This window comes from Haloarcula sp. CGMCC 1.2071 (assembly GCF_037078445.1).
Lineage (GTDB): Archaea > Halobacteriota > Halobacteria > Halobacteriales > Haloarculaceae > Haloarcula > Haloarcula amylolytica.
The window spans coordinates 1-55,708 of the sequence record NZ_JAYMGY010000007.1 but is presented as its reverse complement, the minus strand read 5'-3'; the positions used below and the strand labels follow the sequence as shown (position 1 = coordinate 55,708).

Below are 55,708 nucleotides of genomic sequence, written 5' to 3'. Positions count from 1 at the left end.
GACTTGCTCATCCCCCGCTGGACGACCTCGTGTGGGTCCATCCCGATGATGGAATCCCCTTGGAACGCGATCTCGCCGTAGCTCGGTTCGAGCCGTCTGGTGACGAGGTTGATGAACGTCGATTTCCCCGCGCCGTTGGGGCCGATGAGGCTCACGCCTTCGCCCTGTTCTATCTCCAGGTCCACCTCGTCGACGGCCGTGAGGCCGCCGAACTGCTTGGTGAGCCGCTCCGTCTTGAGGACCGTCATTCGTCCTCACCTCCGACGACCATGTCACGGACGTACTCGATACCGCCCCAGATTCCGTTCGGGAAGAGGACGACAGCGACGACGAACACGATGCCGAGAATGAGGTGCCAGAAGGGCCCCAGCGTCGGGAACCCGCTGACGATATTCTCGATGTACAGGTACAGGCCGGCACCGAACAGCGGGCCGAACAGCGAGCCGACGCCGCCGAGCACAGTCATGATGACGATGCGCCCGGACTCGGTCCAGTACAGCGACTGCAGGGGGACGTAGTTCCCCTCGATGGTGAACAGGCTCCCGGCGATGCCGGCGAAGGCTGCTGAGATGATGAACGCCATCAGCTTGTACCGCCAGACGTCCAGGCCGACGAACTCTGCCCGCCGCTCGTTCTCGCGAATCGCGCGGAACACGGTCCCGTACGGCGAGTGCAGGATGCGGTTCGCCATCGCGACCGACAGCACAGTCATGACGGCCACGAACACGTACAGCATGTTGTCGACCAGCATCGACAGCGGGAACGGCACCCCGCCGTGGATGTCGATGACGCCCAGCAAGTGACCGATATCCACGGAGGTGAACCCGTTCTCACCGTTCGTGAGGAACGCCAGCGGCGACGCCGCCAGATAGAACGACATCTGGCCGAACGTCAGCGTCAGGATGGCGAAGTAGATTCCGCCGCGGCGCAGCGACAGGAACCCGACAATCCACGCCATCAACACTGCAAACACCGTGCCGGCGAGCAGCACCAGCAGCGGCGAGCTGCTCACGCTCGCGCTGAAGATACCGGCGGCGTAGGCCGCGCCGCCGAAGAAGACGGCGTGGCCGAACGACAGCAGGCCGGTGTACCCGAGCAGGATGTCGAACCCGACGGCGAAGATGCCGTAGATGAGTACTAGCGTCGCCAGCTGCGTGTAGCCGTCGAGGAAGTTGTTGAAGAGGAACGGGAAGACGGCCACGCCCACGACCGTGAGCAGCACCGTCGATATCTCCCGGTCGCGGAAGCTGGCCCAGCGGTCGCCGAGACCGCCGGTGACCTCCGCGTCGGCGTCGGTCGCCGCCGTGGCAGTCGCGTCGCGCGGTTCGTCGCTCACGAGACATCAACCTCCGAGCCAAGCAGCCCCTGCGGACGCACAAGCAGGATTATCGCCGCGAGCGCGTAGATGCCGACCTGGCTCCAGGCTGCGTAGCCGGTCTGTATGAGCAGCACCTGTAGCGTCCCGAGCATCAGTCCGGCCACGACAGCCCCTTCTATCTTCCCGACGCCGCCGATGACGACGGTCAGGAACGCCGGTACCAACTGTTCAGTACCGATGTTGGGATTGACATTAGCGAGCGGGCCGCCGACGACGCCGGCCACGCCGGCGAGGGCGGCACCGATGCCGAAGACGACGAGGTACGGCCGGCTCAGCCTGATCCCCAGCAGGCGAACCATCTCGTCGTCGAGGGTACCGGCCTGAACGATGAGGCCGAAGTCAGTGTACTCGACGAGGGCGTACACGGCCAGGACGAGGACTGCCGTAATCACGATGACGCCGAGTCGCCAGCGCGGGAAGTTCCCGACCACAGGCAGCGCGATGGGGCCGGATGCCCACGAGGGCTGTGGGAACGGCTGGCTGTTCCCGCCGAGCATCGCTCTGAGCAGTTCCTGGACGATGATTGCGAGCCCGAAGGTCACGAGAATCTGGTCAGTGTCGGGGCGGTCGTAGAACGCCTGTGCGATGAATCGCTCCATCAGGAGGCCGATGACGAACACGACAATCGGCACGATGACCAGTGCGGCGATGAATCCCAGTCCGATGCCGTACGACTGGATGCCCCATTCTACCAGTTGGCCGTCATTCAACGGAACACTTCCAGTTATGAACAGCCCCAGATACGCACCGATGAGGTACAGCGCCCCGTGGGCGAAGTTGACGAACTTTAGCGTCCCGAGGATAATCGACAGTCCAACCGCGAGCAGGACGTAAATCGCGCCCTGTTGCAACCCATTCAATAAGATGGTGAGGATGTCCGCGAGTAGCGTCACGCCGGATCCCCCCCACCGCACTCTGCTCGTACTCTCTGCGTATTCCTAATCATGCTAGTTTTTGTGTATCAAGTAAGGCAACCTCATGAACTATAAATCATGAGGGACACGGTCCCCTGTCCGGATTCCGTCCTATTCGTCGCCGTATTCGCCGAGTTCGCACTCTGCGGCCGGTCCGGAATCGCACGCGTATCCGACGTCGTCCCGGGACGTGATCTCGACAATGTCGATGAAGTTCCCGTCTGACTGTTCGCTCTCTGGCAGCCCCTGAGCGACCGGAATGTCCCGCTGGGCCTGGTGGTCGCAGGCACGCATCGTCTCCTCGCCCATGCCGATGTTGCTGTACTCGTAGTCCTCCAGTTGGCGGATGACCTCCGGCGGGTAGAACGTGCCCGCACGTTCGGCGGCGGCCGCGTACTGGAGCGTCTGCGAATAAGCGAGCTGGGCCGGGCCGGACGGGACGCGGTCGTACTCGTCCTGGAACGCCTGGGTGAACGCGTTCGACGCCTCGTTGTCGATCTGGGAGTCCCAGGCGATCGTTCCGTAGATGCCTTCGATGGAACCACCGGCGGCCTGTGCCATCGGGCGGTTGTACAGCGGGACGACGAGTTCCATGTCCTCGTCGATACCGGCATCGACGGCCTGCGAGACGGAGTTCGCGCCGTCCAGCCCGTAGTGGTTCAGGACGAGCACGTCCGCGCCGCTGTTTGCGGCCTCCGAGAGATACGAGGAGAAGTCGCTGGTCCCGAGCGGCGTCGGCACGCTGTCGACCTCTTCCCAGCCGATCTCCGAGAGGAACTGGTTCATCGAGTCCTGTTGGGTCTGGCCCCAGGAGTAGTCGGCGTACAGCTGGTAGAACTCGTTGTCCGAGCCGTACTCGCTTTCAAGCACCGGCGCGAGTGCCTGCCCGGTCATGTACGCGTTGAACATCTCCCGGAACCCGTACCGGGCGCAGTCTTTGCCGGTCGTGTCGTTGGAGTGCGTCAGACAGGCCATGAACATGACGTTCTGCGACTGACAGAGGCCCTGTACGGCGATAGCCACTGCGCTGGAAGAGCCGCCCGAGATCATCACCACGTCGTCCCGGTTTATCATTCGCGAGGCGGCCTGTCGAGCGGTATCGGCGTCGGTCGCCGTGTCGCCGTTCACCGAATCGACCGTGTACCCGAGGACGCCGTCGCCGCTGAGGTCCTCGAAGGTGTCCACCCAGCCACCCCCGTTGTTGAGGTGCTTCTGGGCGAGTTCGTACGCCCGTAGTTCGTCCTGGCCCTCTGAGGAGTAGGGCCCGGACTGTGGAACGTTGAACCCGAACGTGACCGTGTCGCCCTCGACCGGGAAGTTCCCGAGCGACGGGTAGTCGTCGCCACCGTCGCCGCCACCGTCGCCACCATCGCCGCCATCGCCGCCACCATCGCCACCGTCGCCACCGGAACAACCGGCCAGTCCCGTCAGCCCTGCCACACTTGCAACGCCCGTACTCTTCAGCAACTGTCGTCGGTTGACCGTACTGCCATTAGTTGGCATGTTCCATACGGTGGTTCAATCTATCATAATAGTTTCGGTAGGTTAATCAACGGTTTCACATCTATGTACTGACAGATATCGGCTAAACGACGATCCGTAGACTTATTCCGATCTGATTGGTTTGCTAGAGCATGGCGAGGAATCTGCGTCGGCAGTTACTCGTCTTCATCGTCGTCGTTACCGCGGGCTGTGGGGGGTTCGGGTTCAGCGGCGGCGACGACTCGGCGACGCCGGTGACGCCCGCCCCGGTGCCGACCGACTCCGCGACCACGTATCCGGCCGGCGTCGGGGCGACAGGCGTCACCAGCCCATCTCTGCTCGGTTCCGCACACGGTGACCGTCTCAACGGAACCGGGTACACGCTGACGATGAACCGGACCGTCAGATATGCAAACGGGTCGTTGCGGTCCCACCTCCGAGTCCAGGTCGCGCTGGACGCGAACCGGACACATCTCGCCAACGTCTCTGTCCGCGGCCCTGCCGCCCCGGTGCTCCTCGGTCGGCCGCCGGCGACCGCGTCGTTCTGGTCCGACGGCGATACGTATCTCCGCCGACTCGTGCGCGACAACCAGACGATCTACAACGAGTACGACCCGCCGGACAGCTACGCCGGAACGTGGCGGTACTGGGTTCACGCCGCCGCGTTGAACGGCCGTCCGGCCGCCGACGTCACTCGGACCGTTGCCCCGTTCCACACCCGGACCTTGCGGCCCCAGCAGTCAGACGGGACCACCTACGTCATCAGGGGGGACCGGCTACGGGAGAACACCTCGTCGACAGCGTGGGCGTCCCGGGAGAACGCGACGCTCGTCGCCCACGTCACGCAGTCGGGCCTTGTCCGGCACTACCGGACCGAGTACACGACGCTCACGGACGGCGACGAACCGGTCACCGTCACCAGAACTGTCAGGTTTACCGCGGTCGGCAACACGACGGTCGGACCGCCGCCGTGGCGTGACAGGGCGCAGTCGACTCCCGGTTGAGGGCGCGCCAGCGCTATCAGGGGGCTTTTTTTCGCTCGCCGCCCTTCGCCCTGCAATGACTGTCCGCGAGGTGGCACTCGAAGCCTACCGGGAGTCGCTCCCGGTACTGGCGCTCAGTGCGGTCGGCGGCCTCTTCGCGGGCGTCGTCCTCGGCGGCATGGACGCGGAGTTACAGGACGTCGCCGGGCTACTCGTGCTCGTGCCGGCGCTGCTTGCCACTCGGGGGAACGTCTACGGCTCGCTCGGCGCACGCCTGGGGTCGGCGCTCCACCAGGGGCTTATCGACCCGACGTTTTCTTTCGACGACGACCGCATCAACGCCGCCGTCGCGGCGGCACTGGCAAACGGCGTGCTCATCAGCGGCGTCGCCGCGGTGATGGCCGTCGCCCTGCTCGCCCTGGTCGGGCGACCGTCGGCCCCGCTCACAACCCTCGTCGCCATCGCGCTCATCGCGGGCTTCATCTCCGGACTGCTGTTGACCATCGCCGTCGTCTCGGTCGTGTTCGTCGGCTACCGCCGCGGGCTCAATCCGGATACGCTGGCCGGCCCGGTCGTGACGACGACGGGCGACGTGGTGGGCATCGCGACGCTGCTGGGCGCGACCCGCCTCGTCCTCGCACTGGGGGGTGGCTGAGTGGCGGAGTTTGCCTCCCAGTGGTCGGTTTCGGGTATCGTCCGGACGATGTTCCCCATCCTGGTCGTGCTCACCGCTATCGAACTCGGGAGCGGCCTCGTACTCGATACCTTCGAGGGAACACTGCTGCAGTACCCGTCGCTGCTCGTACTCGTTCCGGTGACCATCGGGATGGCGGGCAACCTCGGCAGCATCCTCGCGGCGCGGTTCTCGACGGCGTTTCACCTCGGTCTTTTGTCATTCGCGGCGACCGATGACCGGCTTGCCGGCAACGCGATCGCCACCGTTGCCCTCGCGGTGACGCTGTTCCCGCTCGTCGGTGCCGGTGCGTGGCTCCTCCAGGCCGTCATCGGCGGCACTGCGCTCCCGCTCCGGACGGTCGTTCTGGTCGCGCTCGTCAGCGGGAGCCTGCTGGCGGTGCTGGCCATCGTCGTGACGACGGTGACGACCTACGCCGCCTACCGGTTCGAACTGGACCCCGACGACGTCGTCATCCCCGTCGTCACGAACGTCTGTGACGTGCTGGGCGTGGTGGTCCTGTTCGGCGCTATCCGCGTGTTCGTGTGATTGGGTGAAACGCAGCGTATCCTGCCGCTTGCTACCCCCGTTGCGGTTATCATGAACGGTCAACACAGGGCGTCTCTTCAGCACATTTCGATATTCAGTCAGCGGAGAGTATCAGGTGACCAGTACCGAGAACGGAGTCATTTGTCGGTCTCTTTCCACTCGTCCGGATCCCCTTCACGAAATTCGCCCTTCGCCTGGCGCTCTCGGGGCCAGAAAGCAACACTCAGCAGTGCAACGTAGAATACGCCGACAACTGCCACCACCGCAATGCCGGGAATCCGACCGATTGAAGCGGTGGTCAGCCAGTCCTGGCGCGGCGCGAACGCCGAAATCCTGAAGACCCACGCAACGAGTAATACGCCGAGCAAAGCGAGATACACGCGCTTGATCCGGTTTTCGAGGGCTTCGGCAAACGAGACCTTGAGCGTCGGTTTTCGATAGTCTCTGCTCAGTTCTACCCGCCAGTCGTGGCTTTCGACGCCCTCGGACGGATCGAGGGCGTTCGCAAACAGGTTCTCCTGGAGGAGCCGAACGCGCGAGCGAAAGAGGTCGTAATCTCGGTAGCGCCGCGCTTCTATACCCAGAAAGATGGTGACGACGACGATTCCGACAAGCAAGATGAAGTGCGGGTTGTCGCCACTCGAAAACGCCCACGTCAGGATCGCCGCCAGCACGGTGACTGCCCACGTCGTCGTCTGGTCGAGGCGCTGTCGCCACGTCCCCACTCTGTCTATCTCTCCGCGGTAGGCGTGAGCCATCACTGAACCGAGCCCCGTACTGTCGTCGACCATTTCACGACCTATCTCCCGCCGGTCTGGCGTGGTGGGGTCTAACTCGTCGCTCTCCGAATCGGTCATATCAGAGAGACACCGCCTCGTTCCATAAGCGGCGACGGTGACGGTACGAGAGCTGCAACTAATTCACACCTATCCAGTGTATAATGGTATTTATATCCAGTTTACCGAACTCCATCGGACGATTGCTCGTTCGACGCGATTCTGTCGCTACCGATGGGCCTTTGCCAGGCAGACCCCTACGCTAGGGCGTGCAGTCGCTCGTTGCCGCCGTGTTCGGGCACCCGGCCGTCTCGATTCTCGGAGAGGTCGCTGTCCGGGTCCTCCGCATCACGCTTTTCCTCTCCTTTGGCGTGTTCCTCGCGGAACTGGCGGTCGCGTTCGGACTGGTCGAGAAAATCGCCGTTGTCTCGCGCTATCTCACGTCGCCGGCGAACCTCCCGGACGAGGTTGGCACCGCTATCCTGACGACGACGGCGTCGACAACCGCCGGCTACGGGATGCTCGCCGACTTCCGCGAGTCCGGCGTGCTGTCCGACCGCGCGACGATAATTGCCGTCACCATCAACACGTTCTTCGGCTTCGCCCAGCACATCATCACGTTCTACGCCCCGATACTCATCCCGATCCTGGGCTTTCGGGTGGGGGTGCTGTACGTCGCCACGCGGGGGCTCATCGCGCTGGCGATTACGCTGACCGGCATCGCCGCCGGTGCGGTCCTGCTGGACACGTCCAACGTCGGTCGGTCGACCGCAAATACGGACCCGGCCCCTGACGGCGGGACGGCCGACGACGCGGGCGACGTGTTCGACGAGCGTCCGGAGAGCCGCCGGGCAGCGGTCAGGACGGCGTTCGACGCGACGGCCGAGAAGGTCCGGGACATCCTGCCCCGACTGGCGGCCATCTACGCCGTCGTCTCGCTGCTCGTCGCCTACGGTGACGAGATACTGGCGCTGGCCGGCAGCGACGGGGCCTCCGTCACCGCCGCTGCCGACGGGTTCGCGGGACTGCTGGGGCTGCCCGGCGCGGCCATCCCCGTCATCGCCGCCTACGCGCTCGACACGACCTCGGGGGCGACGGTCATCTCGCCGCTCATCAGAAACGGGACCTTCACCGCCCGGACCGCCGTGGCGACGATGCTCGTCGGCGGCATCATCTCCTTTGCCGTCTCGACGTTCAAGCGCTCGATTCCCTTCCAGTTCGGCATCTGGGGCCGGGAGTTCGGCACGAAGGTCATCGTCGTCAACACGGGGCTGAAAATCGTCTGGATCGCGCTGGCACTGGTCGTCCTGCTGTAGTGCGAAACCGGTGGTCCGCCGTCAGTCGAACGTGTAGGCCATCATCACCTCGTCGACCTGCTCGCCGTCGATGCTGTAGTGGTTCCGGCGGATACCCTCGGTGTTCCAGCCGTGGTCTTCGAGGAACACCATCGCGTTCTCCGTGATCGCCGGCACGCTGTTGTACAGCTTCCGGTAGCCGTTGGCCTTCGCCCAGTCCAGCCCGCGTTGCATGAGCTGGCTGCCGATGCCCTGGCCACGCTGCTCCTCCCTGACGCCGACGGTGAGCTGGGCCGTCTCGCGGAGCTTGTCCAGCTGTGGGAGGTCGAGGTGGCACCAGCCGATGACCTCCCCGTCGACCGTGGCGACGAAGAACACTCTCGACTCGACCGTGTTGTGTCGCGTGACGGCATCCTCGTACAGCAACTGCTCGGCGACGCTCTCGGCGACGACGTACGTGCCGTCGCTGGACACGTCCCGAATAGTTTGAACGAGCCCCTCGAAGTCGTCGTTGTGGGCCGGCCGAATCGTGTACGTCAGCCCGTCTGTGGTGTGTTGCTCGACTGAGCCGACATCGAGCGCCAGCGTCAGGGTCCCGCCGTCGTCCTCGATGTAGCCCTTCGACAGAAGATGTGTCAGCGCCTCTTCGAACGCCTCCGGCGAGAGGTCTACCATCTCACGGACTCTGTGCCGTGCCGCCGTCCCGTGTCGCTCGACGTGCTGATACACCTCCATCGCGGCGCTCGTCTCGAAAGTCGGCCGTTCGACAGCGTCCATATCGAGTACATCTACTAGCAGATTATTAACAATTGTTATTCGGTAACACGAAACATGAAACGTGGTGGGAGTTCTGTCCGAGCAGTCCCGGTCGACTGTGACGAGATGCGTCCGACTGTCGATTTAGACTGTGTCCGGAATCGGGTCGGAGATGACGACGGCGTCGCCTTCGATGACGCAGTTCCCCTCGGAATCGTCGACAGCCGTGGCCAGGCGGAACCGGTTGTCCTTGATGCGTTCGACGACCTCACAGCGGGCCGTGACCTCCTCGCCGATGTCGACGGGTCCCTGGTAGCTCAGCTCCTGGGAGAGGTATATCGTCAGCCCGGGGAGCCGGGCCAGGGCTGCGCTGATGATTCCCGAAACGAGCGTTCCGTGGGCGATCCGGCGACCGAACCGCGTCCCTTCGGCGAAGTCCGCGTCGAGGTGGAGTCTGTTCGTGTCGCCGCTCGCCTCGGCGAAGGCCTCCACATCGGCCTCGGATATCGTCTTGCTGAACCGGACGTGGTCACCGACGTCGATACCGTCGGCGGTCCCGTAGCTCTCGAACGTCCAGTCCTCGCTCTCGTACAGCGTGTCCGGTCGGGTGAACCGCTTTTGCTGTGGCGGCTCGCCGGTCGGTCCCTTCATGCGTGAGAGGTGCGGAATGTAGTCCGAGAGGTCGGTCGTCGTGACGATGCCGACGAGAGTCCCGTCCTCGACGACGGGCAGTTTCTTGATGTTGTTCGTCCGCAGCCGATCCACGGCCGTTTCGATGTCCGCGTCGGGCGTGATCGTCACCAGCGTCTCGGCCATTACGTCACCGACCGACAGCGCTCTGGTATCCCCCTCGGCTGCGGTGACGGCGACGATATCGCTCTCCGTGATGATGCCGACGCAGCCGCCGTCGTCCTCGACGACGAGCGAGCCGATATCCTCGTCGCGGAGGCGCTTCGCCGCCTCGATGACCGGCGCGTCGGGGCTGATGGTTTCGACCGGCGTCCGCATGATATCTCTAACTGGTAGCGGGACGAGCATCCTACCGGAACCCAGACATGGCAGACGTATAACAGTCCGCCCGACGACACCGGCACCCTTGTGTCGCCGGCCACCGATATCTCGACAATGCGTCGGCTCGCGTTCGGTCTCGTCGTCGTCCTCGTGGTCGCTGCCGGCTGCAGCGGCTTCACTACTTCTCCGTCTCAGCCCGCGGGGACCGCCGTTGACAGCCAGTCAGCAGTCGACGTTCCGGAGCCCGCTGTCACCGTGACCGTCACAGCTGTCGTCGACGGCGATACGATACAGGTCGCCTACGAGAACGGGACTGGTGACACGGTCCGACTGGTCGGTGTCGACACGCCCGAAGTCCACACCGAGAACGACCCCGCGGAGTTCGAGGGCGTCCCCGAGACCGACGCCGGTGCGTCCTGCCTCCGCAGGGCCGGCACGAACGCGTCGTCGCTCGCCAAGCAACAACTGCTGGGCGAGACAGTCGGGCTCGCGTTCGACCAGAATCTGGACCGCCGCGGCTACTACGACCGACTGCTGGCCTACGTCGTCCTCGACGGGACGCTGTTCAACTACCGACTCGTCGAGACTGGTCATGCGAGGGTATACGACAGTGAATTCTCCCGCACCGACCGATTCTACGCGGCCGAGGACGTTGCCCGCTCCGATCGGCGCGGGCTCTGGCGCTGTACGGACCCGGACGCAGTGACCCACACGGCTATCGCCGACGGCGGGACCGAGAGTGCCAGCGGCGTCGAGATCGCGGAAATCCACCCCGATGCGACGGGCAACGACAACGAGAACCTGAACGACGAGTACGTCACGCTCACGAACACCGGCGACGCGGCGCTCGACCTCTCAGGCTGGACAGTCAGCGACGAAGCCGGCCATCAGTACACGTTCGCGGACCTGACCCTCGACCCGAACGCATCGGTGACCCTGTACTCCGGTAGCGGAACCGACACCGACACGGAGCGGTACTGGGGCCGGAGCGGGGCGGTCTGGAACAACGACGGCGACACTGTCATCGTCCGGAACGCCAGCGGCGAGACGGTCCTGCGGCAGTCGTACTGACGCCGCTACGCAGGGATAGCAGTATAAACCGTTCCAGTACTAACCGCTGGCATGGCCATCCGGCGGCTGACGCCCACCCCACGGGCGGTCGACTGGGGGCTGTTCGCGGCGGTGGCGGCGCTGCTTGCCACCGGTGTCGCCACTATCTTCGCAGGCATCCCCAGCAGCGCGTGGATTATCGACCTCCACGCGCTCTCCGGCGTGGTTCTGACGCTCCTGTTGCCGGTGAAGCTCCGCCGTGTCGCCCATCGCGTCGCTCCGTCACGGCTGACCGGTGCCCGCGTCCTTTCGGTCGTTCTGGCCGCGGTCGCACTGGGCGCGCTCGGCACCGGTGTCTGGTGGATATTCGGCGGCACGCTCGACCTCGGGCCGTGGGGGCTGTTTCACCTGCACGTCGCGCTCGGCCTGCTGGTCCCGCCACTGCTACTGGTGCATCTCCGTGCTCGGTTCTACTCTCCAAGACAGGCCATCCGGGGCGGCCGCCGGGACGTCCTCCGGTACGCCGGGCTGGTGACTGCCGGCGCGCTCCTCTGGCGAGTTCAGGGGCCAGTCAACGACGCGCTCGACTCGGCCGGCGCGGACCGCCGGTACACCGGTTCGCGGGAGGAAGGGACCGACGATGGCAACCGGTTTCCCGTCACCAGTTGGGTCGCCGACGACCCGGACCCGGTCGACGCGGCCGACTGGTCGCTGTCGGTTGCCGGCCGAGTCGCTCAGGAGACCAGCTACGCTGCCGGCGAACTCTCGCCGGACGCGACCGAATCGGCGATACTTGACTGTACGAGCGGCTGGTACTCCGGCCACGAGTGGCAGGGCGTTCGGGTCGGTGACCTGCTCGACGCCGCCGACCCCGACGACGCGGCGGCGTGGGTCCAGTTCCGCTCGGTGACCGGCTACCGGTGGAGCCTCCCGCTGTCGGAGGCCCGCGATGCCGTGCTGGCTACCCACGTCGACGGCGAGCGCCTGGCCCACGGGCACGGCTACCCGCTCCGACTCGTCGCACCGGGCCGCCGTGGCTTCCAGTGGGTGAAGTGGGTCGAGTCGGTTCGGGTCAGCAAGCGCCGCGAACTCGGTGAGTGGCTCGCGATATTCGTGAGCGGGCTCTGAGTTTGCTCGTGTGCTCCAGCAACAGAGCAGTCGCCGTTCTCTCGGGGTAATCCCGCGTGGAAAGAGGGGATTACCCGCAGTATCTGCTCACTTCGGACGGGTACACCCCGACGCACTGTCTCTCTACGCTGACTCGGCGCTCAGCACAGTACGACAGGCCCAGCGGTCGAAAGAGCAGCTTACCACTGTAGTTGTCATTGAAGCTATCACTAACGAAGTGCTGTGGAGCAGTAGCGGGGGCTATGAACTGGCGGCAGCCCGCCCGACTCACCGGCCCGTCGAACACCGCCGTCGCCCTGTGGGCGGTTGCCGTCGCCTTCTTCGGCGTCGGTGACCTCGTCACGACGCTTGTCGGCTACAGCATCACCGGCGTGACGGAACTCAGCCCGGTCGTCAGGCTACTGCTGGAACGGCATGCACTGCTGGTGTTGACTGGCCTGAAAGCCTTCGTATTCGTTGGCTTTTTCGTCATCTGGAAGTACGTCTCCTGGCCGTACTCCATCGGTGTCCCGCTCGGACTGGCGCTGCTGGGCGTCGCGGTGACGGCGTGGAACACCGGCATCATCCTCACCGCCCTTCTGGCCTGAAACCGCCGGCTGACCGCCTCTGATACCCACGGCGTTCTGTGCCGGCAGTTGTATGTGCTACACCAGCGCGTCGATAGAATCCCAGAGGTCCGGCCCGCCGTCGTCGCCCGACTCGTAGTGAATCGGTACGAAACCGGCGTTGCGGGCGCCCTCAACGTCGGTTTCGTACTCGTTACCGACCATCACATACTCGTCGGCCGGTAGTTCCTCCCGGACCCGGTCGAACGGCGCGCTGTCCGGTTTGTGTGCGCCGACCTCGTAGGAGGCGACGAAGCGGTCGAACAGGTCGGTCAGCCCGTGGTGGTCGAGCTTGCCGACCTGCCGCTCCCGGACGCCGTTGGTGACGATCGCGAGTTGGTTGTCGGCAGCGAGTGCGGTCAGGCTATCCCGGGCCGCGTCGGGTACGGTCGTCGACGCGTACTCGGTCTCTCTGAGTGTCTCGACCACCGCATCGAGGTCGGCGTCCGCTCCGGCCGCCTCGACGACGGCGGCCATAGATTGACGGTACGGCTCCGGTTCCAGTGCCTCGAAGGCCGTATAAAACGCGTCTTTGCTAACCGCCCGGAGTTCGTCCGTGTACTCGATACCGTGGGCCTCGACCGTCCGGCGGATGATGTTCTTGTACGGCTCCGGGTAGTGGACGACCGTGTCGTCGAGGTCGAAACAGATGGTCGTCGTCATGTCTCCTCGTCGTAGACCGGCTGGCCGTCCTCGGTCGGCGGCGCGACGTAGTCGATGTACTCCTCGGCCGTCGGTTCGTGGACGGTCACGTTCACATGGATATCGCCCAGTTCCGAGGGGTCACCGACCGCGAAGTTGATACGCCCCTCGAACGCCGCTTGCTTCTTCACGTCGAACGCGAAGGTGTCCTCCTCCAGATTATCGAAGAAGACCGACCGGGCTGTATCCAGGATTTCCCGTCGGTGGAGCAGCTCGGAGAACCCGTCCATCGTGTGGACTTCGGCGACGAGTGTACCCTGCTGGTGAGTCGGGTCGGCCTCAGGGAAGAGGTTCCGGACCGCGTCAGCGACCCGGTCGGTCACTTCAGTGTCGTTGACGGGGGCCTCGATTCGGATGTCGACGGAGTAGACGGCGCTCATTGGTCGAGTGCCTCCGGTCCGTCCCGAATCAGTGTGCGGACGGTCCGCTGGAACGCGGCCAGCGTCTCCGTGTTCTCGATGGTCAGGTCGGCCATCTCCATGGCCTCGCCCATCCCGAAGCCGAGTTCGCGAGCGTCGCGGTCTTCAAGCGATTCGCCGCCGTCCTCCGCCGAGGTGTCCCGCCCACGGAGGTCGAGGCGGTCGGCCCGCAGTTCGAACGGGGCGTCTATCTCGACGAGCAGGAACCCGTCGCCGAACGCCGACTCGAACGCCTCGACTTCCACATCCGACCGGATACCGTCGACGAGAACGGTGTCGTTCGATTCGAGTTCCGCCTCGATCATCGGTAGCGAGCGCTCGGCGATGGCGGCGGGACCGTTCTCCGCCCGGAGCGCCTTTGCAACCGTCCCGTGGTCCGATGCGGGGTCGAGCCCGCGGTCACGGCACTCCTCGCGGATGACGTCGCCCATCGTCACGACCGGCACGCCCATCTCGGCGGCGACGTTCGCTGCCTCGCTTTTCCCGCTGCCCGGCAGCCCGACGATACCGATAACTGTCATTGCCGGGCGTAATCGAGCAGCGGGCAAAAGCCCTCTCGTTCGGATCGGTCCTCACCGCTCGCGGACGACGACGAACTCCGCGAGGTCCCGCAGGTACTCCATCGACTGGGATTCCGGGGCGTCGATAGTCGACAGCGACTCCAGCGCGGCGTCGGACTCGGCCCGCGCTCGTTCGTTTGCCTCCTCGGTCGTCAGTTCCGTCACTTCCACCAGCGACGGCCGCTCCATCTCCGCGTCGGTCCCGGCCGGCTTGCCCAGCGTTTCGGCGTCGGCCGTCGCATCGAGTACGTCGTCACGCATCTGGAAGGCGACGCCGACCCGTTCGGCGTACTGGCCGACCGCCTCGACCGTGTACGGGTCCGAGTCGGCGGCGATAGCGCCAAGTTCCGCCCCAGCGCGGAACAGCGCCCCGGTCTTTCGGCGGGCCAGTTCCATGTACTCCTTCTCGTTAGAGGGCTCCGCGACCAGTTCCATCGCCTCGCCTTCGCCCAGTTCGACCATCGACTCGGAGACGGTCTGCATGGCGCGCTCGTCCGTCGAGAAAAGATTGAATGCCTCACCGAGCAGGCCGTCGGAGGCGATGATGGCCGGGCCGTGGCCGAAGGCTTCCCAGGCAGCCGGGGACCCCCGCCGGAGTTCTGACTCGTCGATGATGTCGTCGATGACCAGTGAGGCGTTGTGGACGAGTTCGATGCCGACCGCGAAATCGACGGCATCGGCCGGCTCCCCACCCAGCGCCTCACACACCAGCACTGTCACCGTCGGCCGCACCCGCTTCCCCCCGGAAAGCGCCACATGACGCACTTCGTCTGCGAGTTCGTCCGGCTCCACGCTGTCGAGGACAGCCTCCAACCGCTCCTCGACCCGGTCCCGCCGGCGCTCGAGATACTCCATTACCGCTCCCTTAGGACTACCATAAAAAGTACCTTGTCACCCGCGATTCAGTGTGTGGTGGCTACTTGAACTGTTCGATGAGTGCCGGGACGACCTCGAACAGGTCATCCTGAATGCCGTAGTCGGCGATATCGAAGATCGGCGCGTTCGGGTCGGTGTTGATGGCGACAATCGTGTCCGAGCCCTTCATCCCGGCGACGTGCTGGACGGCCCCGGAGATGCCGATAGCGATGTACACGTCCGGGGTGACGACTTTCCCGCTCTGGCCGACCTGACGGTCCTTCGCCAGCCAGCCGTTGTCGATGAGCGGCCGCGAACCCGACACCGTCGCGTCCAGCGCCTCGGCGAGGTCGTGGATGATATCCAGGTTCTCCTCTTCTTCGATACCGCGGCCGACGGACACCAGCACGTCCGCGTCCGTGATGTCGATGTCACCACCGCCGACCTCCTCGAAGCCTTTCACGGTAGACCTGACGGCGCTCTCGTCGATGGTCGCGTCGAACGCTTCGATGGCAGCATCCCCGTCCGCTTCGATGGTCGGCCACTCGGCCGGACGGATGGTCACGGCCGCCTGGTCGGCGTGGACGTCGATTGTCGTTTCGGCTTTCGAGCCGTACAGTTCTCGGGTTGCAGTGAGGCCGTCCTCGGCGTCGATATCGACCACGTCGGTCACGAGCGGCCGGTCCAGCCGGTTAGCGACCGCTGGCGCGTAATCGAGGCCGTTGACGCTGTTTGGCATCAGGAGGACGGTCGGGTCCAGCTCCGTGGCCAGCTGGGTGACGACCTGCGTGTACACGTCGTGGTTGAACTCCTCGCCGATATCGACGGTGTGGACGGTGTCGACGCCCTCGCGGTTCAGCTCCGCCCCGAACGCCTCGACGTCACCGCCGATGACGGCGGTGTGTAGCTCGCCGCCGAGTTCGTCGGCGAGATCGCGACCGGCTGCTAACTGTTCCAGGCTCACTGGGCGGAGCTCCCCGCGCCGGTGTTCGGCGATAGCGAGAACTGACATTAGCTGGTCACCCCCTTCTCCGCGAGCAGTTCAGCCAACTCGGTCGCCGTTTCCTCGGGACTCCCCTCGAACACCGTCGCCTCGCCCTCGGTTTCAGGCTCGTACAGCGAAGTCTGTTCCAGCGGGCTCTCGATCCCGGCCGCGTCGAGGCCGATGTCCGCCAGGCTGTACTCCGCGAGCTCCTTGCTCTGGGCCTGCCGGATGCCCCGAAGGCTCGCGTAGCGTGGGTCGTTGATCCCGGTCTGTATCGTCAGGACGGCCGGAATCTCGATGTCGGTGAGTTCCTCGACGCCGCCTTCCAGTTCTCGGTGGACGCTGGCGACACCTGCCTCCAGATCGAGGTCGAGATCGTTGACGACAGCGCCCCACTCCATGTCGAGTTTGTCGGCCAGCGTGACGCCGGTCGCCCCGAACCCGTCGTCGGCGGACTGGACACCGGTCAGCACCAGATCGGGGTCTTCCTCGGCAGCGACGGCGGCCAGCACTTGGGCCTTCGTTTCGGGGTCCAGCAGGCCGGCGTCATCGAGTGCGTCGTCCCAGACACGGATCGCTCGGTCGGCCCCTTTCGCCAGCGCTTGCCGGATCGTTTCGTCCGTCTCGGACGGGCCGATAGTGGCGGTGACGACCTCGACGTCGTCGTGGGCCTCCTTTATCTGGACGGCCGCTTCGACAGCGTACTCGTCCCACTCGTTGAGGTCGGCTGTGACGTACCGGTCGTCGATAGCGAGTCCGTCGATCTCGAACTCGTCGTCGACGGCTGCCACCTCCTTCACCGTGACAAGGATTTTCATGCTGAGACGTCCGACCGGACAGCGAATAAACGTTTTCGAACCAGAAACCACGCCCGGCTCGTTTACAGTCAAATAGTCCGGACAGTTACTCGTCGAAGTCGGTGATCTCTTCGTCCGGGAACGAAATGAGGTTCTCCCGACCGATACGGAGTTTGTCGATGCGGCCCTCCTCGTCCATCGCTGAGAGCAACTGCGACACCTTCGCGTTCGACCACCCGGTCTCGGAGACGATGCGAGCCTGCTTCATCCGTCCGCCGTTTTCTTCCAGGAGCCGTTCGACGCGTTCCTCGTCGCTCAGCAGTTCGACGTCGACGTCGTCCGAGGCTGCGGTGTCGCTCACCGGGGCTGCCGTCCCGGCACTGTCGTCTCCGTCGTCGTCGGTCCCGGCAGCAACCGATGGCAGCGCGTCAGTGTATCCGGTCTTGAACATGTAACCGACGGCCCCGACGAGCAGCACCATCAGCACGACCCCGCCGATCCAGGTCGAGTCGACGCCGCCGAACATCGATCCAGGGGTTTCTGCCGGCGTCTGGGTAGTCGGTTGTTCGCCAGTGTAAACGACGGACAGGTACCCCGGCTCGAACGTCCGTCGCCCCTCGAAAATCAGCTTTCCGTCGTCGACGGCGCTCGGGGCGCTCTCCACCCCGTACTCAGGCGGTGGCGAGATAACGAGTCGCTGGTCCGCAGTTAGCGTCCCGAACCACGTACCGTCCGTTGAATTGAACGCGTCCCCGACGACGATGTTCTCGCCGGTGACGACTGCGAAGTTCGTCCACGTAAACTCGAGGATCAGTTGCCCCTTGCGGTCTGACACCTCGTACCGACGGTCGACGTCGGTAATCTCCATCTCGCGGCCGGTGACGGCACTGGCCTCGTCGCTCGCCTCCCGGAACGACGGCAGCCACACTGCCTCGGTGTCCTCGCTGGCGAACTGCTCACCGGTGTTTCTAAACGACTCAGTTTCGGATTCGTCGAGCGCGTAGGTGTCTGTTATCGTCCACTTGGCATCGCCGTTCGATTGGATCTGGAGAGCGAACGTCGTGTTCTCCGCGACCGGTGCCGGCGTCCCGGTCGTCTGCTGGGCGGGGACGGTATCTGTTGCCGCCGCTGTCGCAAGCGGCGGGGTCGCCAACAGGGCAAACAGGACAAGGAGGAGGAGGGCACCTGATACCCGCGGGGTCATTCTCGTTCACCGATGAACGTTCTGGGGGCAAAACCCTTTCCATCCGAGAATAAAACGTCAGCGGGCGCTTTGAAAGGTCTCGTGGCTTCTCAGGTCATTATTGATACATGGAGAATGGGGAGATTTTTGTACGGTGGGCGAGTATGCGATGCTGAATGCGTCCCCTCCCCGCAGTCGGTGTGATCCTCCTCATGGTCGTCTCCGTGGCTGCCCCAGTGACTGGGTTCGCCTCGCCGGCCCAGACCGCTGACGGCAGCGATCAGTTGCCACAGGTCACGGTTGTCGACAACACGACGAACCATCTCACTATCCCGGCCAGCGACGTCAGGTCGACGACGTACAACCAATCGTCGATCGATGTCGGCGTCGCGGTTGCAGCCGGATCCAGTGACCTGCGGAGCGACTACGCGACGACGACGTTCGAACGGAAGTTCTTCCAGCAGGACAGCGAGGCCGCCCGCGACCGCCTCGTCGACGAGACATTGACCAATATCGAAAGCAAGCGAACGAGTCTGGAACAACGGAATCAGATCGCAATCCAGCAGTACGCAAGCGGTGCGATAACCGCTAGGGAGTTCCTGCGACAGCGGGCGCTGCTCGACGCAGAGTCACGTCAACTGGCAACCCGACTCGACCGGATTCGGGCGACCGCTGGTACCGCACCGGACTACTCACTGTCACCGAACCAGCGCTTCCGGCTGGAAAACAACAGGGGCGTGCTCAAGACGTCCCGTGGCCCGATTAGTCAGCGTATCAGCGCTGAAACCGCCGGTAATACCGAGCCGAACACGGTATACGTCGAGGTTTCGTCCGAGGGGTACATGCTGTCGACGGTCGTAGACGGTCGGTACACGCGTGAGACGTATCTCGGACAGGACCGCGAACAGACGGCAATCGACCAGTTCGCCCGGACCAACGACTCCCTCCGTGCGGTCAACACGCGGGCGGAGACTCTCTACCCGTGGCTCTACAGCGAACAGTACCCGTCCGTCCAGACGTACGGCCGGAGTGCCATCTACCAGATTCAGGCCGATCACTCGAACGGACAGCTAACGGCCTATCTCGACGGCGGCACGACGAATGTCTTCTACGAAACCCAGCACCTCGAACTGACGACAGTCGACCGGTCGGAAGTAGCGACGAACGTGAACCAGTCAGTTCGCGTCCGAGTCGAGCAGTCCTTCGAGTCCGGACCGCTGCTCGTCACGGTCAGCGACAACAGTACGGGATCCACGGCGGATGCGACTGTCAGGATAAACGGTAAACGGATCGGGACGACCGGTACAGACGGCTCTCTCTGGACTGTCGAACCCCGCGGAGAGTACACGGTTACCGTCACCACACAGGACGGCGACCGTGTACAGGTTCCCGTCAGTGGATCGGCGTAGCACGGAAGAAAGCGGCTCTATGGTCGCTGTTACTCTGGTACTTCTGCAATCGTCGTAATCGCTCGGGGACTACCTGGTCGGGACTGCCGGACCACCTTTTTCGGGTTCGGGTGACCTTCGGTCACCGCTCACCGCAAAAACGTGGGCGAAAAAGCGGCCACTCGCTTCGCTCGTGGCCGAAGGGCTTACTCTGGTACTTCTGCAATCGTCGTAATCGCTCGGGGACTACCTGGTCGGGACTGCTGGATGTGGTGTTCGAACTCCTCGAACCCGGCCTCAGTGAACATCCGGTCGGCTTCCTCTTCGTCGTAAAACAGCATGATGGCGTCGGCCATCTTCTGGAAGACAGTCGAGTTCGGGTAGTCGGGGCCGACGATGAGGACCTTGCCACCGGGTTTGGTCAGTCGGCGACACTCCGCCAGCGCGTCGACGGGGTTGGGCCAGTACTCGATGGACCCCGAGGACCACACCGCGTCGAAACTGTCGTCCTTGAACGGGAGTCGCTCGGCGTCACCGAGATGGTAGCGTACGTCGCCGAACTTGCCGAACTTCTCGAAAGCTTTCGAGAGCTGGTGGGGGCTCTGGTCGAGCCCGTACACCGTATCGACGTGTTCGAGCAGCCCTTCGGTGGCGAAGCCGGTGCCACAGCCGACATCGAGGACCTTGTCGTCGGGCGAAAGATCGAGCATCGCGATCGCCTCGTCGCGCATCCGTTCGTCCCAGATGAAGGGGTTGATCTGGTCGTACACCTTCGAGAGATACTTGTAGAACGTCCGCGCGCGGGCCTTGTTCTCGAGGACTCCCATTACTGCCGGCTTAGGACTTGGCGGTCATAATTCCCCGGATTTTGGCCGCTCTATCACACGGGGAAACTTCGCAACTACCAAATAGCCGCTCTGGCAACGCTCACATGATTAGAGAATGCCACGGCCAGAAGTTCTTGACAGGATACAGGAGGCCGAGCAGGAGGCCGACGAGATCGTCGCAGAGGCCGAACAAGACCGCGAAGACCGCATCGCGGAGGCTCGCGAGGAGGCCGAGGAGATCCGCGAATCCGCGCGAGAAGAGGCCGAGACGGCCGCCGAGGACCGTCTCGAAGCGGCTCGCGAAGAGATCGAGGCCGAGCGCGAGCAGATCATCGAAGACGGCGAGAGCGCTCGCGACGACCTCGAACAGCAGGCCAGTGAACAGATCGACGAGGTAGTCGAATACGTCACAGACCTGTTCGAGGAGGCGGTGCATGCTCAGACCTGAGAAGATGTGCCGCGTCTCGGTGACGGGGTCGAAACGCGCGATGGAGCAAACTATCGAGGCCGTCCACGACCTCGATATGCTCCATGTCACCGAGTACGACGGCTCCTGGGACGGATTCGAACCCGGGAACTCGCTCGACGGAACCAACGAGGTCGCCGATAAACTCGTCACGGTCCGCTCGCTGCAGTCCATTCTCGGTGTCAGCGATGAGGACGCCGGTCCGACGCGGGTCGTCACAGACGACGCGATCGAGGACCAACTCGAAACAGTCCGAACCGAGGTCAACGAACTCGACGACCGGCGCGACGAGGTCCGTGACGAACTCCGGGCCGTCGAGGACCGTATCAACACGATGGCGCCGTTCGTCACGCTCGGCATCGACCTCGACCTGCTCCGTGGCTACGACTCGCTGTCCGTCGTCGTCGGCGAGGGCGACAGCGACGAGATCGAGGCTGTCCTCGCAGATAGCGACGTTGAGACGTTCGAGCTGTTCACCGAGGACGGCGTCGTCGCCGTGTTCGCACAGGCCGACGGAGACGCCCTGCAAGACGCGCTCGTCGGGGCGACGTTCTCCCGACTCGAAATCCCAGAGGGCGACGGCGACCCGACGGCGTATCTCGAAGAGCTGGAACACGAGAAACAACAGCTCGAATCGAAGCTCTCGACCGTCGAGGACGAACTCAACGAACTCCGTCTCGACCACGCCGGGTTCCTGCTCGCGGCCGAGGAGAAACTGGCTATCGAGGCCCAGAAGGGCGAAGCGCCGCTCACCTTCGCGACGACGGAAAACGCTTTCATCGCCGAGGGCTGGATTCCCAACGAGCGCTACGAGGAGTTCGAGCGCGCCCTTTCGAGTGTCGTCGGCGATGCCGTCGACATCGACAGGATCGAAATCGCCGAGTACGACAGTGAGGGGCACGCAGAGTCCCACGAAGAAGTCGAGCGGGAAGGCGGCAACAGCGGCGAACCCGTTGGAAGCTCCGTCGATGCTCCCGAACCGGAGAGCGAGCGCCAACCGCAGGAGACCGTCGCCGACGGCGGCGTCATCACGATGGGTGACGACGCGCCGCCAGTCATTCAGGACAACCCGAAAGGCGTCAAGCCGTTCGAGGACCTCGTCGAGGTCGTCAACCGGCCGAAGTACGGCGAGTTCGACCCGACGGTCGCCTTCTTCCTGACGTTCCCGGCCTTCTTCGGGTTCATGATCGGTGACCTCGGCTACGGGCTGCTGTATATGGCGCTGGGGTACGGGCTGTACTCGAAAGTCGACAGCGACGTGATCAAAAGCCTCGGCGGCGTTGCGATGTGGGCCGGTGGGTTCACGGCGCTGTTCGGCGTGCTGTACGGCGAAGTCTTCGGACTGCACCAACTCGGGGAAGTCGTCTGGGGCGGTCATCCGCCGATGCACAAGGGGCTCCAGCCGGCTTACTCCGACTACGCGCTGGCCTGGCTGACGATAAGCCTGCTCGCCGGAACGGCTCACCTCGCCGCGGGCTGGATATTCGACTTCGTCGAGAACCTGAGCCACAGCCTCTGGGACGCAATCACCGAGAGCGGGTCCTGGCTGCTGATGATGTTCGGTCTGTGGGCGTGGGTGTTCTCCGGTGCGAACGGCGCAGCGCCCGACTTCCTCTACACCGCTGAGGCGGGCGTCTTTGCCGGGAACCCGTACGCGTGGGGCTTCACGGGACTGCCGGCCATCAACCTCTTCACGATTCCGGGACTCGGTGCGCCGTTCTCGGCGTGGCTCGTCCTCTTCTTCGCCGGCCTCGTGTTGCTGGCACTCGCCGACCCCATTGAGGTCGTCGAGTTCCTCAACGTGATGGTGAACGTCCTGTCGTACACGCGACTGGCCGCCGTGCTGCTGGCCAAGGCCGGGATGGCCTTCGTGGTCAACCTGCTGTTCTTCGGGGCTTACGTCGACAGCGAGGGCGGTTGGCACTTCGGTATCGGTGGTATGCCGACGATACCCGAAGGCACGGAATCGGTGATGTACCACGGGTACGAGGTCACTAGCGTGACGTTCCCCGGCCTCATCCACTCCGGCATCGCCGCTGCGCTGGTCGGCGTCCTCATCCTGGTCATCGGCCATCTGCTCGTGCTGGTGCTGGGTATCACCAGTGCCGGCCTCCAGGCCGTTCGTCTCGAGTACGTGGAGTTCTTCGGGAAGTTCTTCGAGGGCGGTGGGAAGCGGTACAACCCGTTCGGCTACGAGCGCAACTACACGACTGAGGACTGAGCGCGCGCTTCCCTTCTCTACGGGCTAATGCTGGTTGTTTACTGCCGGTTCTCCCTACTCCACAGCGGATATCGACTGCTACACGCTCACAACCGGCTACAGCTGAGACGCTAAACCGCCCGAACAGCACGCTGACGAACCGTTTTGGGAAGCTTTATGAACTACGTGGATTCACATACGCCTGTTCGGACACGAGCAATTCCAGAGACTACACATCCATGATAGAAAATATCGCACTTCTCGTCAACGCTGTACTGCAAGAAGGTGGAACCGCTGCCCCAGCTATCCCGAACAAGGCCGCTGCAGCACTCGCAGTCGGACTTGCTGCACTCGGCTCAGGATACGCGGAACGCGGGATTGGAGCCGCCGCCGTCGGCGCAATCGCGGAAGACGAGAGCATGTTCGGTCGTGGACTCATTCTGACAGTCCTGCCGGAAACGCTCGTCATTCTCGCGCTGGTTGTCGTCTTCGTGGTCCCCAACTGACCCAGCCTCTTTTCCAATAATGAGCCTTCAAACAGTCGTAGAGGACATCCGCGACGAGGCCCGCGCGCGTGCTCAGGAGATTAGCGACGCGGCCGACGAACGTGCCGAGGAGATTATCGCCGACGCCGAGGCCGACGCCGAGCAGATCCACGAGGAACGCGAGGCCGAGGTCGAGCGGACCATCGAGCAGGAGCGAGAGCAGCGACTCTCCTCCGCGAAGCTCGAGGCCAAACAGGCTCGACTCAACGCCCGGCGTGACATCCTCGAAGACGTTCGCGGCGACGTCGAGGACGCGCTTGCGGCCCTCGAAGGGGACAGACGAGAGGAACTGACACGCGCACTGCTTGACGCCGCTGTCGATGAATTCGACGACAGCGACGAGCTGTCGGTGTACGGCCGTGCGTCGGACCAGTCGCTTCTCGAGGATGTACTCGATGACTACGACGGCGCGACGTACGCCGGCGAGCGGGACTGCCTCGGCGGCGTCGTCGTCGAGAGCGGTGAGTCACGAGTCCGTGTGAACAACACGTTCGATTCCATCCTGGAGGATGTCTGGGAGGACAACCTGAAAGCAATCAGCGACCGCCTGTTCGAAGACCAATGAGTTCGCGAACGGGAACGAGCGGCCAGGGAAGCAACTACGAGTACGTCATCGCACGGGTTCGTGCCCGCAGCGCGTCCCTGTTCGACGATGACGACTACCGGAAGCTGGTCCGCATGGGGACGGGCGAAATCGCCCGCTTCATGGAGGAAACGGAGTACGAGACCGAAATGAACGCGCTCGGCTCCCGGTACGACGGCGTCGACCTCGTCGAGTACGCGCTGAACCGCAACCTCGCGAAACACTTCGACGACCTGCTTCGCTGGTCCGAGGGGGCGCTGTACGACTACATCGCCCGCTACCTGCGGAAGTTCGACGTGTGGAACGTCAAGACCGTCATTCGCGGGCTCTACTCGGACGCGGAGCGGACCGAGGTCGAGGACGACCTCATCCGGGCCGGCGAGTTCACCGACCGACGTATCGAGGACCTGCTGAACGCCGGCTCTATCGAGGAGGTCGTCGAGCTGCTCGACGACACCATCTTCGGTGACACGCTGGCCGAAGCGTTCGACGTGTACGAGGAAAGCGGCGTTCTCGTGCCACTTGAGAACGCGCTGGACCGCGCCTTCTACGAAACACTGCTGTCCGGCTTACCGGACAATCCGGAGATCGACAGCCCGACCGGGCTGTACGTCGAGTTCCTGGAGACGGAAGTCGACTTCCGCAACCTCCGGAACGCGCTCCGGCTGGCCCGCAGCGGCGCGGATATCGACCCCTCGGAGTACTTCATCGAGGGCGGCCAGCTGTTCGACGCACAGGAGGTCGCACAGCTGTCGACGAACCTCGACCAGCTGGTCAGCGCCGTCCACGAGAGCAAGTACGGCGACGACCTCGATCAGGCGCTGTCGGCGCTTGAGGAGGCCGACAACCTCATCGACTTCGAGCGGGCGCTGGACGCGGCACTGCTCGAATACGCCGACCGGCTCTCGAACCGCTATCCGCTGTCGGTCTGTCCGGTGCTGTCCTACGTCCTCGCCAAGGAGCGCGAGGTCGACAACATCCGGGCGATCGCCCGCGGTCGCGAGGCCGGCCTCGGCCCCGACGAAATCGAACAGGAGCTGGTGATCCTATGAGCCAGGAGATCGCTGTCATCGGAAGTCCGGAGTTCACGACGGGCTTTCGGCTGGCGGGCGTCCGCAAGTTCGCGGACGTGCCTGCCGACGAGAAAGACGAGCAGCTCGACGACGCCGTCGAGGAGATGCTCACCGACGACGACGTCGGTATCGTCGTGATGCACGACGACGACCTGTCGCATCTCTCCCGTGGCGTCCGGCAGGATGCGGAGACGAGTGTCGAGCCGGTGATGGTCACGCTCGGCGGCGGCACCGGGAGCGGCGGACTGCGTGAACAGATCAAGCGAGCCATCGGTATCGACCTGATGGACGAGGACTAACCATGAGTCAAGCAACAGACACAGACGTCCGCGAGGACGGCATTATCGAAAGCGTCTCGGGACCGGTCGTAACGGCTCGGGACCTCGACGCCCGGATGAACGACGTCGTTTACGTCGGCTCGGAAGGGCTGATGGGCGAGGTCATCGAGATCGAAGGAAACATCACCACGATTCAGGTGTACGAGGAGACCTCCGGCGTCTCCCCCGGCGAACCCGTCGAAGGGACAGGTTCGCCCCTCTCCGTGGACCTCGGGCCGGGCATGCTCGACGCCATCTACGATGGTGTCCAGCGCCCGCTCGACGTGCTCGAAGAGAAGATGGGGTCGGCGTTCCTCGACCGCGGTGTCGACGCGCCGGGTATCGACCTGGAGAAGACCTGGGAGTTCACCCCTGAAGTCGAGGAAGGCGACGAGGTCGAGGCCGGCGACATCGTCGGCACCGTCCCCGAGACGCCGAGTATCGACCACAAGGTGATGGTTCCGCCCGACTCCGAGGGCGGCGAGGTCGTCGCCATCGAATCGGGCAACTTCAACGTCGAAGAGACGGTCGTCGAACTGGACAGCGGCGAGGAGATCCAGATGCACCAGGAGTGGCCGGTGCGCCAGCAGCGACCGACCGTCGAGAAGGAAACCCCGACGGAACCACTCATCTCGGGCCAGCGCGTGCTCGATGGCCTGTTCCCGATTGCGAAGGGCGGAACGGCCGCCATCCCCGGCCCGTTCGGCTCGGGGAAGACGGTCACCCAGCACCAGCTCGCCAAGTGGGCCGACGCGGACATCGTCGTCTACGTCGGCTGTGGTGAGCGTGGCAACGAGATGACGGAAGTGATTGAGGACTTCCCGGAGCTTGAGGACCCGACCACCGGCAACGCGCTGATGGACCGGACCTGCCTCATCGCCAACACGTCGAACATGCCCGTCGCGGCGCGCGAATCCTGCGTGTACACGGGGATCACCATCGCGGAGTACTTCCGCGACATGGGGTACGACGTGGCGCTGATGGCCGACTCCACCTCCCGGTGGGCCGAGGCCATGCGTGAAATCTCCTCGCGACTCGAGGAGATGCCGGGCGAGGAAGGGTACCCCGCGTACCTCTCCGCTCGACTGAGCGAGTTCTACGAGCGCGCCGGCTACTTCGAGAACATCAACGGCACCGAGGGGTCCGTCTCGGTCATCGGGGCCGTCTCGCCGCCTGGCGGGGACTTCTCCGAGCCGGTCACCCAGAACACGCTGCGTATCGTCAAGACGTTCTGGGCGCTCGACGCTGACCTGGCCGAACGCCGGCACTTCCCCTCTATCAACTGGAACGAGTCGTACTCGCTGTATCGCGACCAGCTCGACCCGTGGTTCGAGGACAACGTCCGGGCCGACTGGCCGGAGACGCGCCAGTGGGCCATCGACACGCTGGACGAGGAAGCGGAACTGCAGGAGATTGTCCAGCTCGTCGGGAAGGACGCGCTGCCCGAGGACCAGCAGCTGACGCTTGAGATCGCCCGCTACCTGCGCGAGGCGTGGCTCCAGCAGAACGCCTTCCACGACGTGGACACGTTCTGTGAGCCCGAGAAGACCTACCGCATCATGGACGCTGCCAAGACGTACAACGATGCGGCCTTCGAGGCGCTGGATGCTGGTGTCCCCGTCGAGGAGATTACCGACATCGACGCCGCGCCGCGGCTCAACCGTATCGGCGTCCAAGAGGACTGGAACGAGTACATCGACGACCTCGAAGACGACATCGAGTCTCAACTGCGGGAGCTGTACTAACAATGAAAGAGTATCAGACAATCACGGAGATCAGCGGACCGCTGGTGTTCGTCGAGACCGACGAACCGGTCGGCTACGACGACATCGTCGAAATCGAGCTCAGCGACGGCGAGACCCGCCGTGGCCAGGTGCTCGAATCCGCGAGCGACTACGTTGCCATCCAGGTGTTCGAGGGGACCGAGGGTATCGACCGCGATGCCTCGGTTCGCTTCCTCGGCGAGACGATGAAGATGCCCGTCACCGAGGACCTCCTCGGGCGGGTCATGGACGGGACCGGCCAGCCGATCGACGGCGGCCCGGAAATCGTGCCCGACGAGCGCCTCGATATCGTCGGCGAGGCGATCAACCCCTACTCCCGGGAGTACCCCGAGGAGTTCATCCAGACCGGTGTCTCGGCCATCGACGGCATGAACACGCTCGTCCGTGGCCAGAAACTGCCGATCTTCTCCGCCTCCGGCCTGCCACACAACGACCTGGCGCTGCAGATCGCGCGACAGGCCACAGTGCCGGAAGAGGAGGAAGGCGGCGATGACGAAGGCTCCGAGTTCGCTGTCATCTTCGGCGCGATGGGTATCACGGCCGAAGAGGCAAACGAGTTCATGGACGACTTCGAGCGCACCGGCGCGCTGGAACGCTCCGTCGTCTTCATGAACCTCGCGGACGACCCGGCCGTCGAGCGGACGATTACGCCGCGGCTGGCGCTGACCACCGCCGAGTACCTTGCCTTCGAGAAGGACTACCACGTCCTGGTCATCCTGACGGACATGACCAACTACTGCGAGGCACTGCGCGAGATCGGTGCCGCGCGTGAGGAGGTCCCGGGCCGGCGTGGCTACCCCGGATACATGTACACCGACCTGGCGCAACTGTACGAACGCGCCGGTCGGATTCAGGGCCGCGAAGGCTCCGTGACCCAGCTGCCGATCTTGACGATGCCGGGCGACGACGACACGCACCCGATTCCGGACCTTACCGGGTACATTACCGAAGGGCAGATCTACATCGACCGCGACCTCAACAGCCAGGGTATCTCGCCGCCAATCAACGTCCTGCCAAGCCTGTCGCGGCTGATGGACGACGGTATCGGCGAGGGGCTGACTCGCGCCGACCACGCCGACGTGAAAGACCAGATCTTCGCCGCATACGCGGAAGGTGAGGACCTGCGCGACCTCGTGAACATCGTCGGTCGCGAGGCGCTGTCGGAACTGGACAACAAGTACCTGGACTTCGCCGACCGCTTCGAGGAGGAGTTCGTCGACCAGGGGACCGACACGGCTCGCAGTATCGACGAGACGCTCGAACTCGGCTGGGACCTGCTCTCGATGCTCCCGAAGGATGCGCTGAACCGCATCGACGAGGACCTCATCGAGGAGCACTACCGCGAAGACGAGGCCGCCGAAACTGTCGAAGCCGAAGCCTGACAACGGCCCTATATCTCACGGCCGTTCGCAATTTTTACCACATATTTTGGGTACGCGACTGTTTAGCGTTGACCTCCTATACTAGCGTGCACTATGCCAGAACCAGGGAGTGAAGCGATATGGCTGTGGTTAGGTACAGCGGGCATGTTCCTCGGCATGCTATACTTCATCGCGCGTGGCTGGGGTGAAACCGACAGCCGACGCCAGAAGTTCTACATCGCGACAATACTGATCACGGCAATCGCGTTCGTGAATTACCTCGCGATGGCACTCGGGTTCGGCCTGACGTTCATCGAGTTCGGCGGGTCGGAACACCCCATCTACTGGGCGCGATACACCGACTGGCTGTTCACGACGCCGTTACTGCTGTATGACCTCGGACTGCTTGCAGGGGCAGACCGCAACACCATCGCCTCGCTCGTCAGCCTCGACGTGCTGATGATCGGTACCGGTGTGGTCGCGACGCTAAGCGCAGGGAGCGGCGTGCTGTCGGCCGGCGCGGAACGGCTGGTCTGGTGGGGTATCAGCACCGCCTTCCTGCTGGTCCTGCTGTACTTCCTGTTCGCCTCGCTGTCCGGCCGGGTCGCAGACCTGCCCAGCGACACGCGGAGCACGTTCAAGACGCTGCGAAACCTCGTGACGGTTGTGTGGCTGGTCTACCCGGTCTGGTGGCTCGTCGGCAGTGAAGGACTCGGCCTCGTCGGTATCGGGATCGAGACGGCCGGCTTCATGGTCATCGACCTCGTCGCGAAGGTCGGATTCGGTATCATCCTGCTCCGTAGCCACGGCGTGCTTGACGGCGCTGCGGAGTCGACCAGCACCGGCGCAACGCCTGCAGACGACTAACGACTGCCGTTCGCCGACTTCGTTTTTTGGGTGTCGATCCGGAAGCGGCGGCGCTCGAACCGAAATAACTGGAAACCGTTAACTGCCTACGTCGAAAAAAGACCCGTAATGGCTAAGGACGTCAAACCCACGCGCAAGAATCTGATGCAGATCGAGGACCGCATCGAGCTGTCCGAGCGTGGGCACGACACGCTGGAGAAGAAGCGTGACGGCCTCATCATGGAGTTCATGGACATTCTGGACCAGGCCCAGGACGTCCGTGAAGACCTCGACGGTTCCTACGAACGGGCCCAGCGCGCGATCAACATGGCCCGGGCGATGGAAGGCGACGTGGCCGTCCGCGGGGCCGCCGCAGCACTGAAAGAACACCCGGAACTGACGACCCAGTCGAAAAACATCATGGGCGTCGTCGTCCCGCAGATCGAGTCCAGCAAGGTCCGGAAGTCACTGGACGAACGCGGCTACGGCGTCATGGGGACCTCGGCCCGCATCGACGAGGCCGCCGAGGCCTACGAGGAACTGCTCGAGAACATCATCCTCGCCGCCGAAGTCGAGACGGCGATGAAGAAGATGCTCGAAGAGATCGAGACGACGAAACGGCGTGTCAACGCCCTCGAATTCAAGCTCCTGCCCGACCTCTACGACAATCAGGAGTACATCGAGCAGAAACTCGAAGAACAGGAGCGTGAGGAGATCTTCCGCATGAAGAAGATCAAAGCCAAGAAGGAAGAGGAAGAGGACGCGCTCGCGGCCGAAGAAGAATCGGAAGAAGAGCCCGAAGCGGTCACTGCTGACGACTGATCGGGGAGTCCGTCCTGACCGGTATCGTTTTTGCGCTTTCCCGTCCGTGCTTGAGTATGTCCTGTCCCGACTGCGGTGGCGACCTCGTTTCGTTCCCAGTCCCGGCCGATCTCCAGCAGTTTCTCCCCGGGAACGCACCGGGGGCCAGCGTCTGCCAGTCCTGTTTAACTCTCGAACCGGAGACGGAGCCACCCACTGCTGTCCCGGATTTTACTGGTCTCGACAGTTCGATTCCAGATGACGACGGCGCAGCGGTCCCGCTGGTGTTGCTCGTCGGGCTGCTCGATTCGCTGGCGATGCACCGGGAGGAGATCACTGCGTTGCTGGAACGAATCGAGCGCGAGGGCGTCGACCCGCTACTGGTACTGGACCGCCTCGACGCCAGCTACGGAGAGGCGGCCCATGTCGACCTCGGCCGTCGTCGTCGGCAACTGGAACAGTTGTTATAACAGAACTGAACGTGCGAACGACACGCGTTAGACGCCCGTCGAGTAGCGCAGCAGGCCGGCGACGCCGCCGAAAGCAGTCAGCAGCTGTTCGCCCTTCTCGAAGTCCGTCGAGATGAACACCGTCTCGGTGCCGCGCTGATCGGCCAGTTCCATCAGGTGGTCGATGGCGTCTTCGCGCTCGCCGTCCTCGGCGTCGACGGTGGCCCCACAGCGGGAGCACTCGTGGTCGTCAGTCCCGGCGCTGCTGTTGATGAGTTCGTACTCGTCGTGGCCGTTCTCGCAGGTGTAGGCGACCACGTCCTTCCGGAGGTCCTCGGAGATGAGCAGCTGTTCGACCGCGCCCATGTTGAGGTTCTGGCGGGTCTGGTCGAACCCGTAGGTGGCCTTGTCCCCGTTGTGGAGCTGCTTGAAGAAGTCCTCCATGAGCTCCTTGTCCCGGAGCATCTCGTGTTCGGCCAGCACGTCATCGGCCGCGTCAACGAGGTCGTACAGCCCTGACTCGTCCGTGTAGGCCACGTCGAACTTCCCCAGCACCATGTCCTGGAGTTCGTGGTGGAGGTAGTCACCGTCGAGGAACTCGTCTTTCGTCGGTGAGGGACCGCCGACGAGGATGCCGTCCAGTTCGTGGCGGTCGGCGACGAACAGGTCGTTCGCCATCCCCGCGACTTCCTGATAGAAGTTGTCGATGGCTTCCAGCCGGAGGCGGGCGAAACGCTGGGCTGACTGACCACCTTTTCGCTGTTTGCCCGGGACCAGTGAGGAGGCGGACTTGACGGGCTCGACCCGTTTGCCCTTCAGCCAGCCGACGTTTGCCTCGCGCCGGTCGAGCACGATGAGGCCGAACAGTCCTTTGTCGGCCAGCATGTGCTCCAGGGGCTCGGTGAGGAACTCCGAGTCACAGTGATAGCGGAACGATTCGATGGGGTCCGGCGGGGATTCGAGTACCTTCGTTACCATGTCGGTCCGACCGCCGCCGGTGTCGAATGCACCCGAGAACACGACCAGCCCGTTTTCGGGGGGTCGCACGTCGTAGTACCGGAGGCGGTCCTTGATTGAGGTGAGTGCGTCCTGCACCGCCGTCCGGGTGTCCTTCGATTTGATGTTCGAGGCTTCGGAGTGCTCCTGGGTGACGTGGGCGACGACGTCGCTGATCTGCTTGTCCTCGGGCACGTAGATAGAGACGAGTTGGGTTCCCGAGCCCTGGTACCCCTTGAGTTCCTCTATTACCTTCCGGAACTCGTATTTCTGCTTGTCAGATTGCTCCTGTTCCTGCTGCTCGCTCATTACTCTCTGTTGGCCGAGGTGGCGTAAGAACCTGTTGACAGGGAGCGAAGGGCGGCCTTCGGGTTAGCGAGCGGGGAGGTACGACCCGCGAGCAGCGAGGGGCGCGAACGAAGTGAGCGGCCCTCGTACCGGAGCGGCGACCGAAGAGAGCCGCGGAGGAAGCCAGTGCGATTCTCGCTTCGCTCGAATCGCAGGACGGGCGAGCGGGGAGGCGACCCGTGAGCAGCGAGGGGCGCGAACGGAGTGAGCGGCCCTCGTGCCCGAGCGGCAAAGCCGTGAGGCCGATACGACAGACGTGACAACCGAGCTATTTGACTAGCGGTGAAACCACCTACTCTGAACGTCGCCTGGCCCGTCCCGATCCAACAAATGACAGTCGCATTTATATGACTGCCTGCATTGTACCCAAGCAATCAGATTATGGCGGGGTACGTGTGTACGATTGCGGGCGGCAAGGGCGGCGTCGGAAAGACGACGACCGCGGTAAATCTCGGGGCTGTGCTTCAGGAGATGGGCTACGATGTCGCCGTCGTCGACGCGGATCTGGGGATGGCGAACCTCGGCTCGATGCTCTCTGTAGAGCCCGAAAAGAGCCTCCACGAGATTCTGGCCGGTGAGGCTGCCGTGAGTGAGGCTTTGACTGATGCGCCGGGCGGACTCACGGTGATTCCGGGTGAACAGTCGCTGGAGGCGTTTGCGGACGCTGATCCCGCAAAGCTCAGGAAAGTCATCAAGACGCTCCGAAATGCCTACGACGTGGTGTTGATCGATACCGGGGCTGGACTGAGCCACGAAGTCGCCGTGCCGCTTGGGCTGGCCGACGGAATCGTCCTCGTCACGACCCCCGACGACGTTGCGGTGGGCGATACGGTCAAAACGGCCCAGCTAGCGAACCGGATCGACGGGACCGTTCTCGGTTCGATCATCAACCGCGCGACCCGACACACTGACGTCGCGGCCATCGCCGAGCAGATGGAGTTCCCGCTGCTTGCGGTCATTCCGGACGACCCGCAGGCGACGACAGAGGAACCGCTCGTGCTCAACGCCCCCGAGAGCACGGCTGCCGACGCCTATCAGCGGCTGACCGAGGCGCTGGAGGGTGTGTTCTTCCGCGGCGAGAGCCCCGAAACGGATATCGAGACGATACTCGACGACGAGTGGTTCCTCGACGACACTGAGGATCACTCCGATGTCGACGACGACGAGGACTCCGGCGGTGTGTTCGGCCTCTTCAACTGACGGCTCTGTACCCGCCAGCCGGTCCGGTCTCAGCCCGCCGCTCCGACCGCATCTCGCTGTCTCTGACTCATTCCGGAAGCGGCGGCCACAGCGTCGCGACCGTTTCCTGAATGAGTTGAGTCTGTGCCCGGCGCAGTCGCTCCGAGAGCGACGATGCAGAGATGTCCAGTTCCTGGGCCACGGCGTCCAGCGACGTGCGCCGCGGAATCTCGAAATACCCCATCTCGTACGCCGTCCGTAGCGCTTCCAGTTGTCGGTCCGTGAGCCCGTTGCCGGGCGACTTCGGCTCCGCATCCCGGGTCAGCCGCTCCAGTCCGAAGTCCGCGTTCCGCTGCCAGAACGAGGCGAACTCGGTGAACGCCGCTCGGTCGGCGAACCATCCCAGTTGCTCCCACCCGTCTGCGGTCACGGTTATCCGTTCGATGATGGCGTCTGCCGTGGCGAGTGCTTCGAGTCCGTCCAAGTCATTGATTTGGCCACCGAGTTGTTCCTCGAAACTCAGCGCCGGCACTGCCTGATACCGACGGGTATCGCCGGCCGTCCCGATACGCGTCCACTCCTCGATATCGTGGGCATCAGTGAACGCCCGCTCGATGGCCTGCTCGGAACCACCCGTCACGGTCCCAATAAACAGCGGGCGGCGACCGTGATTGTACTGCAGCGAGAGGGTGATCGTCGCTTCGGGTACCGCAGCCGCGACCGACACGAGCGGCAACGCGTCGCAATCGATCTGAAATTCTGCGATAAGCCCCATACGGCATCGCTCGCTGCCAGTGCTGAAGCGCCTGTCGAAACAGAGCATCGGCGTGGCTGTCGGTCCTGCTCTTGACACCCCTACTTAAACGGCCCAATCACTGAGAGAACGGCTTAGCCCGACTGCGTTCGACCGTATGTTGTATGCAGCCGACACAGTCCGCAGACGAGACCGAAGTCGAGTTCGAGCGCTACGGCGATGGCCAGCCACTTCTCCTCCTGCACGGCGGGATGGCCCCCACTGAGTACTGGGGACCGGTTATCCCAGAGTTCGAGGGCTACGGTGCTGTCGTCCCCCAGCGTCCGGGGTTCGGGACCTGTCTCGACTCCCCCGCAGAAACGAGCGCAGACGAGGTGCTGGACCGCGAAGTCCAGTACGTCCAGACGCTTGCCGACGCTGTCGACGGCGAGCCGATCCTGTTCGGGCACTCCTACGGCGCGCTCACCGCTATCGAGGCCGCGACGGCTACAGAAGTCGAGGCTGTCATCGCGTACGAACCGGCGGTACTTCCCGCCGACTACCGGGCGGATGCTGACCTCGCGGACCGAATGGCCTCGCTCGTACAGAACGGGGAGCCAGAAGAAGCGGTGAAACGCTACATCGAACAGGTCCTCCACCCCGACGGCATCGAGGACCTCGACGCCTGGCTGGCGGAGTGGCCCGTCTGGCCCGACTGCGTGGCCCTCGCTGAGGAGGTCGTTCGGATGAACTGGTCCGTCGAGCAGTACCGGCTCCCCGACCGCCTCGATGTCGACGCCCCAACGCTCGTTCTGTCCGGCACCGACGGGCCGGATTTCCTCCGGCAGAGTGCCCGGGCCGTTCACGACGCACTCCCCCACAGCCGATTCGTCGAGTTCGACGGGGTCAGCCACAGCGGCCCCGCTGAGGCACCTGCACTAATCGCGGCGGAAGTCGACGCGTTCCTGCAGAATTAGGCCGGCTCGACGGACTTTTCGCGGCAATCGCGCCTGTCACATCGGATTCCCGACGCAGACCGCTCCTACATCGAGGTCGGCGCTTCGACGCCCAGCGCGTCGAGTGCGTTCGCAATCGTCGTCCGGGTCCCGTCGACGAGCGCCAGCCGCGCGGCGCGGGTCTCGGGGTCGGCATCGAGCACGGGACACTCTCGATAGAAGGCGTTGAACGTCTCGGCGAGGTCGCGGGTGTAGGTGGCGACTGTGTGGGGCGTCAGGTCGTCCGCGGCTGCTTCGATGACGGCGGGGAACCGGGCCAGTTCGCGAAGCAGATCGCGTTCTTCCGGTTCTGACAGCGGACCGAAGTCGGGCTCCTCGGGGATGTCGGCCTCCACGTCACCCAGGATACCACAGCAGCGCGCGTGGACGTACTGGACGTAGGGGGCGGACTGGGCTTCGAAGTCCAGCGCGCGGTCCCACTCGAAGGTGATGCCCTTGGTCGGCTGTTTCGAGACGATGTCGTAGCGCACCGCTCCGATACCGACCTGGCGAGCGATGCGGTCGATGTCGTCCTCGTCGAGGTCGCCGCGGGTCCGGTCGTCCAGCCGGGACTCGACCTCTTCGCGCGCGCGGTCGATAGCCTCATCGAGCAGGTCGTCGAGGTCGATACCGGTCCCCTCGCGCGTGCTCATCCCGCCTTCGGGGAGGTTCACCCAGGAGTAAAACACCTGCCGGAGCTGGTCGGTGTCGTTGTCGAGCAGTTCCAGGGCCGCCGAGAGCTGGTCGGCCTGGAGTTTGTGGTCCTCACCCAGCACCGTGACGGCGCGGTCGTAGGTATCGAACTTCCACTCGTGGTGGGCCAGGTCGCGGGTGGTGTACAACGATGTGCCGTCGGAACGCAGGAACACGAGGTTCTTCTCGAAGTCTGGTAGGTCCAACTGCCAGGCATCCTCCTCGTAGACGGCGCAGTCGAGTTCCTTCAGCCGGTCGACCAGGTCGTCCGTGTCGCCGTTGCGCATGAACCGCGTTTCCTTGACGAACTCGTCGAACTCCGCCGGGAGGCGGCCGAGCGTGGTCTGCATCCCGCCCAGCACGGTGTCGACGACCTCGGCGACGCGCTCGTAGGTCTCCTCGTCGCCGTTTTCGAGGCCCTGTAGAATGGACTGAATCTCTGCCTCTGCCTCCTCAACCTCGTCGGGGTCGCCCTCTTCGAGGACGGTGTTGCCCTTGCGGTAGTACCGGACCATCTCGTACTCCGGGGACTCCCGCTCGGGCTCGGGCAGGTCGGACTCGTCGAACGTCTCGTAGGCCCAGGTGAACACGGCGATCTGGCGGCCCGCGTCGTTGACGTAGTAGTGGCGGTCGACGTCGTAGCCGGCGTAATCGAGCACCCGAGCGACGGCGTCGCCGATGATAGGGTTGCGCGCTCGTCCGACGTGGACCGGGCCGGTCGGGTTCGCGGAGGTGTGCTCGACAACGACGCTGGTGTCGCGGTCGGGAAGCCGCCCGAACTCGCTCTCCGTGACTGACTGTAGGGTCTCGTCGAAGTACGCCTCGCTCGGGAGGAAATTGACGTACGGCCCTTGTGTCGTCACAGCACTGACGTAGGTGAGGTCGTCCGTGTCAATCGCCTCGGCGATGTCGCCGGCGACGTTCGGCGGCGCAGTACCGACCTCGCCGGCCAGCCGGAAGGCGACGCTCGACGCTAACACGGCGTCGACGTCCTCCGGTGGTTCCTCGATACCGAGGTCCTCGGCCGGCAGGTCGAGGGCTGTGAGTGCGTCGGCGAGGGCGTCCTCGACCTCCGCACGGAGCTGCAGGAACATACGCCGGGCTTTCGTGGCGGGGAGTAAATGGGTAACGAAACCCCGACCGTCTCAGACGGACTCCTGTCCGTCTCAGGTCAGGAGCCGCGGGCCGAACACCATCAACAGGAGGCCGCCGATCATCGACACCGTGATCGCGATGGAGACGGCCGTCGTCACCCGCCGCCCGTCAGAGACGGGCAGCCGCGAGACGAACGATTCGGTCGACGCCCGCAGGATGTGGCCACCGTCGAGCGGGAACGTCGGGATGAGGTTGAACTGGCCGATGACGAGATTGATCCAGCCGGTCCAGAACAGGACGTTCGCGAGCAGGAACACCGGCGTCGTTCCGAGCGCCCCGAGCGGTCCCTGGACGGTGTAGAAGTTCGTCGCGATGCCGGTGAAGCCGGCGAAGTTGTAGCCGAAGCCGCCGGCGACGCCGATAAAGGGGAGCAAGAGCGTGCTGAAAATCCGCTGGGCGAACGAGAACTCGGAGACTGACGTGGGGGTGTCAGGCGACCCGCCGAGGAATTCCAGGAACGCGGCGGCGGGATAGGCGTCGATGCCGAAGTCACTGACCTGAATGCCGCTGATACCCTGCTGGATGCTGACGCCGATGATACCGTTGTCGACCTGCTCGCTTTCGGCCATCGTCACCTCGTAGGTCTCGCGTTCACCGTCGACGTAGCCGGTGACCGACACCCGGTCACCGGGTTCGCCGCCCTCGAGGGCCTGCATTAGCGCTGCCCCGCTGTGTGTTCGTTCCCCGTTGACGTCGGTGATTATCATGCCCTCGCCGCTCGGTGCTCCTTCCCCGGCGAGCGGGCCGTCCTCGGCGACCAGCACGTATGCGCCGAGGGCAGTCGTGACCGTCTCCCCGGATTCGGTTTCGAGCGTCGCGACGGGATGCTCTCGGGCTGCCTGTTCGAACTCACTGCGAGTAGCCACCGCAGTCCCGTCGACAGAGACAATCGTCTCACCGGTTCCAAGTGGCGCACTCTCGAGGGCCGCCGAGACGACGACGGACCGCTCGACAGAGACGGTTTCGGCATCCTTCCGAGCCACTTCGACGGTCTGTGCGTCGCTCTCTGCGAGCACCGCTTCGAGTTCCTGCTGGTTCTCGACCGACTGGCCGTCGACGGCCGTGATGACGTCGCCCGACTCGATACCCGCATCGGCGGCGGGGGTTCCGCTGATCGGGCTCCCGACCGGCACGCCGTCGACGACAGCGACAGCGCCGGCGACTGGCCCGAACAGCAACAGGAGCGTGATGATCGCGAGCGCGAAGTTGTTCGTCACGCCGGCCGTGTACATCCGGGCCTGCGCGCCGCGGTCGGAGCGCAGGAGTTCGTCTTCGTCGGGTTCGACGAACGCGCCGATGGGGATGATCGCCAGCAAGGCCAGCCCCATCGACTCGATGTCGATGTCCTCGACGCGACAGAAGAGCCCGTGGCCGCCCTCGTGGACGACGAGGCCGAGCAACAACCCGAGCACGATTTCGGGTGCGACCGACAGCGGGAGGAAGTCGTTGACGCCGGGAATCGCCAGCGCGTTCCGCGGCTCGTTCAGTGCGGAGGGCTGTGGGTTGACGAGCGCCTGGTAGGCCCCGAGCGCAACGAGGAGGAAGGAGCCGACCATCACCACGAGTCCGAACCCGACGCCGAGGTTCCCCCAGGCCCGCCAGAACCGCTTTGGCCGTGCGAGCCAGTCGAGGACAGCTTTGCCCTTCTGCGTGTGAATCGTCGTAATCGGGCCGCTAAAACGAATATACTCGGGGACAACGCCGCGGGTCCGTAGCGCCATCGCGAGGAGGGTGTAAGCGACAAGGCCCGCGAGGACCCACGTCAGCGTACTCACCATTTACCCGAAACTAGGTTTAGCCAAGCAAGAGGGTTTGGTTTGGGACACACCGTCAGCAGCCAACGGTGAAGTGACCGCGCCGCAAACGACCACACAATGTACGACCACGTTCTCATTCCCGTCGACGGGAGCGACGAAGCCACGGCGGCCGCACGGCGCGGCCTCGCACTGGCTAAGGACTTCGACGCGACTGCCGAGGTGGTTCACGTCGTTGACCAGCGAGCGCGCAGGCTCACGCGAACGGACCGCGAGAGCGGACACCTCCGCGAACACGGCGAGTCCGTCCTCGCGGACATCGAGTCGCTCGCCGACGATATCGGCCAGCCCGTCACGACAAAATTGCTGGAGGGGAAACCGAGCGTGCAGATCGACAAGTACGCCCGCGAAACCGACGCAGGGCTCATCGTCCTCGGTCGACAGGGACTGACCGGTCTCGGGAAGCGACTCCTCGGTGGCGTCACCGAACAGCTCCTGCATCGAACTGCGGTGCCCGTGCTCGTCGTTTCGGACGGAACACAGGCGGAAGGGAACGAATTCGACTACTCACGAGTCCTCGTCACAACTGACGGGAGCGAGACCGCAAACACGGCGACGCGACACGTCGCGGCGGTTGCAGACCAGTACAACGCTCTGGTTCACGTTCTCAATGTCGTCGATATCCAGGCCGCCGGCGGAGCGTTCAACGCTGGCGGGCTGAACGAGGCGTTCATCGAACGACTGGAAGCGGACGGGCGTGATGCCGTCGCAGCAACCGCCGACGAACTCGAAACGGCGGCTTCGGACGTAGCGGTAGAAACCGCCGTGGAACGGACGGACTCGCTCGATGGCGTCGCCGCTGGCATCCGCAAGTACGTCTCCGATCGGGACATCGACCTCGTCGTGATGGCGTCACACGGCCGCTCGAACCTGAAACGCCAGTTGCTCGGCAGTGTTACGTCCCAACTGCTCCGAACTGTCGATGTCCCCGTGCTAGTGACGCCCCGTTCGACCTGAGCGGGTGGACGAACCACCCGTTCTATGTATCGTGGGAACGTATCGCAAGACGGTGCTGGACAATGCCAGAAACCTGCGGTATCTGTGGTGAAACCGTTCCGTTCGACGCCACGGTTCACGCGATGATTCACACTCACAGCGAGACGGGCGTCATCGACGCGTACGTCTGTCAGGACTGCTACGACGAGCGTCTCGGACCGATGTTCGAGCGGGTCGACACGCAGGAACAGTCGCCCTGAGAGAATCCCCTGAATAGGCTGCTACGGACAGGTAGGACCTTCCTACTCCGCCCTACTCGTTCCGACGGAAGCGATCCACGACGAACTCCTGATCCAGTTTCGCGATGAACGTTCCGAGCTGTGGGCCTTCGGTGTCGTCGAACAGCAGCCGGTAGCCGGCCGAGAAGAACTCGCCGATGTCGATGTCGTTTCGCTTCGCCGTTTCGTATATTTCGGCCTGAATCGCCTCGCCGTCGTGGCCTTCGGCGATGAAATCGGCCAGCTCGTCCAGCGCGGCCGCCGTCGCGTCGTCGAAGGACACGTCGGGAATCTCGGCGCGCTTGAGTTCGTAGTTGAACTCGTTGTTGGTCAGACTGGCCCACTCCTGGGCGCGCTCGACGCGGGCGAGCGCCTGCTCGACGGCCCACTCCGGCGCATCGTCGGGGATATGGCCTTCCTTCCGGGCGATCTGCTCCCGCTGTTCCGGGTCGTCGGTCATCCCGAGCACGGCTGCGAACGTGTAGGGGATCCGAACGCGCTGTTCACGCGGTTCGTCCACGACCATCGGGTAGGCCCGCTCGGCGAGTTCGGCGTCGTCCTCGCTGGCCTCGACTTCCCCGAAGTAGCGCCGCTCGAACCGGTCGAACTCGTCGACGAGCTGGTCGACGTTCTCGACGGAGAAGTCCCGCTGCTTCCGCGGATCCTTCACGAAGAAGTACTTGAACACCTCCGGTTCGAGAATGTCCAGCACCTCGTCGACGGTGATGACGTTGCCCGAGGAGGAGGAGAGCGGTTCGCCGTCGAGCGTGAACCATTCGTACACCATCGGGACCGGCGGCTGAATGTCCAGCACGTTCTCGGCGACGTCCTCGCCGGAGGGCCAGGAGCCCTCGGCGTGGTCCTTGCCGAACGGCTCGAAGTCGACGCCCAGAATTTCCCACTGGGCGGGCCACTCGAAGCGCCACGGGAGCTTTCCGTCCCGGAGCGTCGCTGTCCCCTCGTGGCCACAACCCTCGATGGTCTGGTCGCCGGCCTCGACGTCCTCACAGACGTATTCGACTTCGCCGGCGTCGAGGTCGACTTCGGTGACGCCCTCGGTGAGCTTGCCGCACTCCTCGCACTGGGGCAGGAACGGGACGTAGTCGTCCCCGACCTTGTTCTGGTACTCGGCGAGCACGTCGCGGGCCCGGTCGGCGCGTTCGAGCACGCGGCGGGTCACGGGTTCGAACTCGCCGTCGGCGTACAGCTCGGTGTTCGAGACGAACTCCACGTCAACACCGACCAGATCGGCGCTTTTCCGCAGGAGCGTCGTGAAGTGGGCACCGTAGGAGTCACAGCAGCCGAAGGGGTCCGGGATGTCGGTGTACGGCTTCCCGAGGTTCCGCCCGAGCGCGCCGGCGTCGACCTCGCCGAGGCCGACGACGTTCCAGTCGAGGTCGGCGAGCTGACGGGGAACCGCCCGAAGCCGGTCTTTGTCGTCGGCGGTGAACACCTGTCTGACTTCGTGGCCGCGGTCCCGCAGGGCCTCGGCGACGTAGTAGCCCCGCATTATCTCGTTGAAGTGACCGATGTGGGGGACGCCAGACGGGGAGACGCCGCCCTTGATGACGATTGGGTCGTCGGGGTCGCGCGCCTCGATAGCGTCGGCGACGGAGTCGGCCCAGAAGGCTCGGCCGCCGCCGCGGCCGACCTCGTAGGGGTCTTCCGCCATCTATGCCTCCGGAAGAATCTCGGACCCGTCGAACTCGCCGTCTTCGACCGCGCGCACGACGTGTTCGGGGTCGGTACCGTCGAGCACTATCGTCCGGATGCCGGACCGCTGGATGATTTTCGCGGCCAGCAGGTCGACGGGCGCGCTGCTGCCGGCGTCCATCTCGATGTCGGCGATCACGTCGACGAGTTCGCTCGCACCGAGTTCGTCGAACCGCGTCGCGTCGTCGTCTTCGTTCGGGTCGGCGTTGTAGACGCCCGGGACAGACGTGGCGTAGACGAGCAGGTCCGCGCCGACGTACTCCGCAAAGGCGGCCGCCACGGCGTCGGTGGTCTGTGCGGCGACGATGCCCCCGAGGACGGGGATGTCCCCGCGACGGATGGCTTCCCGGCCCTCGTCGTAGCTCTCGGCGGGTGTCGGCGCGGCGCGGTCGTCCAGGGCGGCGATCAGTAGCCGGCCGTTCAGCCGCGTGACGGCGATACCGAGCTGGTCGAGCTCGATTTCGTTTGCGCCGAGGTCGCGGGCGGTCCCGATGTAATCGCGTGCGGTCGGTCCGCCGCCGACGACGGTCCCGAGCGTGTGTCCCTGTGCATCGAGCGACTGGATGGCGTCGGCGTAGTCGGCGACCCGGTCCGCGTCGAGGTCCGGGGCCAGTACGCTTCCGCCAATGGAGACGACGACTTTCATTAGCCCGCCGTAACCGCGATGCACTCTTAAGGGTTGTCAAGGCCACTGACTGCTGTCTCTCTAGTCGGCCCTTTCTGGTTCCCACAGCGATTGCTGTCGGTCGCGTCCCCGCGAGAATGTCCGTCTGACGCGTGCCCGACGTGCTGACGCGTGTCTGACGCTTCTGGGAAACTAACGGTGAAATTCGCCGCATATTGGCGCTACAGATGGTGATATCTCTCTTTCACAGACCGCTCAAAACACCACGAAACTTGCGCCGATTTACGGTCTAAGAAGGCTTTGTGAAATGTCTAAAAGAATCTGAAACGGTCGTAAAAAATGCGTTTTAGCTCGATTTGTCCTGAAAGTGACCGAAGTGACCTGAAGGTTCCTTCCTTTATATACTCCCGGCGGGGTTACGAAGAAGTGAGGTGACAAAGATGAGCGCTACCGCAACGCCCTCCGGCGAGGAAGAGCCCTCCAAAGAAGAGCGACTGAAGTCGTTCCTCGCAGAGAAGGCAAGTGACGGCGAGATGTATTTCAAGAGCAAGTTCATCGCTGACGAAGTCGGTCTCTCCCCGAAGGAGATCGGTGCCCTGATGGTCAAGCTCAAGGACAGCGCGTCCGAGATCAATGTCGAGAAGTGGTCGTACACGAGCGCGACCACCTGGCGTATCGAGCCGGCGTAGACGACCGGTCCCCGCGTACAGTTCTCGGACGATAGTACCTGCTATAACAATTGAAACGATTTACACACTGATCTCACTGCCATCGTGCGATCAGGTGTGCATTGATTTTCAATGGCTACTATAGCTGTGTGATCGTTCGCGGAGTATTTGTGCCCGCATCGTTTACGAGTAGCTGATGAGTGGCTCCGCGGACCCGCCATCGCCTGATCGACTGGCCGGCGTGTTCTCCGTCTCGTCAGTGCGGCGGACGGATGGGACCGTCCAGTATATCGGCGACCCGCTAGTGCCACCAGCCGCCGCTGTCGAGCAACTTAGGCCGCTGTTTCGACAGCGGGGCTACGACGTTCGACTCGAAGAACTCGGCCCGGAATCCGGCGATGCAGCAGCCACTACGAGCAACGGCGGCACTACTGTCGTCGGCGGTCCGGGCGCCGGTGACTCGATGACCGCCACCGGTGGTGCGTTGAACCCGCGCCCGGACCAGTACGCACTGGTCGCGGAGCCTGCCGACACGGACACTGGCGGTATCCCGTGGCTCAACATCGGGCTCCTACTCGCGACTATCGCGTCGACCCTCTACGTCGGCGCGAGCGCCTGGTACTACATCCCGGTCGCTGAGGACCCGGTTCGCGTTTTCGAGGCCTGGCCGTTCGTGGTCGCGATGCTCGGCGTGCTCGGCATCCACGAACTGGGCCACTACGCCGCGGCCCGCTACCACGGCGTCGACGTGACGCTTCCGTATTTCATCCCGTTCCCCTCGTATCTGGGGACGATGGGGGCGGTCATCAACATCCGCGGACGCATCCCCGACCGGACGGCGCTGTTCGACATCGGCGTCGCCGGCCCGCTCGCCGGACTTGTCGCGACGACGGTCGTTACCGTTATCGGCCTCTCGATAGACCCGATTACGGTTCCGGAACGCGTGGCAAACAGCGACACCGGCGTCATCATCACGTTCAACTATCCGCTCCTGTTCCAGGCGCTGGAAGCGCTGGTGAACGCGCTGGGACTCGGGACCGAGATTGGGCCCGGCGAATCGGTCCACCCGATCGTGTTCGCCGGCTGGGCCGGGATGTTCTTCACGTTCCTGAACCTGCTCCCGGTCGGGCAACTCGACGGCGGTCACATCGTGCGGTCCATCGTCGGACAGCGGCAGGAGACCGTCGCCGCCGCTGTTCCCGGCGCGCTGTTTGCACTCGCCGGCTACCTGTATTTCACCCGCGACCCGCCGCCGGTCGGTTTCGGCGTCTGGGGCCTGTGGGTGTTCTGGGGCCTGTTCGCCACCGGACTCGCGTATGCTGGTCCGGCCAGACCGACAGTAGACACAGAACTCGACCGACGGCGGGCGCTGCTCGGCCTGTTTACGTTCCTACTGGGGCTGGCCTGTTTCACGCCGGTTCCGTTCGAGATCAGCGCGGTCTAACTGTCAGCCCGCGTCGCGGCCGGGACATTCTCAGTGTGAGTACCCGCGGTCCGGAAGCGTCTCGCCGTCGAGCGTGACCCCGCGCTCGGTGACCGTTCCGATCCGCTGTAGCGGGCACGGCACGGCGTCTCTGGCTTCGGGAACGTCCGATTCGGGCAGCGTACAGACCAGTTCGAAGTCCTCGCCGAAGAACACGCCCAGCTCTCTCCGCTCCTGCTCAGTCTCCGCGAGCGCGTCGACTTGCGCGTCTATCGGGAGCGGCTCTTCGACAGCGAAGCCACAGCCGCTGGCTTCGGCTAACTGGTGCAGCGAGCGGGCCAGCCCGTCGCTCGAATCCATCATCGCCGTCGCGTGCGGTCGGAGCGCGACGCCTGCACGTACGCGGGGATCGAACTGAAACAGCCCGTTCGCCCGGTCGGTGTCACCCCGGTCGAACAGTTCGAGCGCGGCGGCTGACCGGCCCAGCGTGCCGGTGACACAGACTGCGTCGCCGGGCGACGCGCCCGAGCGACGGATCGGGTCCGCGGCCGCCCCGATGGCCGTCGTCGCGACGGTGAACTCGTCGTGGTTGTCTAAATCCCCACCGACGTACTCTGCGCCGACCGCGTGACACACGTCCTGTGCGCCGTCGACGAACGCCGCGAGTTCGTCCGGTTCGAACGACGGTGCACCGTACGCGGCTACTGCGGCTGTTGCGTTAGCCCCCATCGCGGCCACGTCCGATAGCGAGGCGGCGACGGCCCGCCAGCCGGCCGTGTAGCGGGTCGTCCCCGCCGGGAAGTCCGTCCGTTCGTGGAGCATATCGGTCGTGATGACCTGGCCGTCCACGACGGCGCAGTCGTCGCCCGCGTCGGGAAGCCGGTCGGCGAGGTCGGCGAGTGCAGCCCGCTCGTCCATACTCGGTCGTCGGTGTCCCGGGGCAAAACCCTCGGGGGTATCGGTCGGCAGGACAGGGTCGGTGGGTTGAAACCGGAGACTGCCAATCCCATCCACATGGATGGGAACCGGATGGCGACGGTCGTCGGGTTCGCGGCAGCGCTCGCCGTCCTCGCGGGGCTGGTGTGGCTCGTCGGCATCGATGAGACGCTGGACGCGCTCACGACGGCGGACCCGGGGGCACTTCTCGCCGTCGCGGGCATCGCCATGCTCTGGCTCGTCTCGTGGGGGCTGGCGCTGTGGACGGTGCTGCAAGCGCTCGGTGCGCCGGTGGCGCCACACACTGCCGTTCTCGTGTTCGTCGCCGCCGTGTTCTCGAACAACGTCACGCCCTTCGGTCAGGCCGGCGGCGAGCCCGTGAGCGCGCTGTTGATATCGACGGCCGCCGACACCGAGTACGAGACCGGGCTGGCGGCTATCGCCACCGTCGACACGGTCCACTTTCTGCCGTCTGTCGGGTACGCCGTCGTCGGCTTCACGTTCGTCGCCGCCGGTGCGGTCCAGTTGACCCGGAACCTGGCGTTTGCCGCCGGTGCTGTCGCGGTGCTCGTGGTCGGTATCCCCACTGCTGCTGTCCTGGGCTGGCGACACCGGGACCGCGTTCAGGCGACGATCATTCGCGGTGTCGCACCAGCCCTCGCCGCGCTGTCGAACGTCGTACCCCGGTGGTCACCACCGTCCGCGGAAAACATCGAGGCGCGAATCGAGGGGTTCTTTTCGGCCATCGAACGCATCGCGACTGACCGGCGGACGGTCCTCCAGACCTTCGGGCTCTCGGCCTTTGGCTGGATTTGCCTGTCGGCGTCGCTGTGGACGTCGCTGTACGCCGTTGGGGCACCGGTACCGGTCGAAGTCGTCCTGCTTGTCGTTCCTGTCGGGAGCATCGCCAGCGTCGTCCCGCTTCCCGGCGGGTCGGGCGCTATCGAGACGGTACTCGTGACGCTGCTGGTCTCGACGGCCCCGGTTTCGGCGGCCCTCGCCACCTCTGCGGTGCTGATCCACCGCGTCGGGAGCTATCTCCTGCCGACGGTTATCGGCGGCGGCGTCGCCGCTGCGCTCAGTGTCGACCGGGCCGCATCGCTCGAGGAGTGACACTCGCGGTTCCCGACGGGAGAGAGAATCGCTGCCCTGTGGGCGAGTGAACGGTTCACGCCCGCCGACTGCGAACGACGCGTTTAAATGACGGCGACGGAAAGAAATCTGCAATGGCTACACTCTACGACGTTCCCCCCGAGGAACTCATCGAGGCACTCACGGAGACGCTCGCAGACGAAGACGATATCGAAGCCCCGGACTGGGCCGAGTACACCAAGACCGGCGTGGACCGTGAACTCCCACCCGAGCAGGAAGATTTCTGGGCGCGACGCGCGGCCAGCCTCCTCCGAAAGGTCGCCGTCGACGGTCCCGTCGGCGTCAACGCCCTCCGCTCCGAGTACGGCACCTCGAAGCAAGGGACGACCCGCTACCGCGTCCGTCCCCACCAGAAGACCAAGGGCTCGGGCAACATCATCCGGACGGCGCTCCAGCAGCTCGAAGACGCCGGCTACGTCGAGACCAGCGAGAACGACGGTCGCCGTGTCACCGGTGACGGCCGCAGCCTCCTCGACGACACCGCAGGCGACCTCCTGACGGAACTCGACCGTCCGGAACTCGAACGCTACGCGTAACTGACGCCTTTCTCGCTGTTTTTCAGCCGGCCCATAGCCCCTGCTCCGAAATCGTTTTCCGACCGACTCCAGTATTCTCATACAACTATGAGTGGCGACCCCAGCGAGGAGGAACTCGAAGAACTCCGGAAAAAGAAGATGGAGCAGCTCAAGGAACAGCAGGGCGGCGAGGGCGAGGGTCAGGAGGCCGCGCAACAACAGGCCGACGCCCAGAAGCAGGCAGTCCTCAAGCAGAACCTCACTGACGGCGCACGCAAGCGGCTCAACACGGTCAAGATGTCGAAACCGCAGGTCGGCGAGCAGATCGAACAGCAGGTCGTCGCGCTGGCCCAGAGCGGCCGCGTGCAGGGCCAGATCGACGAGGATCAGATGAAGGAGCTCCTCTCGGAGCTAACGCCCGACTCCAAGAGCTTCGACATCAAGCGCCGGTAGATGCGCTGTGGCCTGTTGTACAGTGGTGGAAAGGACTCGACGCTGGCGGCGCTCTTGCTCGACCCTTTCTACGACGTGACGCTCGTCAGCGGTTCTTTCGGCGTCTGTGACACTGACCCCGCTCGGGAGAGTGCGTCGGCCGTCGGCTTCGACCACGCGACAGTCGATCTGGACCCGGATGTGGCCCACGACGCCGTCGAGCAGATGCACGACGACGGCTACCCCCGTAACGGCATTCAGCGGGTCCACGAGCACGCCGTCGAAACCGTCGCCCGCGGTGACTGGATCGCTGACATCGACGGCATCGACACGTTTGACGCCGCGGCTGACGGCACCCGGCGCGACGACCGGGTCCCGACCATCGAGCGTCCGCTCGCACAGAGCGTCGAGGACCGCTTCGGCGTGGACTACCTCGCGCCGCTCGCAGGCATCGGCCGCGGCGCTATCGACGCGATGGCCGCCGACAAACTCGTCGTCGAGAGCGGCCCCAGCGCCGAGATTCAGAAGGCTGACTACGAAGTCGAACTCCGTGCGCTCCTGCGGGAGCGCTACGGCGAGGGTGCCGTGGCCGACGTGTTCCCCGAGCACACGCAATCTCGCGTGCGTGGACTTCGCTAACCACCGCTAGTGCGGGTCCCATGTGTCATCGCTGGTGCGGGTTCCCCGCGGGTCCCAGTCAGACTAAGCGATGTCCCGGCTGGTGTCCACGCTGATGCGGTCGGTGAGGTCGAGGCATATCGGCTCAGTGAGCGCCCGGCCTCCGCGGAACTTCGGGACGAAGAGCCTGTTTTCGATAGCGTCGTCGCTTCGCGTCGTTTCGAGGTCGAACACGATATCGCTCGTGTACTCCGTCCGGTGGCGCTGTGACGGTGTGGTGTCGTGTTTGAGCGCGTACAGGACCGCGACACTGTCGGTCTGTGCGAGTCTGGCCTGCAGCGTTTCGAAGAAGGCCCGAAACTCTCCTGTATCGGCGCGCTCAAGCGGCTCGACCGGGTCGACGACGAGGAGCGACCCTTCGGTGAGCCCTTCGACGTGGGCGAGCGCATCACTGACCGGGGCCTCCCGATCTAGCTGGCTGACAGCGAGGTCGTCGTAGGTCCCCCGCTGGGACCGCAGCGCCGACGTGACTGTGGTCGGGGCCTGTTCGCCGGAGAGATACACCGTTTCCTGGTGGGCGACGAACTCGGAGAGAAACAGCTCCGCCTGACTCGCCGGTTCGGCGAGCAGCGTGACGAGGCTTCCAGTCGGAATGCCGCCGTCGAGCTTCCGGTCGAGTGCTCGAACCCCCGTCTCGAATCGCTGTGTCACTGTCTCACCCCGTGAACTGTCCACCAGTCCAATGCCCGTCCCATACGGCCACCCTGGGTTGAGGGGCTCTTTGTTGTCGCCTCTCTAACACGGACCGCTCCCCATGTAGTCAGTCTCTAGCCCGCTTACCGCCAGCGGACGCTGGCCACGCCCGCCTTCATAGGTAGATCGCCAGCAAACACAGCAGTGGGCGCATTTTAGCGAGTCTCTACCGGTAGGTATCGGCCCGTAGTTCGTGGTTCCGGTCAGCGTGAACGAACAGGTTCAAGCGCGCCCTGGCTGTAGACGCGGATATGTACGACTCCGTCAAGGGCTTTCGCGATTTCTACCCCGAGGAGATGCAGGCTCGGCGGTGGGCCATGGACACGCTGGAAGACGTCGCACAGCGCTACGGCTTCCGGGAGATCGGCACGCCGGCGCTGGAACCGACCGAGATGTACGTCGACAAGAGCGGCGAGGAGATCGTCGAGGAGCTGTACAGCTTCGAGGACAAGGGCGGGCGCGAGGTCGCGCTCACGCCGGAGCTGACGCCGACCGTCGCGCGGATGTTCGTCGCCAAGCAACAGGAACTCTCGAAGCCGATCAAGTGGGTGTCGACGCGACCGTTCTGGCGCTACGAGGAGCCCCAGCAGGGCCGGTTCCGGGAGTTCTACCAGACCAACGTGGACATCTTCGGGTCGGCGGAGCCGACGGCCGACGCCGAGATTCTGGCCGTCGCCGTGGACATGCTCACCGATCTCGGGCTGACGGGCGAGGACTTCGAGATCCGTGTTTCCCACCGGGACATTCTCTCGGGCGTGCTGGAGTCGTTCGGGGCCGACGTGGACGTGCCCGAAGCGATTCGTGCGGTCGACAAGCGGGCCAAGGTCGACCACGACGACTACCTCGACGCGCTCGTCGAAGCGGGGCTCAACTACGGCCAGGCCGACAAGTTCGACGAGATGCTCCAGATTGACGCCGAGGAAATCGAAACGCTCGCGGACCTCACCGGCTCCGAGGATGTCCGCGCGGCGACCGACAATCTGCAGGCAGTGCTCGACGCGGCCGAGGACTTCGGCGTCCGCGACCACCTCACCGTCTCGCTGACGACCGCGCGCGGGCTGGACTACTACACCGGCGTCGTCTTCGAGTGCTTCGACTCGACGGGCGAGGTTTCCCGGTCGGTGTTCGGCGGCGGCCGCTACGACGACCTCATCGAGGGATTCGGCGGCCAGCCGACGCCGGCCGTCGGCTTCGCGCCCGGCCACGCCACGCTCCAACTCCTCTGTCAGCGCGCCGGCGTCTGGCCCGCCGAGGAGCTGTCGACGGATTACTACGTCCTGCAGGTCGGCGACACGCGCCCGACCGCGGCCCGAATCGCCCGTGACCTGCGCGAGCGCGGCCACGTCGTCGAGAGCGACGTCGCCGACCGGTCCTTTGGCGCGCAGATGGGCTACGCCGACGGCATCAACGCCGAGACGGTCGTCATCGTCGGCGAGCAGGACCTCGAAAACGACGAGGTGACGCTCAAGGAGATGGACGACGGCGAGCAGATCAGCGTCCCGCTCTCGGCGTTCCCCGGCGACTACGACCGGCCGACGTTCGAGGACTTCGCGGAGTAGCGCCACCTAACGGTCGGATTGTGACAGTAACTTTTTGCGACCGCCGTGTTGATTGTTCGACATGCAGCTCCCCTCCATCGCCCTCCCGAGGTGGAAGCTCGTCGCGACCATCGCGATACTGTCGACTGGCTTTGCCATGCTCGCAGGTGCGGCCGGCCTCGGAAACGTGCTTGCTCCGATATTTATCATCCTCGGCTGGTTCATTCTGGCTCCGCTTGTCGCCCTTCTGGGATCGAAACTACCGATAGTTGAATCGCCGGCGGCCGAGCCGGACTCGGATGAAACCGAGATGACCACGGCGTCGGAACCGACGGTAGATCCGGTCGACCACCTCCGGGAGCGGTACGCCCGCGGTGAACTGACAGACAGCGAGTTCGAGCGGCGGCTGGACCGCCTGCTGGAGACCGAATCGCTCTCGGCGAACAGCGAGGCAGAGAACACGGCCGGTGAGGTCGATAGGGAAGTCAGCCTCGAAACCGAGTGACGGAAGACACTACTGCCGCGTGGCCACTACCCCTGCGTGAAGCCGTTGTGAGGCAGGCCGGTCAGAGCGCCCGCTCCATTTCCATCTCCACGCGCTCCTTGGCGATCGTCTCGAAGCCGACCGACTCGTACAGCGCTCGGGCGACGTGGTTCGTGTTCGAGACGGAGAGCCAGACGCGGTCGAGCCCGTTCTCCTGCCCGTATCCGAGGAGTACGCGGATGAGCTGTGAGCCGATGCCGGCGTGCTGGTAGTCCGGATGGACGAAAATCGCCAGTTCCGAGGTGTCCTGATACGGGACGAGGACGGCGTGGCCGACGGCTTGCTCCTCGTGCCAGACAACGACGTTCAGGCCGTCTTCGACGAGATTCGGCAGCCAGTCGCGGATATCCGCCTCAGTCCGTGGTGGCACGCCCTGTGACCGGGAGTCGGGCCCGAAGTCAGCATACATCTCCACAAGTGGGTCGATGTCGCCGTCGTAGGCCTCGATTGTCACCGTCCGCCCGTCGTGGTCGGTGAACGTTTCGGGCGGGCGGGGGAAGTCGTGATCCGCCGCGGCGGCGTTGGACATACTCCTGTCTTTGTTCTCAGGACGCCTAAGTTCGTCTATCCTTCCCAGCGACTGAGATTCGGGCGAGACAAGTGGCTCGCAGTCGACAAATCGGTATGCGCGCCTATCGCGTGGCCTACGACGGCCGACCGTATCATGGGTTCCAGCGCCAGCCCGACGTCGACACCGTCGAGGGGCGACTGCGCTCGGCGCTCGTCCGCCTCGGCGTCTGCGAGCGCGGCGACGGCCTGCCCGAGCGCTACGCGGCTGCCGGTCGGACTGATGCTGGCGTCTCTGCGCGAGCACAGACTGTCGCCTTCGACGCGCCGGCGTGGCTCTCACCGGCGGCGTTCAACGGCGAACTCCCGGACGACATCCGTGTGTGGGCCAGCGCCGATGTCCCCGACGGCTTCCACGCGACCCACGACGCCGCCGAACGCACGTACACCTACTATCTGTACGCGCCGACGGACACGGACCGGCCCGGACATCGACCCGTCGACGACGAACGGTGGGCCGATGCCGTCGACGCGCTCGCTGGGACCCACGACTTCCACAATCTCACGTCCGACGACACCGGAACCGAGCGAACCGTCGACATCGACTGGACGCGGGACGGCCAGTTCCTCGTCGTTCGGCTCACGGCCGGCGGGTTCTGCCGCCAGCTGGTTCGTCGGCTCGTCTCTCTCGCGGCGACTGTCGCGGACGGCTCCGCCCAGCTGTCGAAGGTTGACCGTATCCTCTCGCCGGAGTCCGTCAGTGGCCCCGACGGCGTCCCGCCGGCCCCGCCCGAACCGCTGGTGCTGACCGACGTTCGTTACCCGGATGTTGCCTTCAGTCGGGACGAGGACGCCGCTGCGGACGCACGGACGGTCTTCGAGCACCGACGCGCGAACGCCCACACGACAGCGCGGGTTGCCGACCACATAACCGACGGGCTGTAGTTCCCCGTCGCTGAAACGAAGGCTTACTTCGGCCCCGTCCCAAGAGCGGGCTATGAGTTCGGTACCCGCACGGAGCGACATCGACGAGGCGTACAAGTGGGACCTCGATTCTCTCTACGCCAGCGACGAGGACTGGGAAGCCGCCTATGAGGAGGCGGAGGAACTGATCGAGGACCTGTCCGCCTACGAGGGGCGCGCCACCGAGGACGCTGCGACGCTGTTAGAAACTCTGGAGACCTACGAGGAACTGATGCGGACGGTGTCGAACGTCGCCGCCTACGCCCGGATGCGCCGGGACGAGGACACGACCGACGACACGTACCAGGCGCTGACAGCCCGCTCGCAGTCCCTCTCGTCGGAGGCCAGTTCGGCCGCCTCGTTCCTCGACCCGGAACTGCAGGATTTGGAATACGACGACATCGAGGCGATGATCGACGCGGAGCCGGGGCTGGAGCCCTACGAGCACTACTTCGACGACGTGCTCCGGATGAAAGACCACACCCGCTCGGCCGAGGTCGAGAATCTCCTTGCGGAACTCGGTGAGGTCACCGGTGCGCCCGGCGAGGTGTACAACATGCTGGCCAACGCCGACATGTCGTTCCCGACCGTCGAGGACCCCGACGGCGACCAGCAGCCCATCACGCTCAACAACTTCACGACGCTGCAGAAACACCCCGACCGAGAGTTCCGCCAGCGCGTCTACGAGGCGTTCTACGACGAGTGGGACACCGTCCGCAACGCCGTCGGCACGGCCTACAAGAACGCCGTCAAGACGGACGTGAAGATGGCGAACGCACGGGACTACGACACCGCCCGCGAGGCCGCGCTGGACGGTCCGAACGTCCCCGTCGAGGTGTACGACACGCTCGTCGACACCGTCCACGACAACCTCGACACGCTCCACCGCCACGCCGACCTCAAGCGCCAGTCAATCGGGGCCGACGAACTCCGGATGTGGGACCTCTACGTCCCGCTTGTGCAGGAGGAATCGCCCGAAATCGAGTACGAACAGGCCTGCGAATACGTCACCGAAGCCGTCGCACCGCTGGGCGATGATTACCAGTCCCGGCTCGCCGACGGGCTGGATTCGCGGTGGGTCGACGTGTACGAGACCGAGCACAAGCAGTCCGGCGCGTATTCGGGTGGCACCTACGACTCCCAGCCGTTCATCCTGATGAACTACCAGGACGACGTGGAGTCGATGTACACGCTGGCCCACGAACTCGGCCACTCGATGCACTCGGAGTACACCAGCGAGGAGCAGCCCTTCGTCTACTCCGGCTACGAGATATTCGTCGCCGAGGTCGCGAGCACCGTCAACGAGACGCTGCTGACCCACCACCTGCTGGACACCGTTGAGGACGAGCGCCTGCGCCGGCACATCCTCAACGAGTACCTCGAACGGTTCCGTTCGACGCTATACCGCCAGACCATGTTCGCCGAGTTCGAGCACCGCACCCACGAGATGTCCGAGGCCGGCGAGCCGCTGACCCCCGACCGGCTGGACGAGCTCTACCGGGACCTGAAAGGCGACTACTACGAGCCGGCGGTACTCGACGACCGCATCGCCCGCGAGTGGATGCGCATCCCGCACTTCTACCGGGCGTTCTACGTCTACCAGTACGCGACCGGCATCTCGGCGGCCGTCGCGCTCGTCGACGGCATCCTCGATGAGGGCGAGCCAGCCGCCCAGCGGTACATCGACTTCCTCCGGAGCGGGTCGCGGCAGTACCCGCTGGAACTGCTTCGCGATGCGGGCGTCGACATGGCCAGTCCGGACCCCGTCGAGTCCGCGCTCTCGACGTACGGTGAGTATCTCGACGAGTTCGCCGAGTTGCTGTAGGACGGCCAGTAGCTATCCGGTGCCTGTCTGGCTGTTCGAGCCACCGGTCTAACCGAACGCTACAGCCCCGTCCCGACACGGATAACCCTTTCACCCCCTGTGACCCGAAGGCACTTTGTGTCTCAACCGTATAGTACCGACCATCCAAATGTCGCGCAGTCCCTCGCTTCCGGAACGACCACGGTTGGAACTTGATCCCGATATGACGCCTGACGAGCGTCTGGAGGCACTCCGGGAACATTTCAAAGAGATAGTACAGGTCAACGAACAGCTGACCGAGCAGCTTGACGCCGCCCGTGACCGGCAACACGACCTCACGGACGAGGTCGACCAGCTTGAGCGGGAAAACGAGACGCTCAAGACGTCCTCGCTGTATATCGCGACAGCCGAGGAGCTGACCGACGACGGCGTCGTCGTCAAACAGCACGGCAACAATCAGGAAGTCCTGACCGAAGTCTCGCCGTCCATCCGCGACGGGCTGGAGGCCGGCGACCGCGTCGCCATCAACGACTCCTTCGGCGTCAAGCAGATTCTCGATCCCGAGACTGACGCCCGCGCACAGGCGATGCAGGTCGACGGCTCGCCGGACGTCTCCTACGACGATATCGGCGGCCTCGAAGAGCAGATCCGCGAGGTCCGGGAAGCCGTCGAGGAGCCGCTGGTCAACGCCGAACAGTTCCGCGAGGTCGGTATCGAACCGCCGAGCGGCGTCCTGCTGCACGGCCCGCCCGGCACCGGGAAGACGATGCTGGCGAAGGCCGTCGCCAACGAGACCGACGCGACCTTCATCAAGATGGCTGGCTCCGAACTGGTCCGGAAGTTCATCGGCGAGGGCGCGCGACTCGTCCGTGACCTGTTCGAACTCGCCGCCGAGCGCGAACCGGCTATCATCTTCATCGACGAGATCGACGCCATCGCGGCCAAGCGAACGGAGTCGAAGACCTCAGGCGACGCCGAGGTCCAGCGGACGATGATGCAACTGCTCTCCGAGATGGACGGCTTCGACGAGCGCGGTGAAATACGCATCATCGCGGCGACGAACCGCTTCGATATGCTCGACCGCGCCATCCTCCGACCCGGCCGCTTCGACCGCCTCATCGAAGTCCCGAACCCGGATGTCGAGGGCCGCGAGCGTATCCTCGAAATCCACACCGAGGAGATGAACCTCGACGACGACGTAGACCTAGGCGCGTTTGCCACCGAAACCGACGGCCTCTCCGGCGCGGAACTGGCCTCGCTGGCGACTGAAGCCGGGATGTTCGCCATCCGCGACGGCCGGACGACGGTCAAGCAGTCCGACCTCCACGACGCCTACGAGAAAATCGAAGCCGACGACGACGCCAGCAGCGTTCCGGTCGCGTTCGCCTAACCACCTTTTTACTGCGAGGGGTGTCCTCGGCCGCGGTGCGGCCTGCGGGCCCCCCTGCTTGCAAAAACGTGGGTGAAAAAAGCCGCGCTCTCACGGTGTTCGAGCGCGGTGAACCGCTCGCTACGCTCGCGGATGCTATCCTCAGTACCTCACAAAGCGTCACCCACTAATCCGATCTGAGTCACTTCTTCTGTCTCGATGAGCCGTCTGTAGCGGTCGATCTTCGCTGAGGGTGGATGGAGCTGTCGCTGTCGGCGGC

The 55,708-nt window shown here is 64.4% G+C and carries 58 protein-coding genes (1 of these 58 cut by a window edge); 34 read left to right on the top strand and 24 right to left on the bottom strand.

What is annotated here, in order from left to right; all coding sequences use genetic code 11:
• The 4 genes from VI234_RS13660 to VI234_RS13645 form a co-directional block, all read right to left on the bottom strand.
• Positions 1-248 carry the beginning of an ABC transporter ATP-binding protein gene (locus VI234_RS13660; protein ID WP_336330325.1) on the bottom strand. It extends 511 nt beyond the left edge of the window, so 248 of the gene's 759 nt are visible here — the first part of the coding sequence; its start codon is at positions 246-248; the stop codon falls past the left edge of the window.
• Positions 245-1,336, bottom strand: a complete 1,092-nt coding sequence (locus tag VI234_RS13655; RefSeq protein ID WP_336330324.1) for a branched-chain amino acid ABC transporter permease — start codon at positions 1,334-1,336, stop codon at positions 245-247. Before VI234_RS13655 ends, VI234_RS13660 begins: the two co-directional genes overlap by 4 nt.
• On the bottom strand, positions 1,333-2,271 hold the full coding sequence (locus VI234_RS13650) for a branched-chain amino acid ABC transporter permease (RefSeq protein ID WP_008311148.1): 939 nt from the start codon (positions 2,269-2,271) through the stop codon (positions 1,333-1,335). Before VI234_RS13650 ends, VI234_RS13655 begins: the two co-directional genes overlap by 4 nt.
• A 132-nt stretch (positions 2,272-2,403) precedes the next feature.
• Positions 2,404-3,795, bottom strand: coding sequence for a substrate-binding protein (locus tag VI234_RS13645; protein ID WP_336330323.1), 1,392 nt, complete (start codon positions 3,793-3,795; stop codon positions 2,404-2,406).
• Positions 3,796-3,926: 131 nt separating this feature from the next.
• Between VI234_RS13645 and VI234_RS13640 the strand changes: the two genes are divergently transcribed.
• The 3 genes from VI234_RS13640 to VI234_RS13630 are packed head-to-tail and all read left to right on the top strand — an operon-like array spanning position 3,927 to position 5,979.
• Positions 3,927-4,778, top strand: a complete 852-nt coding sequence (locus VI234_RS13640; protein ID WP_336330322.1) for a DUF7537 family lipoprotein — start codon at positions 3,927-3,929, stop codon at positions 4,776-4,778.
• A 55-nt stretch (positions 4,779-4,833) separates the two neighbouring features.
• A complete protein-coding gene (locus VI234_RS13635; protein WP_336330321.1) occupies positions 4,834-5,412 on the top strand; it encodes a magnesium transporter in 579 nt (192 codons plus the stop codon).
• A complete protein-coding gene (locus VI234_RS13630) occupies positions 5,413-5,979 on the top strand; it encodes a magnesium transporter (protein WP_336330320.1) in 567 nt (188 codons plus the stop codon).
• Positions 5,980-6,116: 137 nt separating this feature from the next.
• Here the strand turns inward: VI234_RS13630 and VI234_RS13625 are convergent, their stop codons facing one another.
• A complete protein-coding gene (locus tag VI234_RS13625; RefSeq protein ID WP_336330319.1) occupies positions 6,117-6,836 on the bottom strand; it encodes a DUF2270 domain-containing protein in 720 nt (239 codons plus the stop codon).
• Between the two features lie 188 nt (positions 6,837-7,024).
• On the opposite strand from VI234_RS13625, the gene VI234_RS13620 reads away from it, so the two are divergent.
• Positions 7,025-8,071, top strand: coding sequence for a nucleoside recognition protein (locus VI234_RS13620; RefSeq protein WP_336330318.1), 1,047 nt, complete (start codon positions 7,025-7,027; stop codon positions 8,069-8,071).
• A 21-nt stretch (positions 8,072-8,092) separates the two neighbouring features.
• Here the strand turns inward: VI234_RS13620 and VI234_RS13615 are convergent, their stop codons facing one another.
• Positions 8,093-8,827: a GNAT family N-acetyltransferase gene (locus tag VI234_RS13615; protein ID WP_336330317.1), complete on the bottom strand. Its 735-nt coding sequence runs from the start codon at positions 8,825-8,827 to the stop codon at positions 8,093-8,095.
• A 123-nt stretch (positions 8,828-8,950) separates the two neighbouring features.
• Positions 8,951-9,844 (bottom strand): CBS domain-containing protein, encoded by an 894-nt coding sequence (locus VI234_RS13610; RefSeq protein ID WP_336330316.1) that lies wholly within the window; start codon positions 9,842-9,844, stop codon positions 8,951-8,953.
• An 87-nt stretch (positions 9,845-9,931) separates the two neighbouring features.
• Between VI234_RS13610 and VI234_RS13605 the strand changes: the two genes are divergently transcribed.
• The 3 genes from VI234_RS13605 (at position 9,932) to VI234_RS13595 (ending at position 12,582) form a co-directional block, all read left to right on the top strand.
• Positions 9,932-10,888, top strand: coding sequence for a lamin tail domain-containing protein (locus tag VI234_RS13605; RefSeq protein WP_049942987.1), 957 nt, complete (start codon positions 9,932-9,934; stop codon positions 10,886-10,888).
• Positions 10,889-10,939: 51 nt separating this feature from the next.
• Complete coding sequence (locus tag VI234_RS13600) at positions 10,940-11,995, top strand: molybdopterin-dependent oxidoreductase (protein ID WP_336330315.1); 1,056 nt, start codon at positions 10,940-10,942, stop codon at positions 11,993-11,995.
• A gap of 242 nt (positions 11,996-12,237) precedes the next feature.
• The gene (locus VI234_RS13595; protein ID WP_336330314.1) at positions 12,238-12,582 is read left to right on the top strand and encodes a hypothetical protein; all 345 of its coding nucleotides are present in this window, start codon (positions 12,238-12,240) and stop codon (positions 12,580-12,582) included.
• 57 nt (positions 12,583-12,639) lie between these two features.
• Here VI234_RS13595 and VI234_RS13590 read toward each other — a convergent pair whose 3' ends face one another.
• The 7 genes from VI234_RS13590 to VI234_RS13560 form a co-directional block, all read right to left on the bottom strand.
• Positions 12,640-13,263 (bottom strand): HAD family hydrolase, encoded by a 624-nt coding sequence (locus tag VI234_RS13590; protein ID WP_336330313.1) that lies wholly within the window; start codon positions 13,261-13,263, stop codon positions 12,640-12,642.
• Positions 13,260-13,682: an RNA-binding domain-containing protein gene (locus tag VI234_RS13585; protein WP_008311126.1), complete on the bottom strand. Its 423-nt coding sequence runs from the start codon at positions 13,680-13,682 to the stop codon at positions 13,260-13,262. Before VI234_RS13585 ends, VI234_RS13590 begins: the two co-directional genes overlap by 4 nt.
• Entirely contained in the window at positions 13,679-14,242 is a 564-nt protein-coding gene (locus VI234_RS13580) for an AAA family ATPase (protein ID WP_008311125.1), read from the bottom strand. The genes VI234_RS13585 and VI234_RS13580 overlap by 4 nt, the downstream gene beginning before the upstream one ends.
• A gap of 51 nt (positions 14,243-14,293) precedes the next feature.
• Complete coding sequence (locus VI234_RS13575) at positions 14,294-15,136, bottom strand: polyprenyl synthetase family protein (RefSeq protein WP_336330312.1); 843 nt, start codon at positions 15,134-15,136, stop codon at positions 14,294-14,296.
• Positions 15,137-15,197: 61 nt separating this feature from the next.
• Positions 15,198-16,148 carry an electron transfer flavoprotein subunit alpha/FixB family protein gene (locus tag VI234_RS13570; protein ID WP_008311122.1) on the bottom strand — a complete coding sequence of 317 codons (951 nt, stop codon included), beginning with the start codon at positions 16,146-16,148 and terminating at the stop codon, positions 15,198-15,200.
• Positions 16,148-16,939, bottom strand: coding sequence for an electron transfer flavoprotein subunit beta/FixA family protein (locus VI234_RS13565; RefSeq protein ID WP_008311121.1), 792 nt, complete (start codon positions 16,937-16,939; stop codon positions 16,148-16,150). The genes VI234_RS13570 and VI234_RS13565 overlap by 1 nt, the downstream gene beginning before the upstream one ends.
• 85 nt (positions 16,940-17,024) lie before the next feature.
• Entirely contained in the window at positions 17,025-18,122 is a 1,098-nt protein-coding gene (locus VI234_RS13560; RefSeq protein ID WP_336330311.1) for a helix-turn-helix transcriptional regulator, read from the bottom strand.
• A 155-nt stretch (positions 18,123-18,277) separates the two neighbouring features.
• On the opposite strand from VI234_RS13560, the gene VI234_RS13555 reads away from it, so the two are divergent.
• On the top strand, positions 18,278-19,510 hold the full coding sequence (locus VI234_RS13555) for a DUF7096 domain-containing protein (protein ID WP_336330310.1): 1,233 nt from the start codon (positions 18,278-18,280) through the stop codon (positions 19,508-19,510).
• A gap of 185 nt (positions 19,511-19,695) precedes the next feature.
• Here VI234_RS13555 and VI234_RS13550 read toward each other — a convergent pair whose 3' ends face one another.
• Positions 19,696-20,316 (bottom strand): methyltransferase domain-containing protein, encoded by a 621-nt coding sequence (locus tag VI234_RS13550; RefSeq protein ID WP_008311118.1) that lies wholly within the window; start codon positions 20,314-20,316, stop codon positions 19,696-19,698.
• 115 nt (positions 20,317-20,431) lie between these two features.
• Here VI234_RS13550 and ahaH point away from each other — a divergent pair, with 115 nt between their 5' ends.
• From ahaH to VI234_RS13495, 11 genes are all read left to right on the top strand, one after another.
• The gene (gene ahaH, locus VI234_RS13545; protein WP_008311117.1) at positions 20,432-20,764 is read left to right on the top strand and encodes an ATP synthase archaeal subunit H; all 333 of its coding nucleotides are present in this window, start codon (positions 20,432-20,434) and stop codon (positions 20,762-20,764) included.
• Positions 20,751-23,003 carry a V-type ATP synthase subunit I gene (locus VI234_RS13540; RefSeq protein ID WP_336330309.1) on the top strand — a complete coding sequence of 751 codons (2,253 nt, stop codon included), beginning with the start codon at positions 20,751-20,753 and terminating at the stop codon, positions 23,001-23,003. The genes ahaH and VI234_RS13540 overlap by 14 nt, the downstream gene beginning before the upstream one ends.
• 218 nt (positions 23,004-23,221) lie before the next feature.
• A complete protein-coding gene (locus VI234_RS13535) occupies positions 23,222-23,488 on the top strand; it encodes a F0F1 ATP synthase subunit C (protein ID WP_336330308.1) in 267 nt (88 codons plus the stop codon).
• 19 nt (positions 23,489-23,507) lie between these two features.
• Positions 23,508-24,092, top strand: a complete 585-nt coding sequence (locus VI234_RS13530) for a V-type ATP synthase subunit E (protein ID WP_004593994.1) — start codon at positions 23,508-23,510, stop codon at positions 24,090-24,092.
• Complete coding sequence (locus tag VI234_RS13525) at positions 24,089-25,162, top strand: V-type ATP synthase subunit C (RefSeq protein WP_336330307.1); 1,074 nt, start codon at positions 24,089-24,091, stop codon at positions 25,160-25,162. The genes VI234_RS13530 and VI234_RS13525 overlap by 4 nt, the downstream gene beginning before the upstream one ends.
• Positions 25,159-25,482, top strand: a complete 324-nt coding sequence (locus tag VI234_RS13520; RefSeq protein WP_336330306.1) for a V-type ATP synthase subunit F — start codon at positions 25,159-25,161, stop codon at positions 25,480-25,482. The genes VI234_RS13525 and VI234_RS13520 overlap by 4 nt, the downstream gene beginning before the upstream one ends.
• A gap of 2 nt (positions 25,483-25,484) precedes the next feature.
• On the top strand, positions 25,485-27,245 hold the full coding sequence (locus VI234_RS13515) for an ATP synthase subunit A (protein WP_151101014.1): 1,761 nt from the start codon (positions 25,485-25,487) through the stop codon (positions 27,243-27,245).
• Between the two features lie 2 nt (positions 27,246-27,247).
• Positions 27,248-28,666, top strand: a complete 1,419-nt coding sequence (locus tag VI234_RS13510) for an ATP synthase subunit B (protein ID WP_008311102.1) — start codon at positions 27,248-27,250, stop codon at positions 28,664-28,666.
• A gap of 93 nt (positions 28,667-28,759) precedes the next feature.
• Entirely contained in the window at positions 28,760-29,512 is a 753-nt protein-coding gene (locus VI234_RS13505; RefSeq protein ID WP_023843114.1) for a bacteriorhodopsin, read from the top strand.
• Between the two features lie 108 nt (positions 29,513-29,620).
• Positions 29,621-30,313, top strand: coding sequence for a V-type ATP synthase subunit D (locus VI234_RS13500; RefSeq protein ID WP_008311098.1), 693 nt, complete (start codon positions 29,621-29,623; stop codon positions 30,311-30,313).
• A gap of 56 nt (positions 30,314-30,369) precedes the next feature.
• Positions 30,370-30,762 carry a DUF6276 family protein gene (locus tag VI234_RS13495; protein ID WP_336330305.1) on the top strand — a complete coding sequence of 131 codons (393 nt, stop codon included), beginning with the start codon at positions 30,370-30,372 and terminating at the stop codon, positions 30,760-30,762.
• A gap of 27 nt (positions 30,763-30,789) precedes the next feature.
• Here the strand turns inward: VI234_RS13495 and prf1 are convergent, their stop codons facing one another.
• A complete protein-coding gene (gene prf1 / locus VI234_RS13490) occupies positions 30,790-32,046 on the bottom strand; it encodes a peptide chain release factor aRF-1 (RefSeq protein WP_336330304.1) in 1,257 nt (418 codons plus the stop codon).
• 420 nt (positions 32,047-32,466) lie between these two features.
• On the opposite strand from prf1, the gene VI234_RS13485 reads away from it, so the two are divergent.
• The gene (locus VI234_RS13485) at positions 32,467-33,285 is read left to right on the top strand and encodes a MinD/ParA family ATP-binding protein (protein ID WP_008311088.1); all 819 of its coding nucleotides are present in this window, start codon (positions 32,467-32,469) and stop codon (positions 33,283-33,285) included.
• Positions 33,286-33,352: 67 nt separating this feature from the next.
• Here VI234_RS13485 and VI234_RS13480 read toward each other — a convergent pair whose 3' ends face one another.
• On the bottom strand, positions 33,353-34,039 hold the full coding sequence (locus VI234_RS13480; protein ID WP_008311086.1) for a helix-turn-helix domain-containing protein: 687 nt from the start codon (positions 34,037-34,039) through the stop codon (positions 33,353-33,355).
• A gap of 143 nt (positions 34,040-34,182) precedes the next feature.
• Between VI234_RS13480 and VI234_RS13475 the strand changes: the two genes are divergently transcribed.
• Positions 34,183-34,974: an alpha/beta fold hydrolase gene (locus tag VI234_RS13475; RefSeq protein ID WP_336330303.1), complete on the top strand. Its 792-nt coding sequence runs from the start codon at positions 34,183-34,185 to the stop codon at positions 34,972-34,974.
• A gap of 65 nt (positions 34,975-35,039) precedes the next feature.
• On the opposite strand, the gene argS is transcribed toward VI234_RS13475, so the two are convergent.
• Both argS and VI234_RS13465 read right to left on the bottom strand, forming a co-directional pair.
• Positions 35,040-36,779, bottom strand: a complete 1,740-nt coding sequence (gene argS / locus VI234_RS13470; protein WP_008311083.1) for an arginine--tRNA ligase — start codon at positions 36,777-36,779, stop codon at positions 35,040-35,042.
• 72 nt (positions 36,780-36,851) lie between these two features.
• Positions 36,852-38,618 (bottom strand): site-2 protease family protein, encoded by a 1,767-nt coding sequence (locus VI234_RS13465; RefSeq protein ID WP_008311081.1) that lies wholly within the window; start codon positions 38,616-38,618, stop codon positions 36,852-36,854.
• Positions 38,619-38,714: 96 nt separating this feature from the next.
• On the opposite strand from VI234_RS13465, the gene VI234_RS13460 reads away from it, so the two are divergent.
• Both VI234_RS13460 and VI234_RS13455 read left to right on the top strand, forming a co-directional pair.
• The gene (locus VI234_RS13460) at positions 38,715-39,611 is read left to right on the top strand and encodes a universal stress protein (RefSeq protein ID WP_336330302.1); all 897 of its coding nucleotides are present in this window, start codon (positions 38,715-38,717) and stop codon (positions 39,609-39,611) included.
• Positions 39,612-39,673: 62 nt separating this feature from the next.
• Positions 39,674-39,850, top strand: coding sequence for a hypothetical protein (locus tag VI234_RS13455; protein ID WP_008311078.1), 177 nt, complete (start codon positions 39,674-39,676; stop codon positions 39,848-39,850).
• Positions 39,851-39,902: 52 nt separating this feature from the next.
• Here the strand turns inward: VI234_RS13455 and lysS are convergent, their stop codons facing one another.
• Complete coding sequence (lysS, locus tag VI234_RS13450; protein WP_008311077.1) at positions 39,903-41,540, bottom strand: lysine--tRNA ligase; 1,638 nt, start codon at positions 41,538-41,540, stop codon at positions 39,903-39,905.
• Positions 41,541-42,227, bottom strand: a complete 687-nt coding sequence (gene pyrH, locus VI234_RS13445; protein ID WP_008311076.1) for a UMP kinase — start codon at positions 42,225-42,227, stop codon at positions 41,541-41,543.
• Between the two features lie 419 nt (positions 42,228-42,646).
• Here pyrH and VI234_RS13440 point away from each other — a divergent pair, with 419 nt between their 5' ends.
• Together VI234_RS13440 and VI234_RS13435 are read left to right on the top strand one after the other, a co-directional pair.
• Positions 42,647-42,895: a DUF7123 family protein gene (locus VI234_RS13440; protein ID WP_004518404.1), complete on the top strand. Its 249-nt coding sequence runs from the start codon at positions 42,647-42,649 to the stop codon at positions 42,893-42,895.
• 175 nt (positions 42,896-43,070) lie between these two features.
• Positions 43,071-44,318 (top strand): site-2 protease family protein, encoded by a 1,248-nt coding sequence (locus tag VI234_RS13435; RefSeq protein WP_336330301.1) that lies wholly within the window; start codon positions 43,071-43,073, stop codon positions 44,316-44,318.
• A gap of 30 nt (positions 44,319-44,348) precedes the next feature.
• Here VI234_RS13435 and thiL read toward each other — a convergent pair whose 3' ends face one another.
• Positions 44,349-45,215: a thiamine-phosphate kinase gene (thiL, locus tag VI234_RS13430; RefSeq protein ID WP_336330300.1), complete on the bottom strand. Its 867-nt coding sequence runs from the start codon at positions 45,213-45,215 to the stop codon at positions 44,349-44,351.
• 96 nt (positions 45,216-45,311) lie between these two features.
• Between thiL and VI234_RS13425 the strand changes: the two genes are divergently transcribed.
• From VI234_RS13425 to VI234_RS13410, 4 genes are all read left to right on the top strand, one after another.
• Positions 45,312-46,346, top strand: coding sequence for a lysylphosphatidylglycerol synthase transmembrane domain-containing protein (locus tag VI234_RS13425; RefSeq protein WP_336330299.1), 1,035 nt, complete (start codon positions 45,312-45,314; stop codon positions 46,344-46,346).
• Positions 46,347-46,459: 113 nt separating this feature from the next.
• Positions 46,460-46,921: a 30S ribosomal protein S19e gene (locus VI234_RS13420; protein ID WP_336330298.1), complete on the top strand. Its 462-nt coding sequence runs from the start codon at positions 46,460-46,462 to the stop codon at positions 46,919-46,921.
• An 87-nt stretch (positions 46,922-47,008) separates the two neighbouring features.
• A complete protein-coding gene (locus VI234_RS13415; RefSeq protein ID WP_336330297.1) occupies positions 47,009-47,353 on the top strand; it encodes a DNA-binding protein in 345 nt (114 codons plus the stop codon).
• On the top strand, positions 47,354-47,971 hold the full coding sequence (locus VI234_RS13410; RefSeq protein WP_336330296.1) for a DUF7411 family protein: 618 nt from the start codon (positions 47,354-47,356) through the stop codon (positions 47,969-47,971).
• Positions 47,972-48,034: 63 nt separating this feature from the next.
• On the opposite strand, the gene VI234_RS13405 is transcribed toward VI234_RS13410, so the two are convergent.
• Positions 48,035-48,685 (bottom strand): RAD55 family ATPase, encoded by a 651-nt coding sequence (locus VI234_RS13405; protein WP_336330295.1) that lies wholly within the window; start codon positions 48,683-48,685, stop codon positions 48,035-48,037.
• 269 nt (positions 48,686-48,954) lie between these two features.
• Between VI234_RS13405 and hisS the strand changes: the two genes are divergently transcribed.
• Positions 48,955-50,262 carry a histidine--tRNA ligase gene (gene hisS / locus VI234_RS13400; RefSeq protein ID WP_336330294.1) on the top strand — a complete coding sequence of 436 codons (1,308 nt, stop codon included), beginning with the start codon at positions 48,955-48,957 and terminating at the stop codon, positions 50,260-50,262.
• 61 nt (positions 50,263-50,323) lie between these two features.
• A complete protein-coding gene (locus tag VI234_RS13395; protein ID WP_336330293.1) occupies positions 50,324-50,746 on the top strand; it encodes an SHOCT domain-containing protein in 423 nt (140 codons plus the stop codon).
• A gap of 61 nt (positions 50,747-50,807) precedes the next feature.
• Here VI234_RS13395 and VI234_RS13390 read toward each other — a convergent pair whose 3' ends face one another.
• Complete coding sequence (locus VI234_RS13390; protein WP_336330292.1) at positions 50,808-51,314, bottom strand: GNAT family N-acetyltransferase; 507 nt, start codon at positions 51,312-51,314, stop codon at positions 50,808-50,810.
• A 95-nt stretch (positions 51,315-51,409) separates the two neighbouring features.
• Here VI234_RS13390 and truA point away from each other — a divergent pair, with 95 nt between their 5' ends.
• The 3 genes from truA (at position 51,410) to pan2 (ending at position 55,449) form a co-directional block, all read left to right on the top strand.
• On the top strand, positions 51,410-52,237 hold the full coding sequence (gene truA / locus VI234_RS13385; RefSeq protein WP_336330291.1) for a tRNA pseudouridine(38-40) synthase TruA: 828 nt from the start codon (positions 51,410-51,412) through the stop codon (positions 52,235-52,237).
• 52 nt (positions 52,238-52,289) lie between these two features.
• Complete coding sequence (pepF, locus tag VI234_RS13380; RefSeq protein ID WP_336330290.1) at positions 52,290-54,080, top strand: oligoendopeptidase F; 1,791 nt, start codon at positions 52,290-52,292, stop codon at positions 54,078-54,080.
• A gap of 148 nt (positions 54,081-54,228) precedes the next feature.
• The gene (gene pan2, locus VI234_RS13375; RefSeq protein ID WP_336330289.1) at positions 54,229-55,449 is read left to right on the top strand and encodes a proteasome-activating nucleotidase Pan2; all 1,221 of its coding nucleotides are present in this window, start codon (positions 54,229-54,231) and stop codon (positions 55,447-55,449) included.
• The last annotated feature ends 259 nt before the right edge of the window (positions 55,450-55,708 follow it).

Coding starts and splice junctions, on each gene's coding strand:
- VI234_RS13480 (WP_008311086.1), bottom strand. CDS start 34,039: ATGGGGCTTATCGCAGAATTTCAGATCGATTGCGACGCGTTGCCGCTC.
- VI234_RS13410 (WP_336330296.1), top strand. CDS start 47,354: ATGCGCTGTGGCCTGTTGTACAGTGGTGGAAAGGACTCGACGCTGGCG.
- VI234_RS13440 (WP_004518404.1), top strand. CDS start 42,647: ATGAGCGCTACCGCAACGCCCTCCGGCGAGGAAGAGCCCTCCAAAGAA.
- VI234_RS13455 (WP_008311078.1), top strand. CDS start 39,674: ATGCCAGAAACCTGCGGTATCTGTGGTGAAACCGTTCCGTTCGACGCC.
- VI234_RS13495 (WP_336330305.1), top strand. CDS start 30,370: ATGTCCTGTCCCGACTGCGGTGGCGACCTCGTTTCGTTCCCAGTCCCG.
- VI234_RS13560 (WP_336330311.1), bottom strand. CDS start 18,122: ATGACCCCGCGGGTATCAGGTGCCCTCCTCCTCCTTGTCCTGTTTGCC.
- pyrH (WP_008311076.1), bottom strand. CDS start 42,227: ATGAAAGTCGTCGTCTCCATTGGCGGAAGCGTACTGGCCCCGGACCTC.
- VI234_RS13585 (WP_008311126.1), bottom strand. CDS start 13,682: ATGAGCGCCGTCTACTCCGTCGACATCCGAATCGAGGCCCCCGTCAAC.
- VI234_RS13570 (WP_008311122.1), bottom strand. CDS start 16,148: ATGTCAGTTCTCGCTATCGCCGAACACCGGCGCGGGGAGCTCCGCCCA.
- VI234_RS13475 (WP_336330303.1), top strand. CDS start 34,183: ATGCAGCCGACACAGTCCGCAGACGAGACCGAAGTCGAGTTCGAGCGC.
- VI234_RS13460 (WP_336330302.1), top strand. CDS start 38,715: ATGTACGACCACGTTCTCATTCCCGTCGACGGGAGCGACGAAGCCACG.
- VI234_RS13515 (WP_151101014.1), top strand. CDS start 25,485: ATGAGTCAAGCAACAGACACAGACGTCCGCGAGGACGGCATTATCGAA.
- VI234_RS13565 (WP_008311121.1), bottom strand. CDS start 16,939: ATGAAAATCCTTGTCACGGTGAAGGAGGTGGCAGCCGTCGACGACGAG.
- VI234_RS13550 (WP_008311118.1), bottom strand. CDS start 20,316: ATGGGAGTCCTCGAGAACAAGGCCCGCGCGCGGACGTTCTACAAGTAT.
- argS (WP_008311083.1), bottom strand. CDS start 36,779: ATGTTCCTGCAGCTCCGTGCGGAGGTCGAGGACGCCCTCGCCGACGCA.
- VI234_RS13635 (WP_336330321.1), top strand. CDS start 4,834: ATGACTGTCCGCGAGGTGGCACTCGAAGCCTACCGGGAGTCGCTCCCG.
- VI234_RS13625 (WP_336330319.1), bottom strand. CDS start 6,836: ATGACCGATTCGGAGAGCGACGAGTTAGACCCCACCACGCCAGACCGG.
- pepF (WP_336330290.1), top strand. CDS start 52,290: ATGAGTTCGGTACCCGCACGGAGCGACATCGACGAGGCGTACAAGTGG.
- VI234_RS13395 (WP_336330293.1), top strand. CDS start 50,324: ATGCAGCTCCCCTCCATCGCCCTCCCGAGGTGGAAGCTCGTCGCGACC.
- truA (WP_336330291.1), top strand. CDS start 51,410: ATGCGCGCCTATCGCGTGGCCTACGACGGCCGACCGTATCATGGGTTC.
- VI234_RS13525 (WP_336330307.1), top strand. CDS start 24,089: ATGAGTTCGCGAACGGGAACGAGCGGCCAGGGAAGCAACTACGAGTAC.
- VI234_RS13420 (WP_336330298.1), top strand. CDS start 46,460: ATGGCTACACTCTACGACGTTCCCCCCGAGGAACTCATCGAGGCACTC.
- VI234_RS13510 (WP_008311102.1), top strand. CDS start 27,248: ATGAAAGAGTATCAGACAATCACGGAGATCAGCGGACCGCTGGTGTTC.
- VI234_RS13520 (WP_336330306.1), top strand. CDS start 25,159: ATGAGCCAGGAGATCGCTGTCATCGGAAGTCCGGAGTTCACGACGGGC.
- lysS (WP_008311077.1), bottom strand. CDS start 41,540: ATGGCGGAAGACCCCTACGAGGTCGGCCGCGGCGGCGGCCGAGCCTTC.
- VI234_RS13425 (WP_336330299.1), top strand. CDS start 45,312: ATGGATGGGAACCGGATGGCGACGGTCGTCGGGTTCGCGGCAGCGCTC.
- pan2 (WP_336330289.1), top strand. CDS start 54,229: ATGTCGCGCAGTCCCTCGCTTCCGGAACGACCACGGTTGGAACTTGAT.
- VI234_RS13575 (WP_336330312.1), bottom strand. CDS start 15,136: ATGGAGTATCTCGAGCGCCGGCGGGACCGGGTCGAGGAGCGGTTGGAG.
- thiL (WP_336330300.1), bottom strand. CDS start 45,215: ATGGACGAGCGGGCTGCACTCGCCGACCTCGCCGACCGGCTTCCCGAC.
- VI234_RS13615 (WP_336330317.1), bottom strand. CDS start 8,827: ATGGACGCTGTCGAACGGCCGACTTTCGAGACGAGCGCCGCGATGGAG.
- VI234_RS13500 (WP_008311098.1), top strand. CDS start 29,621: ATGGCTAAGGACGTCAAACCCACGCGCAAGAATCTGATGCAGATCGAG.
- prf1 (WP_336330304.1), bottom strand. CDS start 32,046: ATGAGCGAGCAGCAGGAACAGGAGCAATCTGACAAGCAGAAATACGAG.
- VI234_RS13640 (WP_336330322.1), top strand. CDS start 3,927: ATGGCGAGGAATCTGCGTCGGCAGTTACTCGTCTTCATCGTCGTCGTT.
- hisS (WP_336330294.1), top strand. CDS start 48,955: ATGTACGACTCCGTCAAGGGCTTTCGCGATTTCTACCCCGAGGAGATG.
- ahaH (WP_008311117.1), top strand. CDS start 20,432: ATGCCACGGCCAGAAGTTCTTGACAGGATACAGGAGGCCGAGCAGGAG.
- VI234_RS13465 (WP_008311081.1), bottom strand. CDS start 38,618: ATGGTGAGTACGCTGACGTGGGTCCTCGCGGGCCTTGTCGCTTACACC.
- VI234_RS13530 (WP_004593994.1), top strand. CDS start 23,508: ATGAGCCTTCAAACAGTCGTAGAGGACATCCGCGACGAGGCCCGCGCG.
- VI234_RS13645 (WP_336330323.1), bottom strand. CDS start 3,795: ATGCCAACTAATGGCAGTACGGTCAACCGACGACAGTTGCTGAAGAGT.
- VI234_RS13605 (WP_049942987.1), top strand. CDS start 9,932: ATGCGTCGGCTCGCGTTCGGTCTCGTCGTCGTCCTCGTGGTCGCTGCC.
- VI234_RS13580 (WP_008311125.1), bottom strand. CDS start 14,242: ATGACAGTTATCGGTATCGTCGGGCTGCCGGGCAGCGGGAAAAGCGAG.
- VI234_RS13485 (WP_008311088.1), top strand. CDS start 32,467: ATGGCGGGGTACGTGTGTACGATTGCGGGCGGCAAGGGCGGCGTCGGA.
- VI234_RS13555 (WP_336330310.1), top strand. CDS start 18,278: ATGCGTCCCCTCCCCGCAGTCGGTGTGATCCTCCTCATGGTCGTCTCC.
- VI234_RS13595 (WP_336330314.1), top strand. CDS start 12,238: ATGAACTGGCGGCAGCCCGCCCGACTCACCGGCCCGTCGAACACCGCC.
- VI234_RS13435 (WP_336330301.1), top strand. CDS start 43,071: ATGAGTGGCTCCGCGGACCCGCCATCGCCTGATCGACTGGCCGGCGTG.
- VI234_RS13415 (WP_336330297.1), top strand. CDS start 47,009: ATGAGTGGCGACCCCAGCGAGGAGGAACTCGAAGAACTCCGGAAAAAG.
- VI234_RS13590 (WP_336330313.1), bottom strand. CDS start 13,263: ATGACGACGACCATCTGTTTCGACCTCGACGACACGGTCGTCCACTAC.
- VI234_RS13610 (WP_336330316.1), bottom strand. CDS start 9,844: ATGCTCGTCCCGCTACCAGTTAGAGATATCATGCGGACGCCGGTCGAA.
- VI234_RS13505 (WP_023843114.1), top strand. CDS start 28,760: ATGCCAGAACCAGGGAGTGAAGCGATATGGCTGTGGTTAGGTACAGCG.
- VI234_RS13600 (WP_336330315.1), top strand. CDS start 10,940: ATGGCCATCCGGCGGCTGACGCCCACCCCACGGGCGGTCGACTGGGGG.
- VI234_RS13540 (WP_336330309.1), top strand. CDS start 20,751: ATGCTCAGACCTGAGAAGATGTGCCGCGTCTCGGTGACGGGGTCGAAA.
- VI234_RS13535 (WP_336330308.1), top strand. CDS start 23,222: ATGATAGAAAATATCGCACTTCTCGTCAACGCTGTACTGCAAGAAGGT.
- VI234_RS13390 (WP_336330292.1), bottom strand. CDS start 51,314: ATGTCCAACGCCGCCGCGGCGGATCACGACTTCCCCCGCCCGCCCGAA.